Source organism: Lysobacter silvisoli (genome assembly GCF_003382365.1).
GTDB lineage: Bacteria > Pseudomonadota > Gammaproteobacteria > Xanthomonadales > Xanthomonadaceae > Lysobacter > Lysobacter silvisoli.
On sequence record NZ_QTSU01000001.1, the window covers coordinates 2,211,162 to 2,266,974 of the forward strand.

Below are 55,813 nucleotides of genomic sequence, written 5' to 3' on the forward strand. Positions count from 1 at the left end.
TCCCCGGCGTGAACAACACCTATTTCCTGCGCACCGCGCTCAACGCCCAACGCAAGGCGCGCGGCGAGAGCGAACTGGACTCGATGCAGTTCCTCAAGCTGGTGCGCGAGAAGCTGGCCGTGCTGCACCTGAAGGACGAACTGCTGCACCGCGGCGTCAACGAAGGCTTCAGCGGCGGCGAGAAGAAGCGCAACGAGATCTTCCAGCTGGCCCTGCTGGAACCCAAGCTGGCGATCCTGGACGAGACCGACTCGGGCCTGGACATCGACGCGCTCAAGGCCGTGGCCGACGGCGTCAATGCGCTGCGCTCGCCGGACCGCGCGTTCCTGGTGATCACCCACTACCAGCGCCTGCTCGACTACATCAAGCCCGACGTGGTGCACGTGCTGGCCGAGGGCCGCATCGTCGAAAGCGGCGGGCCGGAACTGGCCCTGGAGCTGGAGGCGCACGGCTACGCCTGGCTCAAGGACCGCATCGCCCCGACCGCGGCGGCCTGAGCATGACCGCCCTGCTCGACTCCTTTTCGCAGGCGCTGAACCCGCTGCTGCAGCGCGGCGTGCGCCATGGCCTGGCCCGCACCCAGGCGATGGATGCGGCGCTGCAGGCCGGCCTGCCGCACGCGCGCAACGAAGCCTGGAAGTACACCCCGCTGCGCGGGCTGGAACGCCGCCGCTTCGCCGCCGCCGAGCCCGGCGCGTTCGACGCCGCGCTGCTGGCCGGCATCCCGGCGCCGCGCCTGGTGTTCAACAACGGCCGTTACGACGCCGCCCATTCCGACCTCGACGGCCTGGCCGCGGGCGTGTCGCTGCAGCCGCTGTCGCAGCTGCTGGCCGGCGACGATCCGCGCGCCTCGAACTTCCTGGAGCGCAAGTTCGAGCGCGTCGAGGAAGTGTTCGCCCGGGTCAACGCCGCGCTCGCCGAAGACGGCGCGGTGCTGCGGGTGCAGGCCGGCATCGACGGCGGCGACGTGCATCTGGTGTTCGTCGGCGCGCCGGTGGACGGCGACGCCGCTTACCACCTTCGTCATCTGATCGAGCTGCAGGAAGGCGCGCGCCTGACCGTGGTCGAGCATCACCTGGGCGCCGGGCCGCACAGCGACCTGGGCAACCACTTCAGTCACGTGCACCTGTCGCCGCAAGCCGAACTCACCCATGCGCGCGTGCAGGACGAAGCCGACGGCGCTACCGTCATCGCCCGCACCGATGCCGCGCTTTCGCGCGAGTCCCGCTACCACCGTCTGGACCTGGAACTGGGCGCGGCGCTGTCGCGCCACGAACTCAACGTAGCCCTGCACGGCCAGGGCGCGCAGCTGCGCGCCAACGGCGTGCTGCTGGCCACCGGCAAGCGCCACCTCGACACCCGCCTGGGCATCGACCACGTCGGCCGCGACAGCGTCTGCGACCTGCTCTGGCGCGGCATCGCCGCCGGCCGTTCGCGCGCCGCCTTCCACGGCGGCATCCTGATCCGCGAAGGCGCCGACGGCACTGCCGCGGTCCTGTCGAACAAGAACCTGCTGCTGTCCGAGCAGGCCGAGATCGACACCCAGCCGGTGCTGGAGATCCACGCCGACGAAGTGCAGGCCGCGCACGGCGCCACCGTCGGCCAGCTCGACGCCAACGCGCTGTTCTACCTGCGCTCGCGCGGCGTGCCGGCCGAGGCCGCGCGCGCCCTGCTGACCGCCGCCTTCGGCCGCGAAACCCTGTCGGTGTTCGCCGGCTCCACCGCATACGAGACGTTGGCTGCGCGTCTGGACGCGGCCCTGGCCAAACTGGAATCGGCATGAACGTGATGCAGGGCTCCTCGATCGACTGGGCGGCGGTACGCGCCGACTTTCCGCTGCTGACCCGCCAGGTCCATGGCAAGCCGCTGATCTACTTCGACTCGGCCAACACCGGGCAGAAGCCCAACGCGGTGATCGAGGCGGTGGACGACTTCTACCGCCGCCACAACGCCAACGTCAGCCGCGCCGTGCATGCGCTGGGCACCGAGGCCACCGAAGCCTACGAAGGCGCGCGCGGCAAGCTGGCGCGCTTCCTCAACGTGCGCGCCGACGAACTGGTGCTGTGCAGCGGCACCACCTTCGCCCTGAACCTGGTCGCCTATTCCTGGGCGTTGCCGCAACTCAAGCCCGGCGACGCGATCGTGCTCACGCGCATGGAGCACCACGCCAACATCGTGCCCTGGCAGCTGGTCGCCCAGCGCACCGGCGCGGTCATCAAGGTCGCCGAGATCGACGAACTGGGCCGGCTGGACCTGGAACGGCTGTACGCGCTGCTGACCCCGGAAGTGAAGCTGCTGGCGCTGACCCACGTGTCCAACGTGCTGGGCACGGTCAACCCGGTGCGCGAGATCTGCCGCGAGGCGCGCAAGCGCGGCATCGTCACCGTGGTCGATGGCTCGCAGGCCGCGCCGCACCGCGCCCTGGACCTGCCGTCGATCGGCTGCGATTTCTACGCGATCACCGGCCACAAGATGAACGGCCCCACCGGCACGGGCGCGCTGTGGGCGCGACGCGAGCTGCTGGCGCAGATGCCGCCGTTCCTGGGTGGCGGCGAGATGATCAAGGAAGTGCGTTTCGAGGGCACCGTGTTCAACGATGCCCCGCACAAGTTCGAGGCCGGCACGCCCAACATCGCCGGCTTCGTCGGCCTGGGCGCGGCGGTGGACTACCTGTCGGCGCTGGGCATGGACAACATCGACGCGCGCGAGCGCACCCTGCTCGACTACGCCACCGGTGCGCTGCAGACCGTGCCCGGACTGCGCATCTTCGGCCAGGCGCCGGACAAGGCCGCGGTGATCAGCTTCCTGGTCGAAGGCGCGCACGCGCACGACCTGGCCACCCTGCTGGACCTGGAAGGCGTGGCGATCCGCTCCGGCCACCACTGCGCGCACCCGCTGATGCACCACTTCGGCGTGCCGGCCACCTGCCGCGCCTCGCTGGCCTACTACAACACCTTCGAAGAAATCGACGCCTTCGTCGCCGCCCTGCAAAAAGTGAGAACCCTGCTCGCATGACCGCTGCCCCCCTGCAGTTCCGCAACGCCACCCACGCCGACACCGACGCCCTGGTCGCCCTGGTCGAGTCCGCCTACCGCGGCGACAGCAGCCGCGCAGGCTGGACCACCGAAGCCGACTACCTGGACGGCCGCCGCACCGGCGCCGACGACATCGGCGAATGCATCGACAGCGCCGACAGCGTGCTGCTGATCGCCGAGCGCGCCGGCGCCGACGGCGCGCCGGAACTGCTGGCCTGCGCCCATGTGGCCATCGAGGACGGCGCCGGCTACTTCGGCATGTTCTCGGTGCGCCCCGACCTGCAGGGCGCCGGCATCGGCAAGCACGTGATCGCCGAAGCCGAGCGCATCGCGCGCGAGGACTGGAAACTGCCGGCCATGCGCATGACCGTGATCGACATCCGCAGCGAGCTGATCGCCTTCTACGAACGCCGCGGCTACCGCCGCACCGGCACGATCAAACCCTTCCCCTACGGCGACGCGCGCTTCGGCCTGCCCAAGCGCGACGATCTGCGCTTCGAGGTGTTGGAAAAGACGTTCTGAGTGCCCGGGAATCTTCAATCCGTCATCCCGCGAACACGGGGATCCAGGGCTTCATCCAGGCATGACGCTGAAGTTTCTGGATTCCCGCCTGCGCGGGAATGACGAGCAAGAGTCGTAGATGACGTGCAATGGCCAGCCTCGTATCGTTGGCATGAACCACACACCTAGCCTCATCACAAGGACACCGCCATGGGCGACTGGGTTTTCGTTTGCGCCACCTCGCAACTGCTGCCGGGCGAGTCCGCGGTGGCCTGGGACGGCGATACGCCGATCCTGGTGGTGAACTACGACGGCGACTATTACGCCCTCGAGGACAACTGCTCGCACGAGGACTTCGAGCTGTCGGCCGGCAACTACGACGGCGAGGCCGCCACGGTGGAATGCGTGCTGCACGGCGCCAAGTTCGACGTGCGCGACGGCCGCCCGCTGTGCGCCCCGGCCTACAGCCCGGTGACCAAGTTCCCGGTCAAGGTCGAAAGCGACGGGGTCTGGACCCGCGACGACCGCGGCTGAGGCGCCGCCCTCTCATTCCTACCTCCGTCATTCCGGCGCAAGCCCGAACCCATCTTGATCTTCGCTCGGGCCGCTCCGGCGGCCGTTGCTGCGTGGCAAGCAGAATGGGTTCCGGCTTTCGCCGGAATGACGGGAAAGACGACGGGAAAGTCGTATCCGCAGTCCGTCCCATAGCGGCCCACCGCCCCCTGCCTGGAACCGTTTTCCTCTCATACCGCAACGCCGCCGCGCGCGTCTTGTGACCCCCGCGTTCACTTTTCGTTGCAAATGCGAATCGCTCTCATTAATATTCCCGGTTGACGCGGCCCACGGCCGCCGCCCCCTCCAGTTCCGTTCCGGGAAATCCCCCCATGTCGACCTCGAAGTTCGTCGTGTCGCCGCTCGCCGGTGCACTTGCCCTCGCCCTCAGCCTGCCCGTGCTCGCCGAGCCGGCGCCCGATCCCCAGGCCAAGGACCTCGATGGCGTCGAAGTCCAGGGCGTGCGGGTGCAGAAGGCGAGCTCGGGCAAGTACACCGCGCCGCTGCGCGACACCCCGCAGACGATCACCGTGATCGACCGCGGCACCATCGACGGTCAGAACCTGCTGTCGCTGCAGGACATCCTGTCGACCCTGCCGGGCATCACCTTCGGTGCCGGCGAAGGCGGCGGCGGCTACGGCGACAAGATCAACCTGCGCGGCTTCAACGCCGACAGCGACATCACCGTCGACGGCGTGCGCGACAGCGGCCTGTACAGCCGCACCGATCCCTTCAACCTGGAAACGGTGGAAGTGATCAACGGCGCCAACTCGGTCTACTCCGGCGCCGGCTCGGTCGGCGGCACCATCAACCTGGTCAGCAAGAACGCCGGCTTGAACGAGTTCCACAAGGCCTCGGTCGCCGCCGGCACCGACAGCTACGCGCGCGTGACCACCGACAGCAATTTCGTGCTGGGCGAAAGCAGCGCGCTGCGCCTGAACACCATGGTCCACCAGAACGACGTGCCGGGCCGCGACGTGGAAGAGAACGAGCGCTGGGGCGTGGCCGCCTCGCTGGCCTTCGGCCTGGGCGGCAACACCACCTGGACGCTGAACTACCTGCACCAGGAAGACAAGAACACCCCGCAGTACGGCCTGCCCTTCTTCAACGGCGACGTGCTGCCGGGCGTGGACCGCGGCAACTACTACGGTTACAGCAACGTCGACAAGCAGGACGTGGAGCTGGATGCGCTGACCTCGATCATCGAGCACAGCTTCAACGACCGCTTCAAGCTGCGCAACCTCAGCCGCTGGCAGCAGGTCGATCAGTTCGCGCTGGTCGACGCGGTGCAGGGCACCTGGTGCCTGGCCAACAACCTGACGCCGACCGGCACCTCCTGCGGCAGCACCCTGCCCGGCAACTACACCCCCAGCGGCCCGCGCGGTTTCGGCCGCGACACCCGCAACACCACCCTGTACAACCAGACCGACCTGACGGTGGCGTTCAACACCGGCGCGGTCGAGCACAACCTGGTGGCCGGCTTCTCGATCCTGCACGAGGAATTCGATCTCGATACCACCAGCTACTTCCGCAATCCCAACGGCACCAACCCGTACATCCCGGGCCTGCCGCAGATGAACATCGCCAACCCGGACCACATCTGGCGCGGCGTGTTCAACCGCACCCTGACCGGGCGCACCGAGGGCGAGCTCGACAACCGCGCCCTGTACGTATTCGACACCATCAAGTTCAACGAGCAGTGGCAGCTGAGCCTGGGCGCGCGCTACGAGCACAACGAAGGCGAGACCAACAGCGCCGTCGTGGTGCTGGCGCCGACCACCGTGGGCGCGCCGCTGCCGGCGCAGCCGATCGGCACCGTCACCGGCTACGGCGTGCCGTTCAAGAACAGCGACGACCTGTTCTCCTACCGCGCCGGCCTGGTCTACAAGCCGGTCGAGAACGCCAGCATCTACGTCGCCTACGGCAACTCCAAGACCCCGTCCAAGGCCTCGGTCAACGGCGCCTGCACCGCGCAGACCTGCGAAGTCGATCCGGAAACCGCGGTCAGCTACGAGTTGGGCGCCAAGTGGGACCTGTTCGACGGCCGCCTGGCCCTGACCGGTTCGGTGTTCCGCAACGAGCGCGAGAACTACAAGGTCGCCGACCTGGGCAACCCGGCCAATCCGTCGGGCCTGCAGCAGCTCGACGGCAGCGCGCGCGTGGACGGCGTGATGCTGGGCGTGTCCGGCCTGCTGGCCGACAACTGGGCGGTCTACGCCAACTACGCCTTCCTGGACAGCGAAGTGCTGCAGGGCGTGTCCGACCGCCAGGTCGGCCTGGGCCTGGATTACACCAAGGGCGACCGCCTGCTGAACGTGCCCGAGCACTCCTTCAGCCTGTGGACCACCTACGACCTGTCGCCGAAGTGGCAGATCGGCTACGGCGCGACCTACCAGGGCAAGATCTGGCTGACCCAGCACAGCGCCACCAACGTCAACGGCCCGCTGACCACCTACGGAAGCTACTGGACCCACCGCGCGATGGTCGCCTACAAGATCAACCGCAAGGCCCAGCTGCAGCTCAACGTCAACAACCTGACGGATGAGGAGTACTACACCCGCATCCGCAACAACGGCTGGGCCACCCCGGGCGACGGCCGCCAGGTGGTGCTGAGCGCCAACTTCACGTTCTAATCGGACTTCCACCGTCCGCGCGCGCCGCCCGGGCCCTCCCGGGCGGCCGCATTGAGGTCAACCATGCTGTTGCACGTGCCCAAGGTCCTCACCGCCGAACAGGTCGCCCATTGCCGGCAACGGCTGGCGCAGGCCGGTTGGGCCGATGGCCGCATCACCGCCGGCCACCAGTCGGCCAAGGCCAAGGACAACGCGCAGCTGCCCGACAGCGATCCGGCCGCACGCGAGCTGGGCCAGCTGATCCTGGATGCACTGTCCAGGAACTCCACCTTCTTCTCCGCCGCCCTGCCGCAGCGCGTGTTCCCGCCGCTGTTCAACCGCTACGAAGGCGGTCAGGCCTTCGGCTTCCACGTCGACAACGCGATCCGCTACGACCGCAGCCGCGGCGGCATGGAGGCGGTGCGCACCGACCTGTCGGCGACGCTGTTCCTGAGCGAACCGGAGGACTACGACGGCGGCGAACTGATCATCGAGGACACCTACGGCAGCCACAGCGTCAAGCTGGCCGCCGGCGACCTGGTGCTGTACCCGGGCACCAGCCTGCACAAGGTCACTCCGGTCACGCGCGGCGCGCGCCTGGCCTCGTTCTTCTGGATCCAGAGCCTGGTGCGCGAGGATGCGCAGCGCCGGATGATGTTCGAACTCGATGTGTCGATCCGCCGGCTCACCGCAGACGTGCCCGAGCATCCCGCGCTGGTGCAGCTCACCGGCGTGTACCACAACCTGCTGCGGCGCTGGAGCGACACTTGAGCGCCGACGCCGCCCGCGCCGGCGATCCCAATCGCCGCGCCTACTGGCTCAAGACCCTGCACCGCTGGCACTGGATCAGCGCCGCGGTCAGCCTGGTCGCACTGCTGCTGTTCGCCGCGACCGGCATCACCCTCAACCATGCCGCGCAGATCGAGGCCGAGCCGCAGGTGGTCACGGTCAACGAGACCCTGCCCGCCAGCGCGCTGCGCAGCCTGCAGGGCGAGCGCGCCGACGATGCGCCGCTGCCGGCCGGCGCGCGCGACTGGCTGCGCGCGCAGATAGGCGTGAACGTGGACGGCCGCAGCGTGGAATGGTCCGACGCCGAGGTCTACGTGTCGCTGCCGCGCCCCGGCGGCGACGCCTGGCTCAGCATCGACCGCCAGAGCGGCGCGATCGAGTACGAAGTGACCACGCGCGGCTGGATCGCCTGGCTCAACGACCTGCACAAGGGCCGCAACACCGGCGCGGTATGGCGCTGGTTCATCGATATTTTCGCCGTGGCCTGCCTGCTGTTCGCGCTGACCGGCCTGTGGCTGCTGCAACTGCACGCGCGCCAGCGCGGCAAGACCTGGCCGCTGGTGGCGGCGGGCCTGGCCGTACCGCTGCTGCTGATCGTCCTTTTCATGCACTGATCGACTGGAGACCCACGATGACGCTGTTGCCCCGCACCGTACTGATCGCCGCGATGGCGATGCCGGTGTCGGCGATCGCCGCCGACCTCGACCTCAGCATCGAGATCCCGCGGCTGAAGGTCGCCGAGTACCACCGCCCCTACGTCGCCGCCTGGATCGAGCGCCCCGACAACACCGTCGCCGCCAATCTGCTGGTCTGGTACGACGTGGACATGAAGAACGGCGAAGGCACCAAGTGGCTGAAGGACATCCGACAGTGGTGGCGGCGCAGCGGCCGCACGCTGAAGATGCCGGTGGACGGCGTCAGCGGCGCGACCCGCGCGGTGGGCCAGCACGCGCTGAGCTTCAAGGGCGGCAGCAAGCCGCTGGCCGGCCTGGCGCCGGGCCAGTACACCCTGGTGATCGAAGCCGCGCGCGAAGTCGGCGGCCGCGAGATGCTCAGCATCCCGTTCCAGTGGCCGGCCAAGGGCGGCGCGCAGAACCTGTCGGCGCAAGGCAAGACCGAGCTGGGCTCGGTGCGCCTGGCGGTGAAGCCCTGAGCGCCGGTTCGACCGAATTCCCTCACTACAACGGATCCCTCGCCATGAAGATCAAACTCATCGCCGCCGCGGTCGCCGCCCTGGCCTCCGTCGGTTCCGCCCAGGCGCACAAGGCCTGGCTGCAGCCCTCGCAGACCGTGTTCTCCGACAAGGGCGCCTGGCTCACGGTGGACGCCGCCGTGTCCAACGACCTGTTCTACTTCAACCACGTGCCGCTGCCGCTGGAACGCCTGCGCATCACCGCGCCGGACGGCAGCGCGGTGCAGGCGCAGAACGCATCCACCGGCAAGCTGCGCAGCGTGTTCGACGTGGAGCTGGCGCAGGAAGGCACCTACAAGATCGCGATGGTCAACGAAGGCATGTTCGCCAGCTACAAGCTGGGCGGCGAAGCCAAGCGCTGGCGCGGCAAGGCCGAGGAGTTCAAGGCCGGCATCCCGGCCGGCGCCACCGAGGTCAGCGCCTCGGAAAGCCTGGGCCGGGTGGAAACCTTCGCCACCGTCGGCTCGCCGACCACCACCGTGTTCAAGAGCACGGGCAAGGGCATCGAGCTGGTGCCGGTGACCCATCCCAACGACCTGTTCGCGGGCGAGAAGGCGACGTTCCAGCTGCTGGTCGACGGCAAGCCGGCGGCCGGGCTGAAGATCGAAGTGGTGCCGGGCGCGACCCGCTACCGCGATCAGCAGAACGACATGCAGCTGACCAGCGGCGCCGACGGCAAGTTTGAGGTGACCTGGCCGCAGGCCGGCATGTACTGGCTGGAAACCGCCAGCGAGGACGCCAAGACCACGCTGCCGGAAGCCAAGCAGCGCCGCCTGAGCTACGTGGCGGTGTTCGAAGTGCTGTCGCAGTAAAGGCGCCATGCAGCCGCCGACCATCCGCATGACCTGGAGCGGGCCAGCCACGCCTGCCGCCGCCGCGCGCGCAGTGCAGGCGCTGGCGGGCGCGACCATGGGCACGCGATGGTCGGTGAAGCTGGTGGCCGAGGCGTCCGCGCTGGCGTCGCTGCAGCGCGGTATCCAGGCCTGCCTGGACGAAGTGGTCGCCCAGATGAGCACCTGGGAACCCGACTCCGATCTCAGCCGTTACAACCGCGGCGAAGCCGGCAGCATGCATGCGCTGCCGGACGGCTTCGCCGCGGTGCTGGACGCGGCGCTGAAACTCGCCGCCGACAGCCACGGCGCCTACGACCCCACCGTGGGCCCGCTGGTGAACCTGTGGGGCTTCGGCCCCGAAGGCGCGCGCGAGACCGCGCCCGACGACGCCGCCATCGCCCAGGCGCAGGCGCACGTGGGCTGGCAGCGCGTGGGCTACGACCCGCACGCGCGCACGGCGGTGCAGCCGGGCGGCGCTTATCTGGATTTTTCTTCCATCGCCAAAGGCTATGGCGTGGATCGTGTGGCGCAATGGCTGCGCGAGCAAGGCATCGAGGCGTTCCTGGTCGAAGTAGGTGGCGAACTCTACGGCCAGGGCCGCAAGCCCGACGGCAGCGCTTGGCAGGTAGCGGTGGAACGTCCGTCGACCGATGAGGCCGATGAAAGCACGCAGGCGGTGCTGGCCCTGGACAGCTATGCCATCGCCACCTCCGGCGATTACCGCCGCTATTTCGACCACGGCGGCCAGCGTTATTCGCACACCGTGGACCCGCGCAGCGGCCGGCCGGTCACGCATGCGCTGGCCGCGGTCACCGTGCTGCATCCGCAGTGCATGCAGGCCGACGGCCTGGCCACGGTGCTGGCCGTGCTGGGTCCGCAGGCCGGCATGGCCTACGCCAACCAGCGCCAGCTCGCGGCGATGTTCGTGCTGCACGACGGCGACGGCTTCCTGACCCGGATGACGCCGGCCTTCATCGCCCGGCAGCGCGCGGCTTGAGCGGGCCGATGGCGACATCGTCCGATACGCGCCGCGGCGCGCGGCGCTTCGATCTGGATCTATTCGGTCAAGCGCTGGTGCTGCTGGCGCTGGCCGTGCTGGCCTGGCTGCTGCTGCGCTGGCAGGCCGAACCGGTGCGTTGGTTCGCGCCCGACCGCGAGCGCTGGCTGTGGGCAGCCGGCCTGGCCGCGGCGTATGCCGGCTTCGTCGGTGCCGTGGCCTGGCGGCGCGCGCGCCGCGCACGCGCGCAGGCCTTGCCGCAACTGGACGCGGGCACTGCCAAGGACTGGCTGGTCGCTTTCGCCAGCCAGACCGGCCACGCCGAACTGCTGGCGCGGCGCAGCTGGCAGGCCCTGCGCGACAGCGGCATCGACGCCGACCTGGCCCAGCTGGGCGCATTGGATCCCGCGACCCTGGCGCGCTATCGCCAGGCCCTGTTCGTGGTCAGCACCACCGGCGAAGGCGATGCGCCCGACGCGGCGGCGCGCTTCGTGCGCGTGCACATGGACGCACCGGCCGCGCTGGCGCCGCTGCGCTACGGCGTGCTGGCGCTGGGCGACCGCGAATACGCACAGTTCTGCAGCTTCGGCCACGGCCTGGAACGCTGGCTGCGCCACAGCGGCGCCGAGCCCCTGTTCGATCTGGTGGAAGTGGACAACGGCGATGCCGGCGCGCTGCGCCATTGGCAACACCACCTGGGCCTGCTGGCCGGGCATACCGAATTGGCGGACTGGAGCGCACCGGCTTACGCGGCGTGGCGCTTGAGCGAGCGCAGGCATTTGAACCCCGGCAGCGCCGGCGGTCCCGCGTTCCATATCGCGCTGACGCCCGAGGATGCGGCGAACCTGCGATGGCAGGCCGGCGACATCGCCGAGATCGGGCCGCGCAATGGCGACGCCGACGTGGCCGCGTGGCTGGCAGCGGCCGGTCTGGATGGCGACACCGAAGTGCAATCGGGCGAGGAACGCATCGCCCTGTCCGAATTGCTGCGCCGCTCGCGCCTGCCCGATGCCGCTGCCGTGCGCGCACAGTCGCCGCAAGCGCTGGCCGCCGCGCTGCAGCCCCTGCCCCATCGCGAATACTCCATCGCTTCGCTGCCCGCCGACGGTGCGTTGCACCTGCTGGTGCGGCAGATGCGCCAACCCGACGGCCGCCTGGGCAGCGGCAGCGGCTGGCTCAGCGCGCACGCCCAACCGCAGCAGCGCATCGACTTGCGCATCCGCAGCAATCCCGGCTTCCACGCGCCCGCCGACGCGCGACCGATGGTGCTGATCGGCAACGGCACCGGCATCGCCGGCCTGCGCGCCTTGTTGAAGGCGCGCGTGGCCGCCGGCCACCGGCGCAACTGGCTGCTGTTCGGCGAACGCAACGCGGCGCACGACCACCACTACCGCGACGAGATCGAAGCCTGGCAGCGCGCGGGCCTGCTCGAACGCGTGGACTTGGCCTACTCGCGCGACGGCGAACAACGCCGCTACGTGCAGCACGCGTTGGACGACCAGCGCGCACGCCTGCGCGAATGGCTGGACCAGGGCGCCGCGGTCTATGTCTGCGGCAGCCTGGAAGGCATGGCGCCGGCGGTGGATGCGGTGCTGCGCGACACCGTCGGCCTGGATGCGCTGGAGGCGATGGCCCTGGACGGGCGTTACCGGCGCGACGTGTATTGACGTTGGTTGTTCACGTCTGGCGACAGCAAAAGCAAATCCCCCTACCCCCACTCAGCAAAGGGGGAACTGCATCCATCGGCTTTGCCTGTCTTCCCCCTTTGTTGAGGGGGACTGAGGGGGATTTGCTCTTGGTGGGTCGCTTGGGTCTACGCGCGCGCCACGATCCGCGCCCTACCCACCAACCCGATCCACCCGGATCAGCAGCACCGCGCCACCGCCCTCCAGCACCGCGCGCAGGCGCCCGTCGTCGGCGGCCAGCACGGCGGTGTCGCCCGCGGCCAGCGGCGGCAGCGCGCTGGTGTCGGCGAAGCGCGCCTGTCCTGCGATCAGGTGCACCGCCCAGGTCTGGCCCGGCTCGGCGAAGATCACCATCGGCCCCACCAGCGGGCGGTGCCACAGCTGCGCCTGCACGCGCTCGCGCCGCCACATCAGGTTGAAGTCGTGGGTGGTGCCGTCGATAAGCTCGCCAAGCACCCCGCGCTCCCCGGCGAAGCGCAGTTTGTCGTGCGGAGGATGCAGCTCGTGCACCTTGCCGTCGTCGAAACGCAGGCGCAGGCCGTTGCCGCTGAGCAGCACCAGTTCGCGGTCGATGCCCGGGAACGCGGAGAACGCGGCGTCGCGCTCGATCTCGGCGATCGACAGCCGCCAGTCCCAGCTATCGCCGTCCACCGGCTGGGCCTGCGCGTCCAGACGCAGGATTTCGCGCGTCCAGCCCAGCTGGTTGCGCCAGCGCTCGCGCCGGTATTCGTTGGCGGGAATCACCCAGGAACGGCCGGCGCCGTGGGATTCGCTGCTGTGTGACATGGGGCGTGCGCTGGCTTGGAATGGGCGAAGTCTAACCAGCTGCGGGGCTGGGTTGCAGGGCGTTGGCCGGAAGGTTGTGGGAGGCGACGCGAGGTTGTGACTGCGCCTGCCCTCACCCCAACCCGCACCCCGGCCCGACCGCACAGCGGTCGGGCGTTCGATGCAGCGCGAGCCAATGGCTCGCAAGCGCTGCCCCTCACCCCGCAAGCGGGAGAGGGGCTAAAAGCGGCGGCGTCGGATTTGTCCCCTCTCCCGTTTACGGGAGAGGGCTAGGGTGAGGGGATGAGCGCAGCGAATGCTCTTGATCCTCGCTCGGGCACCGAACTCGCCATGCCCAATAGAAGACCCGTAGAGCCTGCCCCCGCGAAGGCGGGGGGCGGCGCACAGGAGGTGCGCCGTTTTTCGCTGGCACAGGATGTGCCATCGAAAAATCCCCGCGCCAACTCCGCTCTCGCACGGGAGCTCTGGTGTAGCGTTTTGGTTACTTTCTTTTGACGCTTATCAAAAGAAAGTAACCCGGCCGCTTGCGGACGGAAGTTGTTGCTGTTGCTTCAAAGCAGCACACCCACACACCTTCGCGAGTTCGAAGCGGATCGCGGCTTACGCCGCTCCTACCCCAAGGCGCCAGCAGCCCCCGCCGACCGAGGGCTTAGTCGCAACTGTGGATTCGCGGTCGCAGCTTGCGCAGCTCCTACAGGGGGAGCCGCGGCCTTCATCGTAGTTGTGCATTCGTGGTCGCGGCTCACGCCGCTCCTACCCCCAAGGCGCCAGTGCAGACCTCACGCCGACCGAGGGCTCGGTCGCAACTGTGGATTCGCGGTCGCAGCTTGCGCAGCTCCTACCCCAAGGCAAGGGGCTGACGTCGCGATTCGCGGTCGCGGCTTATGACCGAAGGAAATCCCTGTGGGACGCCGCTCCTACACACAGTAGCGCCGCCGCCCGCGGATCCTTCCGCGGGCCAGCGGCTCACTTCCTTGTCCAGGGCTCTCCCCCTGCATTCGTCGGGCGTCCTGCCCGTGCGTTGCCGGTCCGCGCATCCGTGCGGGGCCGGCGGTTCTTCAGCGGCGGTTGGCGGCGCGCGGCAGGCTGCCTCCGCCCACGGTCGGGGCCGAGGGGCGGCGCGCCGGCGCGTAGTCGCCGATGACGATGCGGTCGCGGTTCTTCTCCACCGTTTTCAGGCCGATGCCGTGCACCAGGGCCAGTTGCTCCGGGCTGCGGAACGCGCCGTGCGCCTTGCGGTAGGCGACGATGGCCTCGGCCTTGGACGCGCCCACGTTGAGCAGCACCCGGTCCAGGGTCGCGGCGTCGGCGCTGTTGATGTCCACCTGTTCGACCGCATAGGCGCGGCCGCACAGCAGCAGCGACAGCAGCAGGACAAGACGGGCGAAAATCGGCGACGGCATGGCGAGGCTCCAACGGGGCGGGGCCGCGGCCGCCCCGGCGCCGCGGGGAGGGAGCGGCGCCGGCGGCCGCCGGGGTCCGCCATTCGATGAGCACAGCCTAGCCAGGCCCGCCCGCGGAAAAAGCCAGCCAAAGCCGCAGCGCAGGGTAGGAAAAGTCCTACCCCCGGCGGAGGCGTAAACTTGCCGGCCTCACCCCCGCTAGAGGCCCGTCCATGGACGCCAGCAAGGTCGACCGTTTCGTCGGCGAAAAATGGGACGACGAGATCGTCCCGCAACTGGTCGAATACATCCGTATTCCCAACAAATCGCCGATGTTCGACGCCGATTGGGTCAAGCACGGCTACATGGACGACGCGGTCAAGCTGATGGAGGCCTGGGCCCGCGCCCAGTCCATTCCCGGCATGCAGGTCGAGGTGGTCCGGCTCGAAGGCCGTACCCCCTTGATTTTTATCGATATTCCGGCCGCGCACGGCGGCAGCGACGAAGACTGCGTGCTGCTCTACGGCCACCTGGACAAGCAGCCGGAAATGACCGGCTGGGACGACGGCCTGGGCCCCTGGATCCCGGTGATCAAGGGCGACCGCCTGTACGGCCGCGGCGGCGCCGACGACGGCTACGCGATCTTCGGTTCGCTGGCCGCGATCATGGCGCTGCAGGAACAGGGCCTGCCGCACGCGCGCTGCGTGGTGCTGATCGAGGCCTGCGAGGAGTCGGGCAGCTACGACCTGCCGGCCTATGTCGACCACCTGGCCGGCCGCATCGGCAAGCCCTCGCTGGTGGTGTGCCTGGACTCGGGCTGCGGCAACTACGAGCAGCTGTGGTGCACCACCTCGCTGCGCGGCCTGGCCGGCGGCAATTTCACGGTCAAGGTGCTCAGCGAAGGCGTGCACTCGGGCGACGCCTCCGGCATCGTGCCGTCGAGCTTCCGCCTGTTGCGGCAGCTGCTGTCGCGGCTGGAGGACGAGGCCAACGGCAAGATCCGGATCGAAGGCCTGTACGTGGACGTGCCGGAAGAGCGCATCGCGCAGGCGCGCGAAGCGGCCAAGGTGCTGAGCAACGCGATCTACGACAAGTTCCCGTTCCTGCCCGGGATGAAACCGATGGGCGAGGACCTGTCCGAACTGGTGCTCAACCGCACCTGGCGCCCCGCGTTGTCGGTGACCGGCGTGGACGGCATGCCGCCGCTGTCGTCGGCCGGCAACGTGCTGCGCCCGCATACCTCGGTGAAGCTGAGCCTGCGCCTGCCGCCCACCCTGGACGGCAAGCGCGCCGGCGAGCTGCTGAAGGAAGTGCTGGAACGCGATCCGCCCAACGGCGCGCAGGTGACGCTGGAGCTGGAGAAGGCCTCCACCGGCTGGAACGCGCCGGCGCAGTCGGCGTGGCTGACCCGCGCCATCGACGCTTCCAGCCGCGAGTTCTTCGGCCAACCGGCGATGTACATGGGCGAAGGCGGCACCATTCCGTTCATGGGCATGCTGGGCGAGAAGTTCCCCGGCGCGCAGTTCATGATCACCGGCGTGCTGGGCCCGCACTCCAACGCGCACGGCCCCAACGAGTTCCTGCACATCCCGATGGGCAAGCGGGTGACCGCCTGCGTGGCGCGCGTGATCGCCGACCACCACGCGGCCGGTCAGCGCGGCGAAACCACCGGCGTGGCCGCGGTGGCCGGCGGCGAACAGCACGGCGAGCACGGGTGCTGCTGAGCCTCCGGTAAAACGAGGGTGCGGCCGCCCGCACCCTCGTTGTATGCGACACGCACCCGTGTCGTCTGCTTCCCCATGGGCCTCATCCTCGGCAGCCCGCCCTGCTGCGCCGCGACACGGTCCTCACCCGGCGCGCTGCTAGGATTTTCGCGGCGTCACCACACCCTGAGGAGGGAAGGCTATGGGCGGCATCGTGTACACGATCATCATCGGCGCGGTCATCGGCGTGCTGGCGCGTTTCTTCAAACCCGGCGCGGATCCGATGGGCTGGATCCTGACCATCCTGCTGGGCATCGCCGGCGCTTACATCGGCAGCCTGGTGTATGGCGGTGGCGGGCTGATCGGTTTCATCGTGTCGATCATCTGCGCGATCGTGCTGCTGTTCTTGTATGAGGTCATACGCAGCAAGACGGCCAAGCGCTGAGGGCGCAGCAGTGGAAAGCGACGCCCCAGCCTAGGCTGGGGCGTTTGCGTTTTAGGGGTTAGTGATCGAAGGCAGGCGAGTCGGCGCCAAGGACGTGCTGTTGCTGTTGCTACTCGGCGATAGCGCCGAACTCGCAGCGCAAATAGCAGACCCGAAGAGCCTGCCCCCGCGAAGGCGGGGGGCGGCGCACAGGAGGTGCGCCGTTTTTCGCTGGCACAGGATGCGCCATCGAAAAATCCCCGCGCACGCGCCGATCTCGCACGGGAGCTCTGGTGTAGCGTTTTTCTTTGGTTACTTTCTTTTGACGCTTATCAAAAGAAAGTTACCCGGCCGCTTGCGGACGGAAGCTGTTGCTGTTGCTTCGACCAACACAACCGAACACCTTCGCGAGTTCTGAGCTGATCGCGGCTCACGCCGCTCCTACCCCAAGGCGCCAGAGCGGACCCCACGCCGACCGAGAGCTTCGTCGTAGGTGCGGATTCGCGGTCGCAGCTTGCGCAGCTCCTACGGCGGGGACCGCAACATTCGTTGCCGTTGCGGGTTCGCGGTCGCGGCTCACGCCGCTCCTACCCCAAGGCGCCAGGGCAGACCCCACGCCGACCGAGAGCTTCGTCGTAGGTGCGGATTCGCGGTCGCAGCTTGCGCAGCTCCTACGGCGGGGACCGCAACATTCGTTGCTGTTGCGGGTTCGCGGTCGCGGCATACGCCGCTCCTACCCCAGAGCGGGTCAGCCCAGCAGGCGATCGATGACACGCTGGGCCAGCGTCTCGGCGTCCTCGCTCACCGTATCCAGCACCAGCTCCGGCGCTTCCGGCGCCTCGTACGGCGAGTCGATGCCGGTGAAGTTGGGGATTTTGCCGGCACGCGCCTTGGCGTACAGCCCCTTCACGTCGCGGTCCTCGGCCACCGCCAGCGGCGTGTCCACGTAGACCTCCACGAACTCATCCGGCGCGAACAGCTCGCGCGCCATGCGCCGCTCGGCGCGGAACGGCGAGATGAAGCTCACCAGCACGATCAGGCCCGCATCGGTCATCAGCTTGGCCACCTCGGCCACGCGGCGGATGTTCTCCACCCGGTCCTCGTCGGTGAAGCCCAGGTCCTTGTTGAGACCGTGGCGCACGTTGTCGCCGTCGAGAATGTAGGTGTGGTGGCCCTGCGCGTGCAGCCGCTTCTCCACCAGATTGGCGATGGTGGACTTGCCCGAGCCGGAAAGACCGGTGAACCACACGCAGCGCGGCGACTGGCCCTTGCTGCGCGCGCGCGCCTGCTTGTCCACGTCCACGTGCTGCCAGTGGATGTTGCCGGCGCGGCGCAGGGCGAAGTCCAGGGTGCCGGCGGCGACGGTGGCATTGTCCTGACGGTCGATCAGGATGAAGGCGCCCAGCGCGCGGTCGTCGGCGTAAGGCTCGAACGCGACCGGCTGGTCCAGGCTGAGGTTGCAGTAGGCGACCTCGTTGAGTTCCAGGTGCTTGGCCGCGAGCGCGGCCTGGGTGTTCACGTCGATCTTGTGCTTGATCTCGGTGACCGTGGCGCTGACCGTGCGCGCGCCGATCTTCAGCCAGTAGGGCCGGCCCGGCAGCAGCGGCTGCTCGCCCATCCACAGCAGGTGCGCGGCGAACTGGTCGGCGGCCTCGGGCGGCTCGGCGGCGCTGGCGAGCACGTCGCCACGGCTGACGTCGAGCTCGTCTTCCAGCGTCAGGGTGACCGCCTGGCCGGCCACGGCCAGGTCCAGGTCGCCGCCGGCGGTGACGATGCGCGCGACCTTCGAGCGCCGGCCCGAAGGCAGCGCGGCGATCTCGTCGCCAGGACGCACCTCGCCCGCGGCCACGGTGCCGGCAAAACCGCGAAAGTTCTGGTTGGGGCGGTTGACCCATTGCACCGGCAGGCGGAAACCCAGCGCCGGGCGGTCCTGCGCCACGTCCACGGTTTCCAGGTGTTCCAGCACGCTGGGGCCGTCGTACCACGGCGTTTCCGGCGAGCGCAGCAGCAGGTTGTCGCCGCGCAGCGCCGACAGCGGAATCGCGGTGACCGCGGTGATGCCGCGCTGCGCGGCCAGCTCGCGGTACTCGGCGACGATGGCCTCGAACACGGCGCGGTCGTAGCCGACCAGGTCCATCTTGTTCACCGCCAGCAACACATGGCGGATGCCCAGCAGCGCGGCGATGTAGGTATGGCGGCGGGTCTGGGTGAGCAGACCCTTGCGCGCGTCCACCAGCACCACCGCCAGGTCGGCGGTGGAGGCGCCGGTGGCCATGTTGCGGGTGTACTGCTCGTGGCCCGGGCAGTCGGCGACGATGAAGCGGCGCTTGTCGGTGCCGAAGTAGCGGTAGGCCACGTCGATGGTGATGCCCTGCTCGCGCTCGGCGGCCAGGCCATCGACCAGCAGGGCGTAGTCGATCTCGCCGTTCTGGGTGCCGTGGCGGCGGCTGTCGTCGCGCAGCGCGGCGAGCTGATCGTCGAACAGGCGGCGGGTGTCGTGCAGCAGGCGCCCGATCAGGGTGCTCTTGCCGTCGTCCACGCTGCCGCAGGTGATGAAGCGCAGCAGGCCGCCGGTCTCGTGACGGCGCAGGTAGGCGGCGATGTCCTCGGCGACGGCCATCAGAAATAACCCTCCTGCTTCTTCTTCTCCATCGACGCGGATGGGTCGTGGTCGATGACCCGGCCCTGGCGTTCGGAGGTGGTGGCCACCAGCATTTCGGCGATCACCTTCTCCAGCGTGTCGGCTTCGGATTCGATCGCGCCGGTCAGCGGATAGCAGCCCAGGGTGCGGAAACGCACCTGGCGCTGCTGCGGCACCTCGCCCGGGCGCAGCGGCAGGCGTTCGTCGTCGACCAGGATCAGGGCGCCGTCGCGCTCCACCACTGGGCGCGTTGCTGCGAAGTACAGCGAGGGCACCGGAATGCGCTCACGGTAGATGTACAGCCACACGTCCAGTTCGGTCCAGTTCGAGATCGGGAATACGCGCACGCTCTCGCCGCTGCGGATGCGGGTGTTGTAGAGGTTCCACAATTCCGGGCGCTGGTTCTTGGGGTCCCAGCGGTGCTGTTCGTTGCGGAAGGAAAAGATGCGTTCCTTGGCCCGCGACTTCTCCTCGTCGCGGCGGGCGCCGCCGATGGCGGCGTCGAAGCGGTGCGCGTCCAGGGCCTGCTTCAGCGCCTGGGTCTTCATCACGTCGGTGTGCACGCTGGCGCCGTGGCTGATCGGACCGATGCCCTGGGCCAGGCCGTCGGGGTTGGTGTGCACGCGCAGCTCCACGCCGGTTTCGGCGGCGCGGCGGTCGCGGAAGGCGATCATCTCGCGGAACTTCCAGCCGGTGTCCACGTGCAGCAGCGGGATCGGCGGGCGCGCGGGATAAAAGGCCTTGAGCAGCAGGTGCAGCAGCACCGAGCTGTCCTTGCCCACCGAGTACAGCATCACCGGGTTACGGAACTCGGCCGCGACCTCGCGCAGGATGTGGATGCTCTCGGCTTCGAGGCGGTCGAGGTGGCTCAGGTCCAAGGTCGGGCTCGTGGCGGCGGGGCGTGCGCCGCGTCGGCGTCCGGCGCGGCCGGCACTATCTGACCACATTAGGGAATCGGGAGGCATGCTTCGGCGGCGCTGCGCGCGTGACGGGCCGCCATTACAGGGCCGCGCGGGCCGCTGGCGGAAATGAGCGCAGGGCATGAACGCATAACCCAGCATCCTTTCCGCGCGCGGCGGCGCAGGCCTAGCCTGAGCCTCCCGAAGCTCCCGATGCCGCCCGCCACCATGCCTGCGTCCGCCCTGCTCGCCGCCCCGCTCCCCGAGGACCGGCTCGCCCCGTTGCTGCGGCTGACCGACGGCCTGGACCGCGACGGCCTGTGGTGGCTGTCCGGCTACGCCGCGGGCCTGGCCCGGGCCGCGGCCGGCGGCGTGCCGGCGGCGGTGCCGGCCTTGCCCGAAGCGCGCAGCGGCGAGCGCCTGAGCGTGGTCTACGGCAGCCAGACCGGCAACGCCAAGCGCCTGGCCGAACAGCTGGCCGCGCAAGCCGAACAGGCCGGGCTGGCGGTGCGCCTGCTGCGCGCCGACGCCTACCCCACCCGCGAACTCAAGGACGAACGCCTGCTCTATGTGGTCATCAGCACCCAGGGCGACGGCGATCCGCCGGACGACGCCCGCGCCCTGGTCGACTACATCGCCGGCAAGCGCGCGCCCGAGCTCAAGCAACTGCGCTACGCGGTGCTGGGCCTGGGCGACTCCAGCTACCCGCAATTCTGCGCGATCGGGCAGAAGCTGGACGCGCGCCTGGCCGAACTGGGCGCCACCCGGCTGGTGGATCGCGCCGACGCAGACCTGGACATCGACAGCGTCGCCGGCCCCTGGCTGCAGCAGGCGCTGGGCGCGGCCAAGGACGCGCTGAAGCCGTCCGCGCCGCTGGCCACGGTCACCCCGCTGCGGCCGCTGCCGACGGCGCCCGCGCACGGCCGCGACGCCCCGTTCGCGGCCGAGCTGCTGGTCAACCAGCGCCTGACCGTGCGCGGCAGCGCCAAGGACGTGCGCCATATCGAACTGTCGCTGGAAGGCTCGGGCCTGAGCTACCAGCCCGGCGACGCGCTGGGCCTGTGGCCGCGCAATCCGCCGGCGCTGGTGGAATCGGTGCTGCGCGCCCTGGAGCTGGACGGCGAAGCCGAGGTCGAGCACGGCGGTCAGCGCCTGCCGCTGCGCCAGTGGCTGGGCGAGAAGCGCGAACTCACCCGCCTGGCCCGCCCGTTCGTGGCCAGCCACGCCGCGCATGCGCGCAGCGACGAACTCAACCGCCTGCTCGCCCCCGACAACGCGCCGGCGCTGACCCAGCTGCTGGCCGACGCCCAGGTCATCGACCTGCTGCAGCGCTACGACGGCGCCTGGAGCGGCGAGGAACTGGTGGCCGCGCTGCGTCCGCTGACCCCGCGCCTGTACTCGATCGCGTCCAGCCAGAAGCTGGTCGGCGACGAGGCGCACCTGACCGTGGCCCATGTCGAATACGCCAGCGAGCACGGCACCCGCTGGGGCGCGGCCTCGCACCTGCTGGCCGCGGCCGAGGAAGGCGCGCGCCTGCCGGTGTATATCGAAGCCAACGAGCGCTTCCGCCTGCCGCGCGACGGCGCCCGCGACGTGATCATGATCGGCCCGGGCACCGGCGTGGCGCCATTCCGCGGCTTCGTCCAGGAACGCGCCGCCGACGGCGCCAGCGGCCGCAACTGGCTGCTGTTCGGCAACCCGCATTTCCGCAGCGACTTCCTCTACCAGACCGAATGGCAGGCGGCGCTGAAGTCCGGCCAGCTGCACCGCCTGGACCTGGCGTTCTCGCGCGACCAGATCCGCAAGATTTACGTGCAGGACCGCCTGCGCCAGGCCGGCCGCGACCTCTACGACTGGCTCGAGGGCGGCGCCCACCTCTACGTCTGCGGCGACGCCACGCGCATGGCGCGCGACGTGCACGCGGCGCTGCGCGATGCGGTGATCGAGAACGGCGGCAAGAACGCCGAGGACGCCGAGGACTACCTCAGCACGCTGCAGCAGCAGGGCCGCTACGCCCGGGACGTGTACTGATGGCCGGCGCCCACTCCGTCGAAGACATCAAGCTGGCCAGCGGGCGCCTGCGCGGCAGCCTGCTGCAGAGCCTGGCCGACCCGGTCACCGGCGCGCTGCGCGAAGACGACCAGACCCTGATCAAGTACCACGGCAGCTACCAGCAGGACGACCGCGACGTGCGCGAGGAGCGCCGCCTGGCCAAGCTGGAGCCGGCCTATAGCTTCATGATCCGCACCCGCACGCCGGGCGGCACGGTCAGCCCGCAGCAGTGGCTGAAGCTGGACGCGATCGCGACCACCTACGCCGAGCGCGGCCTGCGCATCACCACGCGCCAGGCCTTCCAGTTCCATGGCGTGATCAAGACCGAACTCAAGCCGACCATGCAGGCGATCAACGCCGCGCTGGTCGACACCCTGGCCGCCTGCGGCGACGTCAACCGCAACGTGGCCGTGGCCGCCAACCCGCTGCAGTCGCAGGCGCACGCCGCGGTGCACGCGCAGGCGGCGGCGCTGTCGGAGCACCTGCTGCCCAACACCCGCGCCTATTACGAGATCTGGCTGGACGAGCAGCGCGTGGCTGGCAGCGGCGAGGAAGAGGAACCGATCTACGGCCAGGCCTACCTGCCGCGCAAGTTCAAGATCGGCTTCGCCATTCCGCCCTACAACGATGTGGATGTGTTCGCCCAGGACCTGGGCTACATCGCCATCCTCGACGACGCCGGCGAGCTGCTGGGCTACAACGTCACCGTCGGCGGCGGCATGGGCGCCACTCACGGCGACCCCGAGACCTATCCGCGCCTGGGCAACGTGATCGGCTTCGTCACCCCGGACCAGGTGATCGCCGTCGGCGAAGCCGTGGTCACCGCGCAGCGCGACCACGGCAACCGCGCCGTGCGCAAGCGCGCGCGGCTGAAGTACACCATCGACGACCACGGCCTGGATTGGTTCCGTTCCGAAGTCGAACGCCGTGCCGGGGTCGCTCTCGCCCCGGCGCGGCCGTTCGGCTTCCTTCACAACGGCGACCGCTTCGGCTGGGCCGACGGCGAGGACGGCCGCGCCCACCTGACCCTGCGCATTCCGGCCGGCCGCATCGTCGACGGCGAATCCGCCGACGGCGCGCAGGTGCGCCACCTCAGCGGCCTGCGCGAGATCGCGCAACTGCTCGAGGCCGAAGGCGACGGCGCGCAGTTCCGGATGACGCCGAACCAGAACCTGACCATCGCCGGCATCGCGCCCGCGCTGCGCGAACGCGTCGACGCGCTGGTCGCACAGTACGGCCTGGACGGCTACCGTCAGGCCAGCGCGCTGCGCCGCAACGCCCTGGCCTGCGTGGCCCTGCCTACCTGCGGCCTGGCCATGGCCGAAGCCGAGCGCTACCTGCCGGCCTTCGTCGGCCAGGTCGAAGCGCTGCTGGACCGCCACGGCATCGCCGACGCGCCGATCCACCTGCGCATCAGCGGCTGCCCCAACGGCTGCTCGCGCCCCTACCTGGGCGAGATCGCCCTGGTCGGCAAGGCGCCGGGCCGTTACAACCTGATGCTGGGCGCCGATCATCGCGGCCAGCGTTTGAACACCCTCTACCGCGAGAACATCGCCGAGGCGGAGATCCTGGCCGCGCTCGATCCGCTGCTGGCCGGCTACGCCGCGCAACGCCAGCCCGAGGAAGGTTTCGGCGACTACCTGGTGCGCAGCGCCACGGTGGCCATCGCGGCGCACAACGCACGACCGAGCATCCCCATCGAGGTGCACTCATGAGCCCCCCCGATCCCGTCACCGCCGCCGAATCGCCGCGCGCGCTGGCCGACCTCAACCGCTGGCTGGAGCGCCTGAGCGCGCCCGAGCGCATCGCCTGGGCGCTGGAGAACACCGCCGGCGAACACGCGCTGTCGTCCAGTTTCGGCGCGCAGGCGGCGGTGTCGCTGCACATGGTCACCCAGCAGGCGCCGCGCCTGCCGGTGATCCTGATCGACACCGGTTACCTGTTCCCGGAAACCTATCGCTTCGTCGACGAGATGACCCTGCGTTTGGACCTCAACCTCAAGGTCTATCGTCCGCAGATCGGCATCGCCTGGATGGAAGCGCGGCTGGGCAAGATCTGGGAACAGGGCGTGGACGGCATCCAGCGCTACAACCGCTTGCGCAAGGTCGAGCCGATGCAGCGCGCGCTGTCGGAATTGGGCGTGCGCACCTGGATCGCCGGCCTGCGCCGCAGCCAGTCCAGCACCCGCGCCGACCTGGACATCCTGAGCCTGCGCGATGGCCGCTGGAAGCTGCACCCGCTGGCCGACTGGAGCGACCGCGACGTGTGGCAGTACCTGCAGCAGCACGACCTGCCCTATCACCCGCTGTGGCACGACGGCTATGTGTCGATCGGCGACGTGCACACCACCAGCCGTCTGGAAGACGGCATGCGCGAAGAGGACACGCGGTTCTTCGGCTTGAAGCGCGAGTGCGGCTTGCACTTCGATGATGAAGTGGCGGAGGAGCGGGCGGCTTGAGGGGCGGACGCTCTTAAGAGCAAATCCCCCTAGCCCCTTTTTCAAAGGGGGAACTGCATGCGCTGGGTCGTGGCGATTCCGCTTGGAAATCCCGATCCGTATTCCCCCCTTTGAAAAGGGCGTAGGGGGATTTGCTTTTAACCCCTCAAACCACAGACGTCTTAGCCCGCTCGCCCCAACTGGGCGCCCGCGGCCAATCCGGCGCCAGGTTGCCTTCCAGCACCCGCCGCAAATCGCGCCGGTCGATCTGCGGGGCCAAGCCCTGCAGTAGCTCCAGCACGTAGTCGCGCAGCACGCGCGCACGCGGAATCACCGCCCAGGTCACGCACTCGGGCAAGGCATCGGGCGCGGTCAGCGCCTGCAGGTCTTCGTCGCCTTCGGCCACGGCCATTTCGGCCAGCACGCCCACGCCCAGTCCAGCGCGCACGTAGGTCTTGATCAGGTCGGCGTCGCGCGCGGTCATCGCCAACTGCGGTTCCACGCCTCCGGCGGCGAAGGCGCGTCGCAGCGAGGATTCCGGGCGCGTGGAAGATTCGTAACTCACCAGCGGATGCGCGGCCAGTTCGGCCAAGGTCGGCGCGCGCTTGAGCGAGGCCAGCGCATGCGTGCGCGGCACCAGCACCACCCGGCGCCAGCGGAACAGCGGCACCGCCAGCCCGCCCTCGGGCACGGCGCCGGCGGTGCTGATCACCGCCAAGTCGGCGTTGCCGTGGCTGAGCTGCTCCAACACTTCGCCGTCGGCCGCGGCCTGCAGGTGCACGCTGACCTGCGGGAAACCGCGCTTGACGCTGGCGATGGCCGTGGGCAGCACGTAGCGCGCCTGGGTGTGGGTGGTGGCCAGGATCAGGCGGCCGGCGTGCTGACCGCGCTCATTGGCGGCGTAGCTGCGGATGTTGCCGGCTTCTTCCAGGATCCGGCGCGCATGCGCGAGCACGCGTTCGCCGGCCGGCGCGATCGCTTCCAGGCTGCGGCCCTTGCGCACGAACAACTGGAAGCCCAGCTCGTCCTCCAACTGCTTGAGCTGCTTGGACAGGCCGGGCTGGGTCGCGTGCACGCGCTCGGCGGCCAAGGTGATGTTGAGGCCCGAGTCGGCGATGGCGACCAGGTAGCGCAGTTGGGTCAGGGTCATGGCAGCAGTATCCGTAAGCGAGAGGCAGGGCGGCGGCGGGCGCAGACACGGCGACACCCCATCGGGGCGTGGGCCGTCTTGGTCGTGCCGCGCATCGCTCGCTTATCCATCGCTCTATTCGGATAGAAGGATCAATAGCCTAACCATCCGGTCGGGCCCCTGTCCAGTACTGTCCTCCATCGGCGGCTCCCGCGCTCATGCCGTTCAGGCATGGGCACAGGCAAGGGCGTCATTTCCCCGTGCCGGCCGGGATTTGTAGGGTCGATCAGCCTCCCCACCCCCGCCGACGATCCCGCAAGCCAGCATGAGCGCTCCCTTGTTTCCCCTGTTTGCCGCTCTGTGCGGCCGCGCCGTTCTCGTGGTGGGCGGCGGCGCGGTCGCGCAGCGCAAGACGCAGGCCCTGCTGGACGCCGGCGCGCGGGTGCGGGTAGGCGCACCTTTGCTGCAACCCGAACTGGCCGCCTGGGCCGAGCGCGGGCTGATCGAACACCTGCCCGGCCGCTTCGAGCCGGCCTGGCTGGACGAGATCTGGCTGGCCGTGGCCGCCACCGACGACGACGCGGTCAACGCCGCGGTGGCCGCGGCCGCCGAAGCGCGCCGGGTCTGGGTCAACGTGGTCGACGACGCCGAGGCGTCGAGCGTGCACGTGCCCTCGCGCGTGCAGCGCGGGCCGCTGCAGGTGGCGATCTCCAGCGGCGGCGGCGCGCCGATGCTGACCCGTCACCTGCGCGAGCAATTGGAAACCCAGCTCGACGATTCGCTGGGCGAGCTGGCCGAACTGCTGGGCCGCGAACGCCTGCGCATCCGCGCGCGCTACCCGGCGCTGGGCGCGCGGCGGCGCTTCTTCGACCGCCTGCTCGCGGGGCCGGTGCCGGCGCTGCTGCGCCAGCGCCGCGGCCGCGCCGCGCAACGCGCATTCGAAGCCGAACTGGCCGGCGGCGAGCGCACGCGCGCCGGTTCGGTGGTGCTGGTGGGCGCGGGCCCGGGCGATCCCGGCCTGCTCACCCTGCGTGGCCTGCGCGCGCTCAACGAGGCCGACGTGATCCTGCACGACCGCCTGGTCAGCGCCGAGGTGTTGCGCCTGGCGCGCCGCGATGCCGAACGCATCGAAGTCGGCAAGCAATCCGGCGCGCACCACACCACCCAGGAACGCATCCACGAACTCATGCTCGAGCACGCCCGCGCCGGCAAGCGCGTGGTCCGGCTCAAGGGCGGCGACCCCTTCGTGTTCGGCCGCGGCGGCGAAGAGATCGAAGTGCTGCGCGCGCACGGCATCGCCTACGAGGTGGTGCCCGGCATCACCGCAGCGCTGGCCTGCGCGGCCTACAGCGGCGTGCCGCTGACCCACCGCGACCACGCCCAGTCGGTGCGCCTGGTCACCGCCCACACCAAGGACGCCGATGACGACCTGGACTGGGTCGCGCTGGCGCAGGAAAAGCAGACCCTGGCGGTGTACATGGGCGTGGCCGGATTGCAGCGCCTGCGCGATCGCCTGATCGCCCACGGCCGCGCGCCGGACACGCCGTTCGCACTGATCGAAAACGGCTCGCGCGCCGAACAGCGCACCGTGGTCGGCACCCTGGCCGAACTGCCCGACGCCGCGCAGGCGCACGCCGTGGGTTCGCCGGCGCTGCTGATCCTGGGCGAAGTGGCGGCGCTGGCCGAAACGCTGCATTGGCACGGCGCCGCGCCGCTGCGCTACGCGCCGGCACTGGCCGCCGCGGCCTGACCCTTTTCCTCTACCGGAACCTCCCCATGGCCCTCTACGACAGCATCCTCGACACCATCGGCAACACGCCCATCGTCAAACTGCACCGCATCGCGCCCAAGCACGTATCGCTGTACGCCAAGGTCGAATCCTTCAACCCCGGCGGCTCGGTCAAGGACCGCCTGGCCCTGGCCATCGTGCTCGATGCCGAACGCAGCGGCGCGCTCAAGCCGGGCCAGACCATCGTCGAGGCGACCTCGGGCAACACCGGCATCGCCCTGGCCATGGTCGCCGCCGCGCGCGGCTATCCGTTCGTGGCGGTGATGACCGAGACCTTCTCGGTGGAGCGGCGCAAGCTGATGCGCGCCTACGGCGCCAAGGTGATCCTCACGCCCGCGGCCGAACGCGGCAGCGGCATGGTGCGCAAGGCCGCCGAACTGGCCGCGCAGCACGGCTGGTTCCTGGCCCGTCAGTTCGAAAACCCGGCCAACCCGGCCTACCACCGCAGCACCACCGGCCCGGAAATCCTGCGCGATTTCGCCGGCAAGCGGCTGGACTACTTCGTCACCGGCTGGGGCACCGGCGGCACCCTCAGCGGCGCCGGACAGGTGCTGAAGCTGGCACGCCCCGATCTGAAGATCGTGACCTCCGAACCGGCCGGCGCCTCGCTGCTGGGCGGCAAGGACTGGCAGCCGCACAAGATCCAGGGCTGGACCCCGGACTTCGTGCCCGGCGTGCTCGACCGCAGCGTGGCCGACGAAATCCGTCCGGTCGACGACGTGGTCGCGCGCGACACCGCGCGCCGCCTGGCCGCCGAGGAAGGCGTGTTCGTGGGCATTTCCGCCGGCGCCACCGTGGCCGCGGCGCTGCAGGTCGCGCAGGAAGCGCCGGAAGGCTCGGTGCTGCTGGCGATGCTGCCCGACACCGGCGAACGCTACTTGTCCACCTTCCTGTTCGAAGGCGTGGCCGAAGGCTCGGACGACGAATGGCTGGCGTCGCTGGAAGCGGCGGAGACGGTCGCGGCCTGAGGCCACTTCCTGGAGCTAGGCTCCCACGGTTCACCACGCCGGGCAGGCCGCGTACCCTGTGCCCTCGCGGCCCCGTTGGTCGCGCGGAGACCGCATGACCCAGCTTCAAGCCGACGAGCGCGCCGAAGCGCGCCTCGCCTGGGCCCGCCGCGCCAGCGGCGACGAACACCTGCAACTGGAGCGCGCCTCGGTCGACGCCGGCTTCCGCAGCTACTGGCGCGGCCGTCCCGCCGCCGGCACGCCGGCCAGCGTGATCCTGATGGACTCGCCGCCCGGCCTGGAGGACGTGCGGCCCTGGCTGCGCCTGCGCCAACTGCTGGAAGACGGCGGCGTGCGCGTGCCGCGCGTGCTCGTGGAAGACGCCGACGCCGGCTTCCTGCTGCTGGAAGACCTGGGCGGGCCGACCCTGGCCCAGATCATCGACCCCGACAGCGCCGACGCGCATTTCGACGCCGCCGTGGAGCAGTTGCTGAAGCTGCAGACGATCGCGCCGCCGCACGGCATGGGCGAGTTCGGCGAGGCGCTGCTGCAACGCGACGCCGGCCTGTTCGAGGAATGGTTCCTGCGCCGCCACCTGGGCCTGGAGCTGGACTGCGGCGACAGCGAACGCCTGCAACTGGTGCAGCGCCGGCTGATGGACAACGCGCTGGCGCAGACCCAGGTGCTCACCCACCGCGACTACATGCCGCGCAACCTGATGCCGGTGACGCCGGGCCCGGCGGTGCTGGATTTCCAGGACTGCGTGCGCGGCCCGGTCGCCTACGACGCGGTCAGCCTGTTCAAGGACGCGTTCCTGAGCTGGCCGCTGGAGCGCGTGGACGGCTGGCTGGTCCGCTACCACGAACGCGCCCAGGCCGCCGGTGTGCCGGTGCCGCCGCTGCAACGCTTCCTGCGCGACGCCGACTGGCTCGGCGTGCAGCGCCACCTCAAGATCCTGGGCATCTTCGCCCGCCTGCATTACCGCGACGGCAAGAGCAAATACCTGCCCGACGCGCCGCGCTTCATCGCCTACCTGGACGAAGTGCTGCCGCGCCACCCGCAACTGCAACCGCTGGCCGAGCTGCTGGACACACGCATCCGCCCGGCGATGGCCAAGGCGGCCGCATGAAGGCGCTGATCTTCGCCGCCGGGCTGGGCGAGCGCATGCGCCCGCTCACCGACACCACGCCCAAGCCGCTGCTGCCGGTGGCGGGCAAGCCGCTGATCGAATGGCACCTGGAAAAGCTCGCCGCCTGCGGTGTGCGCGAGGTGGTGGTCAACACCTCGTGGCTGGCCGAGCAGTTCCCGCGTCACCTGGGCGACGGCGCGCGCTGGGGCCTGCGCATCGTCTACTCCTACGAAGGCGGCACGCCGCTGGAAACCGGCGGCGGCATGCTGCACGCGCTGCCCCTGCTGGGCGAAGCGCCGTTCCTGCTGGTCAACGGCGACATCTGGACCGACGCCGATTTCGCCCGCCTGCCGCGCGAGCCCACGGGGCTGGCGCACCTGGTGATGGTCGACCGCCCGCCGCAGGCGACCCAGGGCGATTTCGCCCTGGACGCCGACGGTCTGGTGCGCAGCGACGGCGCGCAGCGCCTGACCTATGCCGGCCTGGGCGTGTACCGGCCGCAGCTGCTCGACGGCTGGCGCGCGCACAGCAACGACGCCGGCGCCGACGAAACGCCGCCGCGCTTCCGCCTGGCGCCGATCCTGCGCGCGCACATGGCCGCGGGTCGGATCAGCGGCGAGCACCACCGCGGCCGCTGGACCGACGTGGGCACGCCGCAACGGCTGGCGGACCTGGACGCCGCGCTGGCCGGATGAGCGAGCATCGCTTCCCCGACGCCGAACGCCACGGCGTCTACCGCGCGATCTTCGAGCGCCGCGACGTGCGCTCGCAGTTCCGCCCCGATCCCGTGCCCGCGCCGGTGCTGGAACGCCTGCTGCGCGCCGCTCACCACGCGCCCTCGGTAGGCTTCATGCAGCCCTGGGACTTCGTGGTCATCGACGACGCGCGGGTCAAGCAACGGGTCAAGGCGCTGCACGCAGCGGCCAACGCCGAGGCCGCCAACAACTACCGCGACGAACGCGCCGAGCTGTACCGCCGGCTCAAGCTGGAAGGCATCGTCGACAGCCCGCTCAACCTGTGCGTGACCTGCGACCGCAGCCGCGGCGGCGAGCACGTGCTGGGCCGCAACACCATGCTCGACGCCGACCTGTTCAGTGCCTGCCTGGCGGTGCAGAACCTGTGGCTGGCCGCGCGCGCCGAAGGCATCGGCGTGGGCTGGGTCAGCATCCTGGAACCGGCCGATCTGGCGCAGGTGCTGGGCCTGCCGGCGGGCGTGGTGCCGGTGGCCTACCTGTGCCTGGGCTATGTCGACGAATTCCTGCAGCAACCGGAGCTGCAGGCGCAGGGCTGGCGGTCGCGCCTGCCGATGCGCGAGCTGGTGCATGGCAATGGCTGGGGCGGCGGTCTGGCCGAGGGCGAGTTCCTGTCGGCGCTGCAGAGCGCGATCGAAGCCGGCGATCCGCCGTCGCGCTGACGAAGCGCCACGGCGATCGGCAGAGGCGCGGTTGCGGCTTGCGCCGCTCCTACCCCGCATATCGGATCCCGAGGCGATCTTGGGACGGCGCCATCGCGGCTCACGCCACTCCCACAGAAGGCGGCGATGGCTTCCCTTGGTAGCGGCGTGAGCCGCGATAGCGAAACCGCACCTGCCGGCGGAACACTCCGTCAAAGTAGTTGCATAGCTAATCATATCGACGTAGGCTGCTCTCATGTTCGAAGGCTGCCTCTACTTCAATACCACCGCCCTGGCCCGCCGCCTGGAAAAGGAATGGACGGCCGCGTTCGCGCCGTTCGGCCTGACGCCGCCGCAGGGTTTCATGCTGCGCACGATCCTGGACCGGCCGGGCCTGGCGCCGAACGAACTGGCCGAGGCGCTGGTGATCGCCCGCCCCACCGCGACCCGGCTGCTGGATGGGCTGGAGGCGAAGGGGCTGGTGCTGCGGCGCAGTTCGGCCGAGGACGGTCGCGGCCAGGCCATCGAGCCGACCGCCGAAGCCGTGGCGATCCGCACCGCCCTCAACCAGGCCAGCCAGGCGGTGACCCGCAGGCTCAAGCGCGCGCTGGGCGAGTCCGGTTTCGCCGGCGCCGTCGATGCGGTGCGCGATGCCCGTCTGCGCTTGGATTGATTTTCGTCGCAATAGTTGCATAGCTAACTATAGGAGAACCGCCATGCCGATCCTCAACGTCAAAGTCAGCGCCGTGCGCTCGCCCGACCTGACCCGCCAGATCGCCGATCTGTTGCTGGAACTGACCACCCGCGTGCTGGGCAAGAACCCCGATGTCACCTCGATCCTGGTCGAGTACGTCGATCCGGCCGACTGGGTCGTGGGCGGGAGCACCCTGCTCGAACAGGGCAAGCGCAGCGTCTATTTCGACGTCAAGGTCACCGACGAGACCAACACCAAGCAGGAAAAGGCGCAATACATCCGCGAAGCCTTCGACGGCTTCTCGCGCCTGCTCGGCGACCTGCACGAGGAAAGCTACATCTACGTGCAGGACGTGCGCGCGGCGGCCTATGGCTACGGTGGACGCACGCAGGAGGCGCGTTACCACTTGCCCGACTGAAGCGACGCCACTTCGAAACAGCGCAATCGCGGGCTCACGCCCCTCCCACATAAGGCTGGCGCCGCGCCCGCTCCCTGTAGGAGCGGCGCGAGCCGCGACCACGGCCTATGGCTACCGCGAAGCTCTCGCTTCACGACGGAAACGAGCAAGTCGCGCACGATGCAACCCGAATGCGCGCCGCGAGACCGCCGCAGCGCGGTCGTAGCTTACGCAGCTCCTACCCCTAGGAGGGGCCCCGAATATCGGCCTACTGCAAATCCAGCGTCTGCTTCAGGAACGGCACGGTGATCCGCCGCTGCGCCGCCAGCGATGCGCGGTCCAGCCGGTCCAGCAGCGCGGTCAGCCCGGCCAGATCGCGGTCCACGCGTTTGAGCAGCCAGTCCAGCGCCGCTTCGTCCAGGGCCAGGCCGCGGCGCTGCGCGCGCTGGCGCAGCACTTCGGCGCGGCCGTCGTCGTCCAGTGGCGCCAGGGCGATGCGCGCGCATTGCGACAGGCGCGAGCGCAGGTCGGGCAGGCTCAGAGCCAGGCCGTCGGGCGCGTCGCGGCCGGCGTAGATCACCGCGGCGCCCGCGGCGCGGGCGCGGTTGTGGGCGTCGAACAGCGCGATCTCGTCCTCGCGCGTGCCGGCGATGGCGTCCAGGCCGTCCAGCGCGAGCAGGTCGTTGCCTTCCAGCGCGTCGAGCGCGTCGCGCAGGCGGCCGGCGGCCGCGATCAGCGGCAAATAGGCGGCGCGGCGGCCGGCGGACTCGGCGGCCGCGCAGGCGGCCAGCAGCAGATGGGTCTTGCCCACGCCGGCGGGGCCGGCCAGGTACAGCCAGTCGCCGCCCGGCGTTTCGGCCAGCGCGCGCAATTGCGCGATCGCGCCGGCCGGCGCGGCGACGAAGGTGTCCAGGCGCTGGTCCGGCGGATAGCGCAACGCCAACGGCAACTGTTTCGCGCTCACGATCGCTTGCTCACGGAATCGAACTCACCGCCGCGGACTCACTCGCCCTCGCGCTCCGCCGGGGCGGGCGCAGGCGCGATGTGGCGCTCGGGCTGCAGCAAGATGCCCGAAGGCGTGCCCGCGTACAGGCGGCTGCTGGTGTAACGCTCCTGAGCGTAGCGCAGCAGCACGTTGGCCACCGCCGCCACCGGCAGCGCCAGCAGCATGCCGAGGAAGCCGAACAGCTGGCCGCCGGCGAGCACGGCGAAGATCACCGCCACCGGATGCAGGCCGATGCGGTCGCCGACCAGCTTGGGCGTGAGCCAATACCCTTCGATCAGCTGACCGATGCCGAACACGGTCAGCACGCCGGCCACGTACTTCCAGTCGCCGAACTGCACCAGGGCGGCGATGCTGCCCAGGATGATGCCGCTGGCCGGCCCCAGGTAGGGCACGAAGGTCAGCAGGCCGGCGATCAGGCCGATCAGGATGCCCAGGTCCAGACCCACCGCCCACAGGCCCAGGCCGTACATCACGCCCAGAATCAGCATGACCAGGAACTGGCCGCGCAGGAACGCGCCGAGCACGTCGCTGGACTCGCGCGCCAGGCGGCTCACCGTGTCCAGGTGGTTGCGCGGAATCATCGAGGCCACGCGCGCGACCATCAGATCCCAGTCGCGCAGGAAGAAGAAAGTGATCACCGGCAGCAGGGCGATGTTGGCGACCAGGCCGATCAGGGCGAAGCCCGAGCGCGACAGGTAACCGAGCAAGGTGGTGGCCACGCCGCCGGCGCGCTCCCAGTTGCTGCGCAGCAGCTGGGTGATGTGTTCCAGGTCCAGCCAGGTGGTGAGCTCGAAGCCGGTGCGCAGCTCCACCCACGGCAGCGCGGTGTTCATGAACCAGTCGCGGTAGCTGGGCAGCGAGGCGATCAGGGTGGTGATCTGGCGCTCGATCAGCGGCACCAGGATCAGCAGCACCAGCAACAGCAGCAGCGCCATGGCGGTGAACACCAGGGTCACGGCGACGTTGCGCGAGCGGCCGGCGCGCTCTAGGCGGTCCACCAGCGGGTCGCCCAGCCAGCCCAGCATGGCCGCGACCACGAACGGGGTCAGGATCGGCGCCAGCAGCCACAACAGCCAGCACGCGCCCAGGCCGAGCGCGGCCCATTGCAGGCGGCGCAGGAATTGGGCGATGTCGTGCAGCGGCGTTTGGTCCATGTTCGGCCTCTGGCGTTAAAGGGGATGGCGCGATGGCGGCGGGCGCCTGCGGCTCTGCGCAGGCGCCGGGAGCAGGCCGGTCAGCGCAGCCGGTACACCGGCGGCTGGCCTTCCAGTCCTTCCTGCGCCTCGACTACGTCGCCGCCTTCGGTCATGCGGCGCAGGCCCTGCAGGCCGGAGATCAGGTCCAGGTCGAACTCCACCATCTCGGCGCTGGCGCGCACCGGGGTGATCTTGCGGACCACGGCCAGGCGCTGCAGGTAGCCGGACAGGCGGATGTAGTCGTCGCTGCTGTTGAGGTTGGTGAACGCCACCCGGTACACGCCCGGCGGGCCGGCGGCGCTGCCGCGCTTGGCGTAGCGGCGCATCAGCGCGTCGGCGGCGCCGTCGGCGCCCCCGGCCATGGCGGCGCGGGCGTCGGCCTGTTCGGTGGACCAATTCGACAGCACCTTGCCGCCGTCGACGAAGATCCAGTCGGCCTTCCAGCCGCCCTTGGCCCGGTAGAGCTTGCCGATCAGCTGCATGGGCGGGCTGTAGCGCGCCGAAGCGCGCGCCACCGCGGCGCTGTCGCCGCGCCAGATCGCGCCGACCACGGCCTGTTCGGCCGCGTTGCCGCCGGGCAGGCCCAGGCGGTAGCCGCGCTCGATCGCGCGGTTCAGGGTGGATCGGGCGGCGTTGGCCTGGTTCAGGCCGACCAGGCGCGGGCCGCTGCCGTCGTCGATGGCCAGCCACAGCACCGGCTTGGGGCGCGGGGTCGGCCACACCGGCAGGCCCAGCACCGAGGCCAGGCCGTCGACCTGGGCCTGATCGAAGCTGACCACCAGGGTGGTGCGGTAGGTCGGCGCCCCGGTCGGGCCCACGCCCTCGTCCTGGCGGTAGTCGTAGCCGGCCACGTAGTCCTTGGCCCGACGCAGCTCCTGGCCCACGCCCGGCCGCGACGCCGCGCCGCGGTCGCCGGAGAGCTTGCCCAGCACCTGGGCCAGCGCGCGGGCGAAGCCGGCGTTGCGCTCGGCCTCGCTCTGGCCGTTGACCGGCACCTCGGCCGCGTACACGCCCTCGGCCTTGGCCCGGTCGCCCTCGACGCGCTGGGCGAAGGTGGCGGAGCTCGCCAGCAGCAGCGTTACGGCCAGAAAAACGCGGATTGCGCGAACCATTGCTGTCCCTGATTTGGTGCGTTACGGGGGAAATGGTGCCGCAGCGGGGCCGCAACGTCCATTCGCGGCCCGCCGCACTGGTAAAATGGCGGGCTCAACTCACCTTTGCGCCCGCCGGAGCCGCCGTGACCGCCCACACCCCCGACGCTCCCACTCCTCTGACCTACCGCGACGCCGGCGTCGACATCGACGCGGGCAATGCCCTGGTCGAGCGGATCAAGCCGATGGTCAAGCGCAGCTTCCGCCCCGAGGTCATGGGCGGGCTGGGCGGCTTCGGCGCGCTGTTCGACCTGTCCGGCAAGTACCGCGAGCCGGTGCTGGTCTCGGGCACCGACGGCGTGGGCACCAAGCTCAAGCTGGCCCAGCAGCTGGGCCGCCACGACAGCATCGGCATCGACCTGGTCGGCATGTGCGTGAACGACGTGCTGGTGCAGGGCGCCGAGCCGCTGTTCTTCCTGGACTATTTCGCCACCGGCAAGCTCGACGTGGACACCGCCGCGGCCGTGGTCGGCGGCATCGCCAGCGGCTGCGAGCAGTCCGGCTGCGCCCTGATCGGCGGCGAAACCGCGGAAATGCCCGACATGTACCCGCCGGGCGAGTACGACCTGGCCGGCTTCTGCGTGGCCGCGGTGGAAAAATCGCAGCTGCTCGACGGCAGCAAGGTGCGCGAAGGCGACCTGCTGATCGGCCTGGCCTCCAGCGGCCCGCACTCCAACGGCTATTCGCTGATCCGCCGCATCTACGACCGCGCCGGCCGCCCGGCCGACGCCGACGTGGGCGGGGTCAAGCTCATCGATGCGCTGATGGCGCCCACCCGCCTGTACGTGAAGCCGGTGCTGGAACTGCTGCGCGCGAACGGCGGCGAGCACCCGCTGCACGCCATGGCCCACGTCACCGGCGGCGGCCTGACCGAGAACATCATCCGCGTGGTGCCCGACGGCCTGGGCCTGGACATCGACGCCGCGTCCTGGACCCTGCCGCCGGTGTTCCAGTGGCTGCAGCGCGAAGGCGCGGTCAGCGACGAGGAAATGTGGCGCACCTTCAACTGCGGCATCGGCTTCGTGCTGATCGTCGCGCCCGAGGACGCCGCGACTATCGAATCCGAACTGCAGCGCCTGGCGCTGGAGCACTGGCGCATCGGCCGCGTGGTCGCGCGCGCCGGCGACGAACGCGTGCATATCGCCTGAGCGCCGCACGCGTGACGGCAACGCCGGCGCGGCTCAATGGGCTCCAACGCGGGGCCCTGGGCGTCGTGCTGGCGGTATTCGCGCTGACCTGGATCGCGCCGCAGCACCCGTTCGAACAAGGCATGCACAGCGTGCTGACCGTGGTCGGCCTGCTATGGCTGTGGAGCCACCACCGGCGCTGGCCCATCGGCGACGCGCACTTCGTCGCGATCTGCGTGTTCATGCTCGCGCACTGCATCGCCGCGCGCTGGCTGTATTCCTACGTGCCTTACGACCGCTGGATCCAAACGCTGACCGGCGGCTGGTCGCTGGACCAGGCCATGGGCTGGCAGCGCAACCACTTCGACCGGCTGATCCATTTCCTCTATGGCGCCTGCTTCGCGCCGGCGCTGCGCGAATACTTCCGCCAGCGCTGGCCGGCGCTGTCGCCGCGCCAGGCCTTCGCCCTGGCGGTGGCCGCGATCATGTGCTCCAGCCTGGTCTACGAATGGCTGGAATGGGCGATCGCGCTGACCCTGTCGCCGCAGGACGCGGAGTCCTACAACGGCCAGCAGGGCGATATCTGGGACGCGCACATGGACATGTTCCTGGCCACCCTGGGCGCGCTGCTGGCCTGGCCGCGGCGGCGCGGCGCATGAACGATCACGCTCCCCCCCTGCAGGATTTCGAACATCGCGTCGCCGCGGTGGATTGGAACGCGTATGCGCGGCCGCCCTGGAGCGATGCCGCGCAACTGCGCGCCGCGCTGTCCACCGCCCTGCACGCCGACGGCCGCAGCGGCGTGGAGCGCGCCTACGGCGCCCTGCTCAACGCCGTGGGCAACAACCACGCCGGCACCTACTGGCCGGTGGCGGTGCCGTTGCTGCCGTGGCTGGGCGAACTGATGGCCCACGGCTCGATCTGGTCGCGCCGCGCCGCGCTGGAGGTGTTCGTCGACCTGGCGGGCTCGTTCGAACCCGAGCGCGGCCACGAACAAGCCGCGCCGGAGCTGGCGCGCCAGGCCTGGGCCCTGCGCCCGCGGCTGGAGGCCATCGCCGCGGGCAACGACGAGGACACCGCCACCGCCCTGCTCGGCCTGCTGGGTCTGACCCCGCCGGATTGAACGCGGCAGGAACAAAGCCGGCCCGCACCGCGGCGATCGCCTAAAATGCGCGACCGCTCCCGAACCCGCGCCCGCATGCCGTCACCGCCCTCCCGCATCGCCGTGCTCGCCTCCGGGCGCGGCAGCAATCTGCAGGCGGTGCTGGACGCCATCGCCGCCGGCCAGCTGCACGCGCAGGTGGTGGGCGTGTTTTCCGACAAACCCGGCTCGGCCGCGCTGCAGCGCGTGCCCGAGCCGCTGCGCTGGAGCGCCGTGCCCGCGCGCTACCCCAGCCGCGCCGACTACGACGCCGCCCTCACCGACGCCGTGGCCGCGAGCGCGCCGGACTGGGTGCTGTGCGCGGGTTACATGCGCATCCTCAGCGACGGCTTCGTCCAGCGCTTCCGCGGCCGCGTGCTCAACATCCACCCCTCGCTGCTGCCCAAGCACCGCGGCCTGCACACGCATGCGCGCGCGCTCGAGGACGGCGACGCCGAACACGGCGCCAGCGTGCATTTCGTGATTCCCGAGCTCGACGCCGGCGCGGTGATCGCGCAGGCGGCGGTGCCGGTGCAGGCCGGCGACACCGCCGAGACCCTGGGCGCGCGCGTACTTTCGGTGGAACACCCGCTGCTCCTGGCCACACTGCGCCTGGCCGTGACGGGCCGGATTACTGAACAGGGCGCAACCGCGGCCCTGGACGGTCATGCCTTATTTACTCCGCTGCGTTTAGATTCCGCCGGAAATTTGCCGCCCCTGTGAACCCTTCGCGGGCGTGCGCGGTCCAAACCCGCGACCCACCCGTCATCCGGCCCGTCCACCGATCCGCGACGCCTTCGCGCCCCGAGCCCCCCCATGAAGTCACCGCTGTCCCTGTTTGCGGCCGTCCTGCTCGGCGCGCTGCTGCCCGGCCGCGCGGCCGCGCTGGAGCCGTTCGTGGCCGACTATCAGGTCTACAACGGCGGCAAGGCGCTGGGCGACGCGACCATGCAGGTGCTGCCCTCCAGCGGCGCCGGACGCTGGCGCATCGACCTGGATATCCGTGCCGAGCGCGGCATGATGGGCCTGGCCGGCGCCGCTGCGCAGCAGAGCACGGTGTTCGATCTGGTCGGCGACGCGTACCGCCCGCTGAGCCAGGCGCTGGTGCGCAAAGTGGTGTTCAGCAAGCGCCAGGTCATCGGCACCTACGACTGGAACGCGCGCAGCGCGCGCTGGACCGGCGACCTCAAGGACACCCGCAAGCAGCCCATCGCATTGCAGGACGGCGACATGAGCGGCCTGCTGATCAACCTGGCGGTGATCCGCGATGCCCAGCCCGGCAAGACCCTGAACTACCGCTTCGTCGACGGCGGCCGCGCGCGCCCGCACCAGTACCTGGTGGCGCAGGAGCTGGAAAGCGTGAAGGTCGGCGACATGTCCTTCAACGCCATGCGTGTAAACCGGGTGCAGAGCGGCAACGAAGAGACCGTGATCTGGGTCGTGGACGGCGTGCCGACCCCCGTGCGCATCCTGCAGCGCGAAAACGGTCAAGATACCTACGACCTGCGCCTGGTCGAATACAAAGGAGTCCCGTAATGGCCACCTCCCCCTCGCTGCGACTCTCGCCCTGGCTGCTGGCCGGCGCCCTGGTCGCCACCAGCCTGCCGGCCGCCGCGGTCAAGCCGTTCAGCGCCGACTACGTGGCCAGCTACATGGGCATGCAGGGCAACGGCCGCATGACCCTGACCGCGGCCGGCCCCGGCCGCTGGAAGTACAGCCTGGACGTGACCAGCCCGCTGGCCAACCTGAGCCAGTCCACCGTGTTCGAGGAGAAGGACGGTCAGTGGCGGCCGCTGTCGGGCAGCGATTCCAGCAAGGTCCTGACCCGCAAGCAGGTCAAGAACGCCACCTACGACTGGGGCCGCGGCGTGGCCACCTGGACCGGCGACGTCAAGCCCGAGCGCGCGGGCCCGATCCCGCTCAAGGCCGGCGACCTCGACGCCCTGCTGATCAACCTGGCCCTGGTGCGCGACGCCGGCGCCGGCAAGACCCTGAGCTACCGCATGGTCGAGGACGGCCGGGTCAAGCAGCTCACCTACACCAACGCCGGCAAGGAAACCATCGACGTGGGCGGCAAGTCGCAGACCGCGACCAAGCTGGTCAGTTCCAACGGCGACAAGCAGACCATCGCCTGGGTCGTCGACGGCATGCCGGTGCCCGCGCGCATCCTGCAGCGCGATAAGGGCCAGGACGCGATCGACCTGCGCGTGCGCGGCACGCGCTGATCGTCTTACCCGCCAGCCGCGCATAGCGGCGGCCTCACCGCCCCGTCGCAGCCTCGCGACGGGGCGATTCGAATCACTGCTCCGGCACCCAGACGAAGCCCTCGCCTTCGGCCTTGACCTGGCCCAGGCCCGGGAACGGGAAGTGCACCGAGTACAGACGCAGCTTGCCGTCGGCGGCGCGCTGCAACAGGGTGCGGCGGCTGGCCTGCGCCAGCGGCGCGTCGCCGTCGTACTGGATGGTCCATTCCGGGCGCTGCACCGAGATCACGTGGTGGTGCGCGGTGTCGCCGATGTAGAGCAGGTGCTGATCGCCCGACGCGATGTCGTAGGCGCTGTGGCCGGCGGTGTGGCCGTTCACCGGCACCGCGGTGACCACGCCCGGCAGGATCGCCGCGCCCGGTTCGAACGCCGCGACTTTGGGCTGGATCGCCGCGACCAGCGCCGCCGCGTCCTTGTCGGCCTGCAGCGCCTTCCACTCCGGCGCCGACAGGTGGATCGTGGCGTTGGGGAACGCGAGCTGGCCCTTCGCCAGCAAGCCGCCGACATGATCGCCGTGCGCATGCGAGATGAAGATATCGGTGACCTGCGCCGGCTCCACGCCGGCCGCGCGCAGCGACGCGGGCAGGCGCCCGGCGCGCGCGAACGAGGCATCGGCCGCGCCGGTGTCGAACAGCAACACCTGCGCACCGCTGCGCACCAGCAAGGGCTGGATGCTCAGGTGCAGCACGCCGCTGGGTTGGCCGGCGGCGGTCAGCAGCGCGGCCACGTCGGTCGTGGGACGGCCGATGGCGAAGGTCTTGCCGTCGTTGGCCACGTCGATGTCGCCGTCCTTCAACGCGAAGGCCTCGAGCGAGCCGATGCGGAAGCGGTGGACGTCGGCGTTGACGGCTTGCTCGGCGGGAGCGGCGGCAGTCGCGGCGGGCGCGGCCGATCCCGGCGTGGCGGTCGCGGCCGGCTGCGGCTGCTTGCAACCGGCGAGCACGGCGGCGGCCAGGACGGTCGCGGTCAGAACGGACAAACGGGTGCGGGTCATGGCGTCGGTCTCGAAAGGGGGCGCGGGGCCGGGAGTCGGACAACGGCGGAGGGGCCGGCGACGGCATGGTAAGGCCGCAGGCACGGGTTGGATGATGCACGCGCGGCAAAACTGCGTTGCGCGCGCGCCGCGGTTCCGCCTGCCTTGCGTCGTGGAATGGCCTCGCTTAGCCCGCCAACAGCGGAATCGCGGCCTTGGCCGACCACACGCCTTGGCGCCGCCCTAGTTGGGCGTAGCGCCCCAGCCCGTAATCGATCCGATAGCCGTCGTGCTGCGGCAGTTCGGTCAGTTCGAACTGTTCCGCCGGCAAGGCCGCCACCGCGCCGCGCGGCTCGTCGTAGCGGCCGATCTGGAAACGAGGCTCCCTCCAGTCCTGGCTCGCACTGCAATAACCGTCGACCAAAGCGACCAAGGCGCCGTGCTTGACGGCGGTCGAGGGATCGACGATGGACATGCCGCAGGACGCGATCACTTGCAGGTCCGCCGCGGGGATGTTCGGGCCCAGCACCCGCCCCAGATAATTCATGTCGTTGCGCAGCGTCTGTTGCGCGTGGTCCAAACCCAGTTCGAAGCCCTGGGTCAGGCCGTCCCAGTTGACCAGGTTGTCCAGGCCCTGCCCCAGGTCCAGCGTGTAGCGATACCCCAGGCTCTGGTCGGCGTCGGCACGGCGCGAGTCGGACGCGCCCGGTTGCGGGCGGTAGCGCTTTTCCAGCAGCACGTAGGGCACCGCCGCATCCCTCTGCGCACGCGCGCCGCGCAGCACCAAGGCGGTGTTGAGCAGGCTCGCCTGCGCAGCGTCGGCCGCCGGCACCGCCGAGCACAGGCTGCCGGCCACCACCAGCCAATCCTGGAACAAAGGGGACCTGCCGATCGCGTCATACAAGGCCTCGGCCAGCCGGTAGCGCGCGTCTTCGGCGTATCCGCCGAAGCCCGAATCGGTGGCCGACGACGCCGCTTGCGCGCCTTTGCGAAACGCGAGTTCCGGCGCCATGAACAACTTCAAGATTTGCGCATCGCTCATGCCCTCGCGGCTGGCTTGGGTCTGCGCGGTCCAATACAGCACGTTGACCAGACGCTGCGCACGCGCCTGCAGGTCTGGGTCCGGCAACGAGACCAAGGGCGCGCCGCCCATGGGAATCGGCTTGCCCGGCGGAGCCGCGTAGTAAGTGGGCAGCATCCAGGCGAACGGCAGCAGCTTCCGATATGCGCCGCGGCCGCCGCCGCGCGCTAGCGATTCCAAGTCCATGTCCTCTCCGCTGATAGTCATGCGCAACGCATCGCGCCGGCCGGGTCGCGGGCGGGCGATGGGCGCCATGCAGTCGTTCCCCAACCACCATCCCTACGCGGACGGACGATAGCACCGAAGCCATGGCCGTACGCCGCCCACAAAAAAGCCCCGCCGTAGCGGGGCCGGAATTCGTCGGGCGCGAGCGATCGCCTCAACCGATACGGCGGATCTTCGCTCCCAGCTTCGACAGCTTGGCTTCGATGTTCTCGTAGCCGCGATCCAGGTGATAAATACGATCGATCAGCGTTTCGCCCTGCGCCACCAACCCGGCCAGGATCAGCGAGGCCGAAGCGCGAAGATCGGTCGCCATCACCGGCGCGCCGCTGAGCTTGCCCACGCCGCGCACCACCGCGGTGTGGCCGTCGACGCGGATGTCGGCGCCCAGGCGCAGCAGTTCGTTGACGTGCATGAAGCGGTTTTCGAAGATGGTTTCGTTGATCACGCCGGCGCCTTCGGCGATGCAGTTGAGCGCCATGAACTGCGCCTGCATGTCGGTGGGGAAGGCCGGGTACGGGGCGGTGGTCAGGTCCACCGAGCGCGGGCGGCGGCCGCCCATGTCCAGGGTGATGCGCTCGCCGTCGACTTCGATCTGGGCGCCGGCGTCGCGCAGCTTGTCCAGCACCGCGTCCAGGGTGTCGGCGCGGCTGCGGGTGGTGGTGACGCGGCCGCCGGTCATGGCGGCGGCGACCAGGAAGGTGCCGGTTTCGATGCGGTCGGGCAGCACGTCGTGGCTGCCGCCGTGCAGGCGTTCGACGCCGTGCACGACGATGCGGCCGCTGCCGGCATGCTCGATGCGCGCGCCCATGGCGTTGAGGCAGTCGGCCAGGTCCACCACTTCGGGTTCCATGGCCGCGTTCTCGAGCACGCTGGTGCCTTCGGCCAGGACCGCGGCCATGAGCACGTTCTCGGTGCCGGTCACGCTGACCACGTCGAAGACGAAGCGCGCGCCCTTCAGGCGGCCGTCGCGATGGGCCTTGATGTAGCCGTTCTCGACCGAGATCTGCGCGCCCAGCGCCTGCAGGCCCTTGATGTGCTGGTCGACCGGACGCGAGCCGATCGCGCAGCCGCCGGGCAGCGAGACTTCGGCCTGGCCGTACTTGGCCAGCAGCGGGCCCAGCACCAGCACCGAAGCGCGCATGGTCTTGACCAGCTCGTAGGGCGCGACGTGGCTGTGCACGGTCGTGGGATCGACGGTGACGGTATCGCCGTCGGTGACCACGCCGGCGCCGAGTTCGCCCAGCAGCTTGGCGGTGGTGACCACGTCGTGCAGGTGCGGCACGTTGCGGATGGTCACCGGCCCGTCGGCCAGCAGGGTCGCGCACAGGATGGGGAGCACGGCGTTCTTGGCGCCGGAAATCTGGACTTCGCCGTTCAGAGCGACGCCGCCCTCGACCACGATCTTCTGCATGGGGAGCCGGTTATGAAATGGGGTGAAAGAGCGAAGGAAACGACCGTGCCGGATCAGGCCCGGGCCGCGGCCTCTTCGGGGGTCAGGGTCTTCAGCGCCAGGGCGTGGATCTCGCCGCCCATGCGTTCGCCCAGGGTGGCGTAGACCAGGCGGTGGCGGGCCAGCGGCAGCTTGCCGCGAAAGGCCTCGGCCACCACGGTGGCTTCGAAGTGCACGCCGTCGTCGCCGCGCACGTCGGCGCGGGCACCGGGCAGGCCCTGTTCGATCAAGGATTGGATGGTCTGGGGATTCACTTCAACGGCGGCCTGGACGAGCGGAAAGGAACGGCAGCGCGGCGGACGCGGCGGACCGCGCATGCCGCGGACGGGCCGCGGGGAGAGGGGCGCCACGGGCGCGGGGCCCCGCCCTGAATGGGCATTCAGCGGTCGAACCGCATAGAATTCGTGGATTAGCCTAGCGGAAAGCCCCGCCGTCCGGAATGGCGGCCGTGGGAACGAGCCGTCCCGCCGCGCGCGTTTGTCGGATAGCGTAGGCCCCAGGGCCGGCCGCGACCGGCCGCCGCCCCACCCCTCCAGCCCCAGCCGATGCCGATGCCCCCTTCCTCCGCGGCCCCCGCCCCGTCCACCGCTGCCGGCCCCGGCCTGGCCGCCAGCGGCCGCCGCGTGTTCGAGATCGAGGGCCAGGCGCTGGCGGCGGTGGCCGCGCGCATCGACGGCGACTTCACCGCCGCCTGCCGGCTGATGCTGGCCTGCACCGGCCGCGTGGTCTGCACCGGCATGGGCAAGTCCGGCCACGTGGCGCGCAAGATCGCCGCGACCCTGGCCTCCACCGGCACCCCGGCCTTCTACGTGCACCCTGGCGAAGCCGCGCACGGCGACCTGGGCATGATCACCGACGCCGATGTGGTGCTGGCGCTGTCGTACTCGGGCGAGAGCGACGAGATCCTGTTGCTGCTGCCGGTGCTGCGCCGCCAGGGCAACCAGCTGATCGCGATGACCGGCCGGCCGCAGTCCTCGCTGGGCCGCGAAGCCGACGTGCACCTGGACGTGAGCGTGCCGGCCGAGGCCTGCCCGCTGGCGCTGGCGCCGACCTCCAGCACCACCGCCTCGCTGGCCATGGGCGACGCGCTGGCGGTGGCGCTGCTGGAAGCGCGCGGCTTCACCGCCGACGACTTCGCCCGCTCGCACCCGGCCGGCGCGCTGGGCCGGCGCCTGCTGCTGCACATCACCGACATCATGCACGCCGGCGACGACGTGCCGCGCGTGCGCGCCGACGCCAGCGTCAGCGAGGCACTGGTGGAAATGAGCCGCAAGCGCCTGGGCATGACCGCGGTAGTCGGCGAGCGCGGCGAGCTGCTGGGCCTGTACACCGACGGCGACCTGCGCCGCACCCTGGACGATCCGGGCGTGGACCTGCGCGGCACCCGCATCGTCGAGGTCATGACCCGCGCGCCCAAGACCATCGGCGCCGACGCGCTGGCGGTGGAAGCCGCGCAGTTGATGGAGACGCACAAGATCAGCGGCCTGCTGGTGTTGGACGCTGAACAGCGCGTGGTCGGCGCCTTGAACATTCACGATTTGTTGCGTGCACGAGTGGTTTAACGGCAGCAGTTAGCGGATAGAAGTTAGGAGTTAGCCCCAGCCGGCGTCCTCGCCCGCGCAGGCCTACGACGCCCCCACCCCGTACGCACCCGCTCTGTCTAACTACTAACTCCTATCCTCTAACGCCTAGCTCCATGCCCTACAGCCACCTCAACGACTACCCCGCCGAAGTCCGCGAACGCGCCGCCCGGATCCGGCTGGCCTGTTTCGACGTGGACGGCACGCTGACCGACGGCCGCCTGATCTTCGACAGCGAAGGCCGCGAGCTCAAGGCCTTCCACGTGCTCGACGGCCAGGGCCTGGTGCTGTTGCGCAAATCGGGCATCGCCCTGGCCTTCGTCACCGCGCGCGCCAGCGCCGTGGCCGAGCGCCGCGCCGCCGAACTGGGCGCGCAGGCCTACACCAGCGTGGCCGACAAGCTGGCCTGCGTGAGCGAGCTCGCCGCCGGCCTGGGCATGGGCCTGGACGAAGTGGCCTTCATGGGCGACGACTTGCCGGACCTGAAAGTGCTGTCGCGCGTGGGCCTGGCGGTGGCGCCGGCCAACGCGCATGCCTGGGTGCGCGAACGCGTGCACTGGCGCACCGCCGCGGCCGGCGGCGCCGGCGCCGCGCGCGAACTGTGCGACCTGATCCTGGGCGCGCAGGGCCATGCCGAGCGGCTGCTGGCGCAGGTGCTCGAATGAACTGGCGCGGCCTGATCATGGCGTTCCTGCTGCTGGGCGCGCTGGCCAGCGGCTGGGCGCTGTGGTCGCAACGCAACAAGGACCGCGGCACGCCCACCGACCGCGGCCGCCCGGACTATGTGCTCAACGATTTCCGCGTGGTGGTGCTGGACAAGCAGGGCAAGGAATCCTTCACCCTGGCCGCGCCCAAGCTGGTGCGCGACCCCAGCGTGAAAACCATGGACGTCGACACGCCGACCTTCTCGATTCCGGCCAAAGACGGCAGCGGCGGCCCCTGGTCGGTGCGTTCCAGCACCGCCTGGGTCAGCCCCAAGGCCGACGAGGTGCGCCTGCTCGGCGCGGTCAAGGCCGACAGCACCAATGCCGAAGGCCGGCCGATCACCATCACCACCGAGCGGTTGAACGTGTTCCCGGATGCGAACAAGGCCACCTCGGACGTGCCGGTTACCCTGGTCCAGCCGGGCACTATAATGAACGGCTCGGGACTGCAAGCCGATCTCGAAACCAAGAACGTCAACATCCCCAACGTCAAGGTCCGCTATGAAGCGAAAGCCCGCTAATTTGCTGGCGCTGTGCCTGGCCGCCGCGCTGCTGGCGCCGGTCGCCGCCGTGCATGCGCGCTCCTCGGACCGCAACCAGCCCATGGACGTCGGCGCCGACCACAGCAACTGCTCGGTCAACACCGACACCGGCCCCTGCCTGCTCACCGGCAACGTCAAGATCGTGCAGGGCACGCTGGTCATCAACGCCGCCAAGGCCGACATCAAGCGCTCCAACGGCGATATCAGTTACGTGACCCTGACCGGTTCGCAGGTGACCTTGAAGCAGGAAATGGACGACGGCTCGCCGTTCGCCGGCCGCGCCAACAAGGTCGACTACGACATGCCCAAGGACATCATCGTCCTGACCGGCAACGCCTACGTCGACAAGGCCGGCGACACCATCAAGAGCGATCGCATCGTCTACAACATGAAGTCCGGCCAGATCGAAAGCGGCGGCACCGGCGGCCGCGTCAACCTGCGCCTGCAGCCCAAGAGCAAGCCCGCCGCGCCGGCCAAGGGAGGCCGTTGATGCTGGTCGCCCGCGGTCTGCGCAAGGCTTACCGCGCCCGCGAAGTGGTGCGCGATTTCGGGCTCACGCTGGACGCCGGCGAAGTGGTCGGCCTGCTCGGCCCCAACGGCGCCGGCAAGACCACCTGCTTCTACATGATCGTGGGCCTGGTGCCCGCCGACGCCGGGCAGATCCTGCTCGACGGCAAGGACATCACCGCCGATCCCATGTATGCCCGCGCCAAGTACGGCGTGGGCTATCTGCCGCAGGAACCCTCGGTGTTCCGCAAGCTCACCGTGGCCGACAACCTGCGCCTGGTGCTGGAACTGCGCGATGACCTGGACCGCAAGGGCCGCGAGCGCGAACTGGCCAGCCTGATGGACGAGTTGCAGGTCGCGCACGTGGCCGACCAGCTCGGCGCCAGCCTGTCCGGCGGCGAACGCCGCCGGGTCGAGATCGCGCGCGCCCTGGCGGCGCGGCCGCGGCTGATGCTGCTGGACGAACCCTTCGCCGGTGTCGACCCCATTTCGGTCGGCGAAATCCAGAGAATCGTGCGCCACCTCAAGAATCGCGGCATCGGCGTGCTGATTACCGACCATAACGTGCGCGAGACCTTGGGCATTTGCGACCGGGCGTATATCCTCAACGACGGCGGCGTGCTCGCGCAGGGGGCTCCGGACGCGCTGCTGGCAAATCCCGACGTCCGTCGCGTATACCTGGGCGAAACCTTCCGCCTGTAACCTGTGTTCGATAGCACGTAGGTTCCAGGCGCGATTCAGCGGTTCGCCTGGCCTGCGCTTGCGGCCGCCCGCCCTGTCAGGTCGCGTTAGACACCGAACATGAAGCCCCGCCTCCAAGCCTCGCTAGGACAACAGCTGGTGATGACGCCGCAACTGCGGCAGGCCATCCGCTTGCTGCAATTGTCCGCGGTGGAATTGGAGGCCGAGCTGGTCACCGCGGTGGAAAGCAATCCGCTGCTGGACTGGACCGAAACCGCGATCAGCGTGGGCAACGGCAGCGGCGAGGAACACGGCAGCGCGCCCGAATCCTCCGGCGAAGACCGCGAGCCGCTGCCGCCGGAGGCCGAATGGGGCGCCAACGACGGCGAGCCCTGGTACCAGCGCATCGGCCCGTCCGATCACGACGACGACACCCCGGTGGCCGAACAGGTCGCCGACGCCGACACCCTGCACGACCATCTGCTGTGGCAGTTGCACCTGAGCCCGCTGACCGCGCGCGACCGCCTGATCGGCGTGGCCCTGATCGAGGCCATCGACGACGACGGCTACCTGCGCGAACCGCTGGACGCGATCGCCGCCTCGCTGGGCCCGGCCATCGACGCCGGCGAGGACGAGCTGACCACGGTGCTGCACCAGATCCAGCGCTACGACCCGGTCGGGGTCGGCGCGCGTTCGCTGGGCGAGTGCCTGCGCCTGCAGCTGAGCCAGCTGCCCGCCGAGACGCCCGGCCGCGAGCTGGCCTCGCGCCTGGCCAACGGCCCGCTGGAGCGCCTGCCCAAGATCGGCGCGGCCGGCCTGGCCGCGGAACTCAAGCTGGACGTGGCCGAGGTCGAAACCGCGGTGCAGCTGCTGCGCTCGCTGGACCCGCGCCCCGGCGCGCAGATCGGCGCGATCGCCACCGATACCTATGTGACGCCCGACGTGGTGATCTGGCGCCAGCACGGCCTGTGGCGGGTGGCGCTGGCCGACGGCATGCGCCCGCGCATCGCCATCCACCGCGGCTACGAAGGCATGATCCGCCACGCCAGCGCCTCCGACGCCAGCTATCTGCGCGGGCATCTGCAAGAGGCGCGCTGGCTGCTCAAGAGCCTGGAAGCGCGCGGCGACACCTTGCTCAAGGTGGCGCGCTGCCTGCTCAAGCAGCAGGCCGCGTTCCTGGAGTTCGGCGACAGCGCGCTGCGCCCGCTGACCCTGCGCGAGGTCGCCAACGAAATCGGCCTGCACGAATCCACGGTCTCGCGCGCGATCTCGCGCAAGTACGCGCGCACCCCGCGCGGCACCGTGCCGCTGCGCGCGTTCTTCGCCTCGGGCATCGACACCGGCGCCGGCGGCGAGGCCTCCAGCACCGCGATCCAGGCCATGATCCGGCGCCTGATCGAGGCCGAGAACCCGCGCAAGCCGCTGTCGGACGCGCGCCTGGCCGAAACCCTGAAGGCCACCGGCGTGCCGGTGGCGCGCCGCACCGTGGCCAAGTACCGCGAGGCGATGAGCATTCCGTCGTCGCAGGATCGGGTGCGAATCGGCTAAGGCCTTGGGCGCGCAGCCCCTGAGCCAACCCGTCAGTCCGGCGAAAGCCGGAACCCATGTTGACGTCGCTTGTCGACGGCGGCGGCCGAGAGAGCAGGAGCAAACTGGGTTCCGGCTTTCGCCGGAATAACGAAGCGCGAACTGCTCGGGGACCGGATCGGCCCCGTGGAGCATTCCAGCCCAGCGTGGAACCTCCCCCGCTTAACTCCCTTTTCACTATTGCGCCTCCGACTTTGGTCGTAGGCCCGTCGAAATCCCAGCGGATCAACGCGTTCCATCGGTACACACGAAATTACTACCGTTTCCCCCTTGCGCCCCTCGCTCATCGTGCGATGCTGGGCTCGTGGCTCCGGCTACGGAGCCGCATTCCCATGCGATGCAAGAAGAAGGAGGCCTCCGATGCGTATCGAAACCCACGGCCAGCAGATCGAAGTCACCAGTGCGCTGCGCGACTACGTCGAATCCAAGCTGGCACGGCTGCAACGGCACTATGAGCAGCCTTTCGACATCCGCACCCAACTCAGCCTCGACAAGCCCGACCACCGCGCCGAAGCCACCGTGAACCTGGCCGGCCGTACCCTCCACTGCGACGCCGCCGCCGTCGACATGTATGCGGCCATCGACCTCCTCGCCGACAAGCTGGATCGCCTGCTGATGAAGCACAAGAGCAAGCTGGTCGATCACCACCGCGGAGAAAGCCTCGCCCGCAACGGCGAATTCGGCTGAACGCCTAAGCCGGCCGTTTCGGGGATAATGCGCGCCTTCCCGACGCTGTGCCGCAACGATGCCGCTTCATGAACTGCTGAGCGCGCGACGGGTCGCGATCCTGGAGCAATCCAGCGATCGCGACGCCGTCTTGGACGCCGCCGCGCGCCTGCTGGCCGAGGGCTCGCCGGACGGGGCACAGGCCATCGGCGACAGCCTGCGCGAGCGCGAACGCCTGGCCAGCACCGCCATCGGCCATGGCGTGGCCATCCCGCACGGCCGCAGCGCCCTGTTCGGCGACAGCCGCGGTGCCTTTCTGCGATTGGAACAACCGGTAGACTTCGGCGCAGCCGATGGCGAAAAAGTCGATCTGGTGCTGGCCATGACCGTGCCCGAACACTACGTGCAGCAACACCTGCAGCTGCTGGCCGAACTGGCCGAGCGCTTCGCCGAGGCCGATTTCCGCGCCGCCTTGCGCGCGGCCGGCGACGTGGACGAATTGGGCTGGCGACTGCTGGGCGGCGGCGCGCTGCGCAGCGGGGCACAAGCCGGCGGGTCGCAGGCATGACCACCAGCATCAGCGCCGGCGAACTGTTCGAGCAGCAGCGCGAGCGCCTGGACCTGCGCTGGCTGGCCGGCCAGCGCGGCGACGACCGCGTGGTCGAGGCCGTGGAAACCGTGGCCCGTCGCCCATCCCTGGCCGGTTACCTCAACGCCATCTACCCCAACAAGGTGCAGATCCTGGGCAGCGAGGAGCTGTCGTGGCTGGATTCGCTGGACTCGCGCCTGCGCTGGGAAACCATCGAGAAGATCATCCAGTTCCGCCCGCTGGCCCTGGTCATCAGCAAGAACCAGCCCTGCCCGGAAGACCTGCGCCAGGCCGCCGAGGAAAGCGGCACCGCGCTGTGGGTGTCGCCGCGGCGCGGCCACGAACTGCTCAACCACCTGCAGTACCACCTGGCCCGCACCCTGGCCCCACGCATCACCATGCACGGCGTGTTCATGGAGATCTATTCCATCGGCGTGCTGATCACCGGCGAGTCCGGTTCGGGCAAGAGCGAGTTGGCCCTGGAGCTGGTCACCCGCGGCCACCGCCTGGTCGCCGACGACGCGCCCGAATTCACCCAGATCGCGCCGGACGTGCTCGACGGCACCTGTCCGGAAATGCTGCAGGACCTGTTGGAAGTGCGCGGCCTGGGCGTGCTCAACATCCGCCAGATGTTCGGCGACACCGCGGTCAAGAACAACAAGTACCTGCGCCTGATCGTGCACCTGACCCGGCCGATGACCGAGCCCAAGCCGGCCGGCATCGAACGCCTCACCGGCGACACCGGCCTGCGCCGGGTGCTGGACCTGGACGTGCCCATGATCACCCTGCCGGTGATGCCCGGCCGCAACCTGGCCGTGCTCACCGAGGCCGCCACGCGCCTGCACAGCCTGCGCATGAAGGGCCTGGACCCGGCCGCGGCCTTCATCGCGCGCCACAGCAACTTCCTGGAGCGCGGCGAATCGTGAACCAAAGCGTCGAACCGGTCCTGATCATCGTCAGCGGCATGTCCGGCTCGGGCAAGTCGGTGGCGCTGCACACCTTCGAAGACCTGGGCTACTACTGCGTCGACAACCTGCCCGCCGAACTGCTGCCGGAGTTCGTGCGCACCGTGGTCAAGGCCGACGACGGCATTCCGGCCAAGCTCGCGGTCAGCATCGACGTGCGCAACCGCCACAGCGACCTGGCCAATATTCCCGGCTGGCTGTCGACGGTGGGCAAGCTGGGTGTGGACCCCAGGCTGGTGTTCTTCGAAGCGCGCGACGAAGTGCTGCTCAAGCGCTACGCCGACACCCGCCGCCGCCATCCGCTGAGCCAGCTGGGCCTGGCCCTGGCCGACGCGATCGCGCTGGAACACCAGGTGCTGCGGCCGCTGCGCCAGATCGCCGATGCGGTGGTCGACACCAGCGATCTCAACGTGCACCAGCTGCGCCGGCACGTGATCACCGAATTCGGCATGGGCGGCGAGACCGGCATGTCGCTGCTGTTCGAATCCTTCGCCTACCGCCGCGGCGTGCCGGCCGACGCCGACTTCGTGTTCGACGCGCGCGCCCTGCCCAATCCGCATTGGGACCCGTCGCTGCGGCCGCTGTCCGGGCGCGACGCCGGCGTGCGCGAGTATCTGCAAGCGCAGCCTTACGTGCAGCAGTTCGTCGAACAGATCGGCCAATTCCTGGACATCTGGCTGCCGCGCCTGCAGGCCGACAGCACCCGCAGCTACGCCACCGTGGCCTTCGGCTGCACCGGCGGCCGCCATCGCTCGGTCTATTTGGCCGAACGCCTGGCCGAGCACGCGCGCGAGCGCGGCTGGAACGAAGTGGCCGTGCACCATCGCGAGTTGGATTGAACGCGCCGAGCGCGGAGCCCGCGTAACCGGCGTGTCGCCGCGCCGTTAATTGCATCGCCTGAATCGGGCACCATGCATCGCGTGGCGCGTTCGCGCGCTTACGGAATTTTTCTGCCGCCGTGCCGTGGTTCTACGTTCGCGCCCTTACCGTGAACGGGCGTCGTTCGCGACGCATCCCCTACCACGGAGCCCTCCACGATGAATGCCCCCGCTCGCAAGCTGTTGTCGTGCTCGATCGCGCTGTCGGCCGTTTTGGCCATGCCCATGGCTTTCGCTCAGGACCAGACCGCTCCCACGCCGCAGGAACCGCCGCCGAGCACCAGCGGCGACGCATCGCAGATGCAGTCGCCGATGGGCGAGACCACCACGCCGGTGTTCGCCGAGTTCGACGTCGACAGCGACGGCAAGATCAGCAAGACCGAGGCCGCGATCGACGCCAAGCTCACCAGCGATTTCGCCACGCGCGACAAGAACCGCGACGGCTCGCTGAGCGAGGCCGAGTACAACGCCGGCCACGCCAAGCACGAAGACCGCAAGCGCAAGTAAGCGCGCCCGTTCCCAAGCCCCATGCCGCCGGGCCGCCACACGCGCGCCGGTGCGGCCGCCTCCACAGGAGCACGCCATGAACCCCACCGCCCACCGCAAGCTCGCCCTGGCCTTGAGCGCGTTGCTGGCCGGCGTCGCGTTGAGCGCCTGCAACAAGCCCGAGCCGCCGGCCGAACCCACGCCTCCGCCGGAGGCGACCGCCCCGGCCGAGCCCACGCCGCCGCCGCCGGATTCGATCGCGCCGCCCACCGACACCACCACGCCGCCGCCCGCCGGCGACACCGGCGCTCCGCCGCCGGCCGAGGGCACGTCCGGGCAGACCCCGTCCGACCAGCCCAAGCAGGACCCGCCGCCGCCCAGCGGCTAAGCGGTTCCGCCGCGCCGGAGCGCATCCGGCGACCCGCGAGGGCGGCCTTCGGGCCGCCTTCGCCGTGTCCGCCACCGACGCCATTCGCAAATCCGCACGACCGCCGCTTCCGGCGCTTCCGGGCTGTCACCGGGGTCTGTTAAGTTGGCCGGCATGAGCGTCGGCATCCTCCTGATCACGCACGAAGGCATCGGCAACGCGCTGGTCGCGGTGGCCGGCCGGCTGATGCGCCCGTTGCCGCTGAAGGTGGAAGCGCTGGAAGTGCCGTTCGACGCCGACCACGACCTGCTGCTGCCGCTGGCCAGCGCCGCGCTGCGCCGCGTCGACGGCGGCCAGGGCGTGCTGGTGCTCACCGACCTGTACGGCGCCTCGCCCAGCAACCTGGCCGCGCGCGTCGCCCGTTTGGGCACGCCGGTGCGGCGGGTGTCGGCGCTGAATCTGCCGATGCTGTTGCGGGTATTGAACTATTCCGACCTTGAACTGGACGAACTGCCCGCGGTCGCCGCGGCCGGCGCCCGCAACGGCGTGATCATCGACGAGGCTTGATGGCGCGCGCGACAACGCAACACCGAGACGGCTTTTGAGGAATACCGCAATGATCGAACGCGAACTGACCGTCTCCAACCGACTGGGCCTGCACGCCCGCGCCACCGCCAAGCTGGTGCAGGTGCTGTCGGCCTTCCGCAGCACCGTCACCCTCACGGCCAAGGGCCGCGAGGTCAACGCCAAGAGCATCATGGGGGTGATGCTGCTGGCCGCCGGCCAGGGCACCACGGTCAAGCTGCGGGTGGAAGGCGAGGACGAAGCCCAAGCCGCCGACGCCGCGATCGCGCTGTTCGATCGCCGTTTCGACGAAGACAGCTGAGCGAGGGCGACGGATGAGGCAGACGTTCTTCGGACACGGCGCATCGCGGGGCAGCGCGCTGGGCCGCGCACGGGTGCGCCTGCCGCATGCGCTGGAAGTCGCCGAGGAACACATCGCCCCGGAGCAGGTCGAATCCGAACTGCAACGCCTGCACGCGGCCATCGACACCGTGCGCGCCGAGATGCACGCCCTGCGCGAGCGCCTGCACGGCGCGCTCGCGCACGAGGTCGGCGAGTTCCTGGACCTGCACGCGCTGCTGCTGGACGACCCGGAACTGCTGCAGGGCCTGGACAAGCTGATCCGCAGCGGCCGCTACGCCGCCGACTACGCCCTGCGCCTGCAACGCGACCGCATCGCCGCGGTGTTCGAGGCCATGGACGACGCCTATTTCCGCAGCCGCGTCGACGACATCGACCAGGTCATCGGCCGCATCCACGCCGCCCTGCACCGCCACGACGGCGACATGCAGGGCGTGGCCGGCGAGATCCTGGTCGCCGACAACGTCGCCCCGGCCGAGCTGGCCCAGTTGCAGGCGCAGGGGGTGATGGCGATCGTGACCGCCGCCGGCAGCGCGCTTTCGCACAGCGCGATCCTGGCGCGCAGCCTGCACTTGCCGCTGGTGGTGGGCGCGGCGCAGGCGCTGCAGAAGATCAACGACGGCGACGTGCTGACCGTGGACGGCGCCAGCGGCACCATCGTGGTCGAGCCCAATGCCGACGACCTGCGCGCGCACCGCGGCCGCATGCGCGAGCACGCGCGCGAGCGCAAGCAGCTGCACCGGCTGCGGCGCGAACCCACGCGCACGCTCGATGGCATCGACATCAAGCTCTACGCCAACGCCGAATCGCGCGACGACGTGGCCGAGGCACACGCGCTGGGCACGGCCGGCGTGGGCCTGTACCGCACCGAGTTCCTGTTCCTGCAGCGCAGCGAACTGCCGACCGAAGAGGAGCAGTTCCGCGCCTACCGCGACGTGGTGCTGGGCATGACCGGCCGCTCGGTCACCATCCGCACCCTGGACCTGGGCGCGGACAAGGCCGACCGCACCGGCCTGGCCCTGCGCGACGAACCCAACCCGGCCCTGGGCCTGCGCGGCGTGCGCCTGTCGCTGGCCCGCGACGGCCTGCTGGAAACCCAGCTGCGCGCGCTGCTGCGCGCCTCCGGCTACGGCCCGCTGCGGATCCTGGTGCCCATGGTCAGCTCGCGCGAGGAGATCAAGCGCGTGCGCGCCCTGCTCGACCGCGTCGCCGCCGACCTGCGCCGCGAAGGCCACGAGATCGCCGATCAGGTGCCCCTGGGCGCGATGATCGAAGTGCCGGCCGCGGCCATCGCCCTGCCCAGCTTCATCGGCGCGATCGACTTCCTGTCCATCGGCACCAACGACCTGGTCCAGTACCTGCTCGCCGCCGACCGCAACAACGAGGCGCTGGGCGAGCTGTACACGCCGCTGCACCCGGCGGTGCTGCGCCTGATCCGCGACGTGATCCGGCTGGCGCGCGCGCGCGGCAAGTCGGTGGCGGTGTGCGGCGAGATGGCCGGCGACCCTTCGTTCGCACCGCTGCTGCTGGCGCTGGGACTGGAGGAATTCAGCCTGCACCCGGCCACCCTGCTGGAACTACGCCGTGCGATCCGCGGCCTGGACCTGTCGACGTTGCGCGCACGCGCGCCGGCGCTGCTGCGCGCCGGCGACCGCCAGGGCATCGAGGACTGGCTGCGCAAGGCCGGTGCCGCGAGCTGAGTCCCCGCCGAGTTGCCGGCCACGC

General features: G+C 70.0%; 57 protein-coding genes (1 of these 57 running past the window's edge). 45 read left to right on the forward strand and 12 right to left on the reverse strand.

Annotated elements, in window-relative coordinates; translation table 11 throughout:
• From sufC to DX914_RS09800, 12 genes are all read left to right on the forward strand, one after another.
• Window positions 1–497, forward strand: partial view of a Fe-S cluster assembly ATPase SufC gene (gene sufC, locus DX914_RS09745; protein ID WP_115858781.1) — the 3' portion only. The gene continues 268 nt to the left of window position 1, outside the view; 497 of the gene's 765 nt are visible here — the last part of the coding sequence; its start codon lies beyond the left edge, outside the window; it ends in the stop codon at window positions 495–497.
• Between the two features lie 2 nt (window positions 498–499).
• Window positions 500–1,783 (forward strand): Fe-S cluster assembly protein SufD, encoded by a 1,284-nt coding sequence (gene sufD, locus DX914_RS09750; RefSeq protein ID WP_115858782.1) that lies wholly within the window; start codon window positions 500–502, stop codon window positions 1,781–1,783.
• Window positions 1,780–3,015, forward strand: a complete 1,236-nt coding sequence (locus DX914_RS09755; RefSeq protein ID WP_115858783.1) for a cysteine desulfurase — start codon at window positions 1,780–1,782, stop codon at window positions 3,013–3,015. Before sufD ends, DX914_RS09755 begins: the two co-directional genes overlap by 4 nt.
• Window positions 3,012–3,557: a GNAT family N-acetyltransferase gene (locus tag DX914_RS09760; protein WP_115858784.1), complete on the forward strand. Its 546-nt coding sequence runs from the start codon at window positions 3,012–3,014 to the stop codon at window positions 3,555–3,557. Before DX914_RS09755 ends, DX914_RS09760 begins: the two co-directional genes overlap by 4 nt.
• Before the next feature lie 189 nt (window positions 3,558–3,746).
• Window positions 3,747–4,070 carry a non-heme iron oxygenase ferredoxin subunit gene (locus DX914_RS09765; protein WP_115858785.1) on the forward strand — a complete coding sequence of 108 codons (324 nt, stop codon included), beginning with the start codon at window positions 3,747–3,749 and terminating at the stop codon, window positions 4,068–4,070.
• Between the two features lie 350 nt (window positions 4,071–4,420).
• Window positions 4,421–6,721: a TonB-dependent receptor gene (locus DX914_RS09770; protein WP_115858786.1), complete on the forward strand. Its 2,301-nt coding sequence runs from the start codon at window positions 4,421–4,423 to the stop codon at window positions 6,719–6,721.
• A gap of 63 nt (window positions 6,722–6,784) precedes the next feature.
• Window positions 6,785–7,471, forward strand: a complete 687-nt coding sequence (locus tag DX914_RS09775) for a Fe2+-dependent dioxygenase (RefSeq protein WP_115858787.1) — start codon at window positions 6,785–6,787, stop codon at window positions 7,469–7,471.
• Window positions 7,468–8,103, forward strand: coding sequence for a PepSY-associated TM helix domain-containing protein (locus DX914_RS09780; protein ID WP_115858788.1), 636 nt, complete (start codon window positions 7,468–7,470; stop codon window positions 8,101–8,103). The genes DX914_RS09775 and DX914_RS09780 overlap by 4 nt, the downstream gene beginning before the upstream one ends.
• 17 nt (window positions 8,104–8,120) lie before the next feature.
• Window positions 8,121–8,642 (forward strand): DUF2271 domain-containing protein, encoded by a 522-nt coding sequence (locus tag DX914_RS09785; RefSeq protein ID WP_115858789.1) that lies wholly within the window; start codon window positions 8,121–8,123, stop codon window positions 8,640–8,642.
• Between the two features lie 44 nt (window positions 8,643–8,686).
• Window positions 8,687–9,493 (forward strand): DUF4198 domain-containing protein, encoded by an 807-nt coding sequence (locus DX914_RS09790; protein WP_115858790.1) that lies wholly within the window; start codon window positions 8,687–8,689, stop codon window positions 9,491–9,493.
• A gap of 7 nt (window positions 9,494–9,500) precedes the next feature.
• Complete coding sequence (locus tag DX914_RS09795; RefSeq protein ID WP_115858791.1) at window positions 9,501–10,511, forward strand: FAD:protein FMN transferase; 1,011 nt, start codon at window positions 9,501–9,503, stop codon at window positions 10,509–10,511.
• Between the two features lie 8 nt (window positions 10,512–10,519).
• A complete protein-coding gene (locus DX914_RS09800; RefSeq protein ID WP_115858792.1) occupies window positions 10,520–12,178 on the forward strand; it encodes a sulfite reductase subunit alpha in 1,659 nt (552 codons plus the stop codon).
• A 171-nt stretch (window positions 12,179–12,349) separates the two neighbouring features.
• Here DX914_RS09800 and DX914_RS09805 read toward each other — a convergent pair whose 3' ends face one another.
• Together DX914_RS09805 and DX914_RS09810 are read right to left on the reverse strand one after the other, a co-directional pair.
• On the reverse strand, window positions 12,350–12,982 hold the full coding sequence (locus tag DX914_RS09805; RefSeq protein ID WP_115858793.1) for a HutD/Ves family protein: 633 nt from the start codon (window positions 12,980–12,982) through the stop codon (window positions 12,350–12,352).
• A gap of 1,058 nt (window positions 12,983–14,040) precedes the next feature.
• Entirely contained in the window at window positions 14,041–14,385 is a 345-nt protein-coding gene (locus DX914_RS09810; protein WP_115858794.1) for a ComEA family DNA-binding protein, read from the reverse strand.
• 212 nt (window positions 14,386–14,597) lie between these two features.
• Here DX914_RS09810 and DX914_RS09815 point away from each other — a divergent pair, with 212 nt between their 5' ends.
• Window positions 14,598–16,088, forward strand: a complete 1,491-nt coding sequence (locus DX914_RS09815; RefSeq protein WP_115858795.1) for a M20 family metallopeptidase — start codon at window positions 14,598–14,600, stop codon at window positions 16,086–16,088.
• Window positions 16,089–16,269: 181 nt separating this feature from the next.
• The gene (locus DX914_RS09820) at window positions 16,270–16,512 is read left to right on the forward strand and encodes a GlsB/YeaQ/YmgE family stress response membrane protein (protein ID WP_115858796.1); all 243 of its coding nucleotides are present in this window, start codon (window positions 16,270–16,272) and stop codon (window positions 16,510–16,512) included.
• A gap of 727 nt (window positions 16,513–17,239) precedes the next feature.
• Here DX914_RS09820 and cysN read toward each other — a convergent pair.
• The gene (gene cysN, locus DX914_RS09825) at window positions 17,240–19,111 is read right to left on the reverse strand and encodes a sulfate adenylyltransferase subunit CysN (RefSeq protein ID WP_115858797.1); all 1,872 of its coding nucleotides are present in this window, start codon (window positions 19,109–19,111) and stop codon (window positions 17,240–17,242) included.
• Window positions 19,111–20,097 (reverse strand): sulfate adenylyltransferase subunit CysD, encoded by a 987-nt coding sequence (gene cysD, locus DX914_RS09830; RefSeq protein WP_115858798.1) that lies wholly within the window; start codon window positions 20,095–20,097, stop codon window positions 19,111–19,113. The genes cysN and cysD overlap by 1 nt, the downstream gene beginning before the upstream one ends.
• 147 nt (window positions 20,098–20,244) lie before the next feature.
• Here cysD and DX914_RS09835 point away from each other — a divergent pair, with 147 nt between their 5' ends.
• From DX914_RS09835 to DX914_RS09845, 3 genes are read left to right on the forward strand one after another with little or no spacing between them, the layout of a single operon-like run.
• Window positions 20,245–22,062, forward strand: a complete 1,818-nt coding sequence (locus DX914_RS09835; protein WP_425480660.1) for an assimilatory sulfite reductase (NADPH) flavoprotein subunit — start codon at window positions 20,245–20,247, stop codon at window positions 22,060–22,062.
• The gene (gene cysI, locus DX914_RS09840) at window positions 22,062–23,798 is read left to right on the forward strand and encodes an assimilatory sulfite reductase (NADPH) hemoprotein subunit (protein ID WP_115858799.1); all 1,737 of its coding nucleotides are present in this window, start codon (window positions 22,062–22,064) and stop codon (window positions 23,796–23,798) included. Before DX914_RS09835 ends, cysI begins: the two co-directional genes overlap by 1 nt.
• Entirely contained in the window at window positions 23,795–24,541 is a 747-nt protein-coding gene (locus DX914_RS09845; RefSeq protein ID WP_115858800.1) for a phosphoadenylyl-sulfate reductase, read from the forward strand. Before cysI ends, DX914_RS09845 begins: the two co-directional genes overlap by 4 nt.
• A gap of 145 nt (window positions 24,542–24,686) precedes the next feature.
• Here the strand turns inward: DX914_RS09845 and DX914_RS09850 are convergent, their stop codons facing one another.
• The gene (locus DX914_RS09850) at window positions 24,687–25,670 is read right to left on the reverse strand and encodes a LysR family transcriptional regulator (RefSeq protein ID WP_115858801.1); all 984 of its coding nucleotides are present in this window, start codon (window positions 25,668–25,670) and stop codon (window positions 24,687–24,689) included.
• Between the two features lie 304 nt (window positions 25,671–25,974).
• Between DX914_RS09850 and cysG the strand changes: the two genes are divergently transcribed.
• From cysG to DX914_RS09885, 7 genes are all read left to right on the forward strand, one after another.
• On the forward strand, window positions 25,975–27,399 hold the full coding sequence (gene cysG, locus DX914_RS09855) for a siroheme synthase CysG (protein WP_115858802.1): 1,425 nt from the start codon (window positions 25,975–25,977) through the stop codon (window positions 27,397–27,399).
• A gap of 26 nt (window positions 27,400–27,425) precedes the next feature.
• Entirely contained in the window at window positions 27,426–28,406 is a 981-nt protein-coding gene (cysK, locus tag DX914_RS09860; protein WP_115858803.1) for a cysteine synthase A, read from the forward strand.
• A 94-nt stretch (window positions 28,407–28,500) separates the two neighbouring features.
• Window positions 28,501–29,514 carry an aminoglycoside phosphotransferase family protein gene (locus DX914_RS09865; protein WP_115858804.1) on the forward strand — a complete coding sequence of 338 codons (1,014 nt, stop codon included), beginning with the start codon at window positions 28,501–28,503 and terminating at the stop codon, window positions 29,512–29,514.
• Complete coding sequence (murU, locus tag DX914_RS09870; protein WP_115858805.1) at window positions 29,511–30,209, forward strand: N-acetylmuramate alpha-1-phosphate uridylyltransferase MurU; 699 nt, start codon at window positions 29,511–29,513, stop codon at window positions 30,207–30,209. Before DX914_RS09865 ends, murU begins: the two co-directional genes overlap by 4 nt.
• Window positions 30,206–30,928, forward strand: coding sequence for a 5,6-dimethylbenzimidazole synthase (gene bluB / locus DX914_RS09875; RefSeq protein ID WP_115858806.1), 723 nt, complete (start codon window positions 30,206–30,208; stop codon window positions 30,926–30,928). The genes murU and bluB overlap by 4 nt, the downstream gene beginning before the upstream one ends.
• 235 nt (window positions 30,929–31,163) lie before the next feature.
• Window positions 31,164–31,580, forward strand: coding sequence for a MarR family winged helix-turn-helix transcriptional regulator (locus DX914_RS09880; RefSeq protein ID WP_115858807.1), 417 nt, complete (start codon window positions 31,164–31,166; stop codon window positions 31,578–31,580).
• Window positions 31,581–31,623: 43 nt separating this feature from the next.
• Window positions 31,624–32,019, forward strand: a complete 396-nt coding sequence (locus tag DX914_RS09885) for a tautomerase family protein (protein ID WP_115858808.1) — start codon at window positions 31,624–31,626, stop codon at window positions 32,017–32,019.
• A gap of 247 nt (window positions 32,020–32,266) precedes the next feature.
• On the opposite strand, the gene hda is transcribed toward DX914_RS09885, so the two are convergent.
• The 3 genes from hda to DX914_RS09900 form a co-directional block, all read right to left on the reverse strand.
• Complete coding sequence (gene hda / locus DX914_RS09890; RefSeq protein ID WP_115858809.1) at window positions 32,267–32,962, reverse strand: DnaA regulatory inactivator Hda; 696 nt, start codon at window positions 32,960–32,962, stop codon at window positions 32,267–32,269.
• A 38-nt stretch (window positions 32,963–33,000) separates the two neighbouring features.
• Window positions 33,001–34,158: an AI-2E family transporter gene (locus tag DX914_RS09895; RefSeq protein ID WP_115858810.1), complete on the reverse strand. Its 1,158-nt coding sequence runs from the start codon at window positions 34,156–34,158 to the stop codon at window positions 33,001–33,003.
• Between the two features lie 80 nt (window positions 34,159–34,238).
• Window positions 34,239–35,312 carry a DUF2066 domain-containing protein gene (locus DX914_RS09900; RefSeq protein WP_115858811.1) on the reverse strand — a complete coding sequence of 358 codons (1,074 nt, stop codon included), beginning with the start codon at window positions 35,310–35,312 and terminating at the stop codon, window positions 34,239–34,241.
• Between the two features lie 158 nt (window positions 35,313–35,470).
• Here DX914_RS09900 and purM point away from each other — a divergent pair, with 158 nt between their 5' ends.
• The 6 genes from purM (at window position 35,471) to DX914_RS09930 (ending at window position 39,844) form a co-directional block, all read left to right on the forward strand.
• Complete coding sequence (gene purM / locus DX914_RS09905; protein ID WP_425480677.1) at window positions 35,471–36,499, forward strand: phosphoribosylformylglycinamidine cyclo-ligase; 1,029 nt, start codon at window positions 35,471–35,473, stop codon at window positions 36,497–36,499.
• Window positions 36,500–36,510: 11 nt separating this feature from the next.
• Complete coding sequence (locus DX914_RS09910) at window positions 36,511–37,137, forward strand: DUF2238 domain-containing protein (protein WP_231118190.1); 627 nt, start codon at window positions 36,511–36,513, stop codon at window positions 37,135–37,137.
• Window positions 37,134–37,601, forward strand: a complete 468-nt coding sequence (locus tag DX914_RS09915) for a hypothetical protein (RefSeq protein ID WP_115858813.1) — start codon at window positions 37,134–37,136, stop codon at window positions 37,599–37,601. Before DX914_RS09910 ends, DX914_RS09915 begins: the two co-directional genes overlap by 4 nt.
• Before the next feature lie 75 nt (window positions 37,602–37,676).
• Window positions 37,677–38,342, forward strand: coding sequence for a phosphoribosylglycinamide formyltransferase (gene purN, locus DX914_RS09920; RefSeq protein WP_115858814.1), 666 nt, complete (start codon window positions 37,677–37,679; stop codon window positions 38,340–38,342).
• A 93-nt stretch (window positions 38,343–38,435) separates the two neighbouring features.
• A complete protein-coding gene (locus DX914_RS09925; RefSeq protein ID WP_115858815.1) occupies window positions 38,436–39,155 on the forward strand; it encodes a DUF3108 domain-containing protein in 720 nt (239 codons plus the stop codon).
• Window positions 39,155–39,844, forward strand: coding sequence for a DUF3108 domain-containing protein (locus tag DX914_RS09930; protein ID WP_115858816.1), 690 nt, complete (start codon window positions 39,155–39,157; stop codon window positions 39,842–39,844). Before DX914_RS09925 ends, DX914_RS09930 begins: the two co-directional genes overlap by 1 nt.
• Before the next feature lie 73 nt (window positions 39,845–39,917).
• Here the strand turns inward: DX914_RS09930 and DX914_RS09935 are convergent, their stop codons facing one another.
• From DX914_RS09935 to DX914_RS09950, 4 genes are all read right to left on the reverse strand, one after another.
• Window positions 39,918–40,877 carry an MBL fold metallo-hydrolase gene (locus tag DX914_RS09935; RefSeq protein ID WP_115858817.1) on the reverse strand — a complete coding sequence of 320 codons (960 nt, stop codon included), beginning with the start codon at window positions 40,875–40,877 and terminating at the stop codon, window positions 39,918–39,920.
• A gap of 166 nt (window positions 40,878–41,043) precedes the next feature.
• Window positions 41,044–42,144 (reverse strand): hypothetical protein, encoded by a 1,101-nt coding sequence (locus DX914_RS09940; protein ID WP_147300645.1) that lies wholly within the window; start codon window positions 42,142–42,144, stop codon window positions 41,044–41,046.
• Between the two features lie 172 nt (window positions 42,145–42,316).
• Window positions 42,317–43,573, reverse strand: coding sequence for a UDP-N-acetylglucosamine 1-carboxyvinyltransferase (gene murA / locus DX914_RS09945; RefSeq protein ID WP_115858819.1), 1,257 nt, complete (start codon window positions 43,571–43,573; stop codon window positions 42,317–42,319).
• Window positions 43,574–43,626: 53 nt separating this feature from the next.
• A complete protein-coding gene (locus tag DX914_RS09950; RefSeq protein WP_115858820.1) occupies window positions 43,627–43,866 on the reverse strand; it encodes a BolA family protein in 240 nt (79 codons plus the stop codon).
• Between the two features lie 297 nt (window positions 43,867–44,163).
• On the opposite strand from DX914_RS09950, the gene DX914_RS09955 reads away from it, so the two are divergent.
• The 15 genes from DX914_RS09955 (at window position 44,164) to ptsP (ending at window position 55,788) form a co-directional block, all read left to right on the forward strand.
• Window positions 44,164–45,174, forward strand: coding sequence for a KpsF/GutQ family sugar-phosphate isomerase (locus tag DX914_RS09955; protein WP_115858821.1), 1,011 nt, complete (start codon window positions 44,164–44,166; stop codon window positions 45,172–45,174).
• 134 nt (window positions 45,175–45,308) lie between these two features.
• Window positions 45,309–45,857 (forward strand): KdsC family phosphatase, encoded by a 549-nt coding sequence (locus DX914_RS09960; RefSeq protein ID WP_115858822.1) that lies wholly within the window; start codon window positions 45,309–45,311, stop codon window positions 45,855–45,857.
• On the forward strand, window positions 45,854–46,417 hold the full coding sequence (lptC, locus tag DX914_RS09965) for an LPS export ABC transporter periplasmic protein LptC (protein WP_115858823.1): 564 nt from the start codon (window positions 45,854–45,856) through the stop codon (window positions 46,415–46,417). The genes DX914_RS09960 and lptC overlap by 4 nt, the downstream gene beginning before the upstream one ends.
• Entirely contained in the window at window positions 46,398–46,928 is a 531-nt protein-coding gene (gene lptA, locus DX914_RS09970; protein WP_115858824.1) for a lipopolysaccharide transport periplasmic protein LptA, read from the forward strand. The genes lptC and lptA overlap by 20 nt, the downstream gene beginning before the upstream one ends.
• Window positions 46,928–47,647: an LPS export ABC transporter ATP-binding protein gene (gene lptB / locus DX914_RS09975; RefSeq protein WP_115858825.1), complete on the forward strand. Its 720-nt coding sequence runs from the start codon at window positions 46,928–46,930 to the stop codon at window positions 47,645–47,647. Before lptA ends, lptB begins: the two co-directional genes overlap by 1 nt.
• 99 nt (window positions 47,648–47,746) lie before the next feature.
• Window positions 47,747–49,174 carry an RNA polymerase factor sigma-54 gene (locus DX914_RS09980; RefSeq protein ID WP_115858826.1) on the forward strand — a complete coding sequence of 476 codons (1,428 nt, stop codon included), beginning with the start codon at window positions 47,747–47,749 and terminating at the stop codon, window positions 49,172–49,174.
• A 399-nt stretch (window positions 49,175–49,573) separates the two neighbouring features.
• Window positions 49,574–49,900, forward strand: a complete 327-nt coding sequence (hpf, locus tag DX914_RS09985; RefSeq protein ID WP_115858827.1) for a ribosome hibernation-promoting factor, HPF/YfiA family — start codon at window positions 49,574–49,576, stop codon at window positions 49,898–49,900.
• A 58-nt stretch (window positions 49,901–49,958) separates the two neighbouring features.
• Complete coding sequence (locus DX914_RS09990; protein ID WP_115858828.1) at window positions 49,959–50,447, forward strand: PTS sugar transporter subunit IIA; 489 nt, start codon at window positions 49,959–49,961, stop codon at window positions 50,445–50,447.
• Entirely contained in the window at window positions 50,444–51,394 is a 951-nt protein-coding gene (gene hprK / locus DX914_RS09995; protein ID WP_115858829.1) for an HPr(Ser) kinase/phosphatase, read from the forward strand. The genes DX914_RS09990 and hprK overlap by 4 nt, the downstream gene beginning before the upstream one ends.
• Window positions 51,388–52,272 carry an RNase adapter RapZ gene (rapZ, locus tag DX914_RS10000; protein WP_425480678.1) on the forward strand — a complete coding sequence of 295 codons (885 nt, stop codon included), beginning with the start codon at window positions 51,388–51,390 and terminating at the stop codon, window positions 52,270–52,272. The genes hprK and rapZ overlap by 7 nt, the downstream gene beginning before the upstream one ends.
• A 198-nt stretch (window positions 52,273–52,470) precedes the next feature.
• Entirely contained in the window at window positions 52,471–52,818 is a 348-nt protein-coding gene (locus tag DX914_RS10005; protein ID WP_115858830.1) for an EF-hand domain-containing protein, read from the forward strand.
• Between the two features lie 76 nt (window positions 52,819–52,894).
• Window positions 52,895–53,185: a hypothetical protein gene (locus DX914_RS10010; RefSeq protein WP_115858831.1), complete on the forward strand. Its 291-nt coding sequence runs from the start codon at window positions 52,895–52,897 to the stop codon at window positions 53,183–53,185.
• A gap of 153 nt (window positions 53,186–53,338) precedes the next feature.
• Entirely contained in the window at window positions 53,339–53,731 is a 393-nt protein-coding gene (locus DX914_RS10015; protein WP_115858832.1) for a PTS sugar transporter subunit IIA, read from the forward strand.
• A gap of 49 nt (window positions 53,732–53,780) precedes the next feature.
• Window positions 53,781–54,050, forward strand: a complete 270-nt coding sequence (locus DX914_RS10020) for an HPr family phosphocarrier protein (RefSeq protein ID WP_115858833.1) — start codon at window positions 53,781–53,783, stop codon at window positions 54,048–54,050.
• 13 nt (window positions 54,051–54,063) lie between these two features.
• Window positions 54,064–55,788 (forward strand): phosphoenolpyruvate--protein phosphotransferase, encoded by a 1,725-nt coding sequence (gene ptsP, locus DX914_RS10025; protein ID WP_115858834.1) that lies wholly within the window; start codon window positions 54,064–54,066, stop codon window positions 55,786–55,788.
• The last annotated feature ends 25 nt before the right edge of the window (window positions 55,789–55,813 follow it).

Coding starts and splice junctions, on each gene's coding strand:
- DX914_RS09880 (WP_115858807.1), top strand. CDS start 31,164: ATGTTCGAAGGCTGCCTCTACTTCAATACCACCGCCCTGGCCCGCCGC.
- DX914_RS09915 (WP_115858813.1), top strand. CDS start 37,134: ATGAACGATCACGCTCCCCCCCTGCAGGATTTCGAACATCGCGTCGCC.
- cysN (WP_115858797.1), bottom strand. CDS start 19,111: ATGGCCGTCGCCGAGGACATCGCCGCCTACCTGCGCCGTCACGAGACC.
- DX914_RS09900 (WP_115858811.1), bottom strand. CDS start 35,312: ATGGTTCGCGCAATCCGCGTTTTTCTGGCCGTAACGCTGCTGCTGGCG.
- DX914_RS09845 (WP_115858800.1), top strand. CDS start 23,795: ATGAGCCCCCCCGATCCCGTCACCGCCGCCGAATCGCCGCGCGCGCTG.
- DX914_RS09955 (WP_115858821.1), top strand. CDS start 44,164: ATGCCCCCTTCCTCCGCGGCCCCCGCCCCGTCCACCGCTGCCGGCCCC.
- DX914_RS09800 (WP_115858792.1), top strand. CDS start 10,520: ATGGCGACATCGTCCGATACGCGCCGCGGCGCGCGGCGCTTCGATCTG.
- sufD (WP_115858782.1), top strand. CDS start 500: ATGACCGCCCTGCTCGACTCCTTTTCGCAGGCGCTGAACCCGCTGCTG.
- DX914_RS09850 (WP_115858801.1), bottom strand. CDS start 25,670: ATGACCCTGACCCAACTGCGCTACCTGGTCGCCATCGCCGACTCGGGC.
- lptB (WP_115858825.1), top strand. CDS start 46,928: ATGCTGGTCGCCCGCGGTCTGCGCAAGGCTTACCGCGCCCGCGAAGTG.
- DX914_RS09760 (WP_115858784.1), top strand. CDS start 3,012: ATGACCGCTGCCCCCCTGCAGTTCCGCAACGCCACCCACGCCGACACC.
- DX914_RS09865 (WP_115858804.1), top strand. CDS start 28,501: ATGACCCAGCTTCAAGCCGACGAGCGCGCCGAAGCGCGCCTCGCCTGG.
- lptC (WP_115858823.1), top strand. CDS start 45,854: ATGAACTGGCGCGGCCTGATCATGGCGTTCCTGCTGCTGGGCGCGCTG.
- purN (WP_115858814.1), top strand. CDS start 37,677: ATGCCGTCACCGCCCTCCCGCATCGCCGTGCTCGCCTCCGGGCGCGGC.
- DX914_RS10010 (WP_115858831.1), top strand. CDS start 52,895: ATGAACCCCACCGCCCACCGCAAGCTCGCCCTGGCCTTGAGCGCGTTG.
- DX914_RS09770 (WP_115858786.1), top strand. CDS start 4,421: ATGTCGACCTCGAAGTTCGTCGTGTCGCCGCTCGCCGGTGCACTTGCC.
- DX914_RS09755 (WP_115858783.1), top strand. CDS start 1,780: ATGAACGTGATGCAGGGCTCCTCGATCGACTGGGCGGCGGTACGCGCC.
- DX914_RS09925 (WP_115858815.1), top strand. CDS start 38,436: ATGAAGTCACCGCTGTCCCTGTTTGCGGCCGTCCTGCTCGGCGCGCTG.
- DX914_RS10020 (WP_115858833.1), top strand. CDS start 53,781: ATGATCGAACGCGAACTGACCGTCTCCAACCGACTGGGCCTGCACGCC.
- DX914_RS09795 (WP_115858791.1), top strand. CDS start 9,501: ATGCAGCCGCCGACCATCCGCATGACCTGGAGCGGGCCAGCCACGCCT.
- hprK (WP_115858829.1), top strand. CDS start 50,444: ATGACCACCAGCATCAGCGCCGGCGAACTGTTCGAGCAGCAGCGCGAG.
- cysG (WP_115858802.1), top strand. CDS start 25,975: ATGAGCGCTCCCTTGTTTCCCCTGTTTGCCGCTCTGTGCGGCCGCGCC.
- murU (WP_115858805.1), top strand. CDS start 29,511: ATGAAGGCGCTGATCTTCGCCGCCGGGCTGGGCGAGCGCATGCGCCCG.
- DX914_RS09790 (WP_115858790.1), top strand. CDS start 8,687: ATGAAGATCAAACTCATCGCCGCCGCGGTCGCCGCCCTGGCCTCCGTC.
- cysI (WP_115858799.1), top strand. CDS start 22,062: ATGGCCGGCGCCCACTCCGTCGAAGACATCAAGCTGGCCAGCGGGCGC.
- DX914_RS09990 (WP_115858828.1), top strand. CDS start 49,959: ATGCCGCTTCATGAACTGCTGAGCGCGCGACGGGTCGCGATCCTGGAG.
- DX914_RS09815 (WP_115858795.1), top strand. CDS start 14,598: ATGGACGCCAGCAAGGTCGACCGTTTCGTCGGCGAAAAATGGGACGAC.
- cysK (WP_115858803.1), top strand. CDS start 27,426: ATGGCCCTCTACGACAGCATCCTCGACACCATCGGCAACACGCCCATC.
- hpf (WP_115858827.1), top strand. CDS start 49,574: ATGCGTATCGAAACCCACGGCCAGCAGATCGAAGTCACCAGTGCGCTG.
- DX914_RS09805 (WP_115858793.1), bottom strand. CDS start 12,982: ATGTCACACAGCAGCGAATCCCACGGCGCCGGCCGTTCCTGGGTGATT.
- DX914_RS09810 (WP_115858794.1), bottom strand. CDS start 14,385: ATGCCGTCGCCGATTTTCGCCCGTCTTGTCCTGCTGCTGTCGCTGCTG.
- DX914_RS10005 (WP_115858830.1), top strand. CDS start 52,471: ATGAATGCCCCCGCTCGCAAGCTGTTGTCGTGCTCGATCGCGCTGTCG.
- DX914_RS09940 (WP_147300645.1), bottom strand. CDS start 42,144: ATGACTATCAGCGGAGAGGACATGGACTTGGAATCGCTAGCGCGCGGC.
- DX914_RS10015 (WP_115858832.1), top strand. CDS start 53,339: ATGAGCGTCGGCATCCTCCTGATCACGCACGAAGGCATCGGCAACGCG.
- DX914_RS09885 (WP_115858808.1), top strand. CDS start 31,624: ATGCCGATCCTCAACGTCAAAGTCAGCGCCGTGCGCTCGCCCGACCTG.
- DX914_RS09820 (WP_115858796.1), top strand. CDS start 16,270: ATGGGCGGCATCGTGTACACGATCATCATCGGCGCGGTCATCGGCGTG.
- murA (WP_115858819.1), bottom strand. CDS start 43,573: ATGCAGAAGATCGTGGTCGAGGGCGGCGTCGCTCTGAACGGCGAAGTC.
- DX914_RS09980 (WP_115858826.1), top strand. CDS start 47,747: ATGAAGCCCCGCCTCCAAGCCTCGCTAGGACAACAGCTGGTGATGACG.
- lptA (WP_115858824.1), top strand. CDS start 46,398: ATGAAGCGAAAGCCCGCTAATTTGCTGGCGCTGTGCCTGGCCGCCGCG.
- DX914_RS09930 (WP_115858816.1), top strand. CDS start 39,155: ATGGCCACCTCCCCCTCGCTGCGACTCTCGCCCTGGCTGCTGGCCGGC.
- DX914_RS09895 (WP_115858810.1), bottom strand. CDS start 34,158: ATGGACCAAACGCCGCTGCACGACATCGCCCAATTCCTGCGCCGCCTG.
- DX914_RS09765 (WP_115858785.1), top strand. CDS start 3,747: ATGGGCGACTGGGTTTTCGTTTGCGCCACCTCGCAACTGCTGCCGGGC.
- DX914_RS09775 (WP_115858787.1), top strand. CDS start 6,785: ATGCTGTTGCACGTGCCCAAGGTCCTCACCGCCGAACAGGTCGCCCAT.
- DX914_RS09835 (WP_425480660.1), top strand. CDS start 20,245: ATGCCGCCCGCCACCATGCCTGCGTCCGCCCTGCTCGCCGCCCCGCTC.
- cysD (WP_115858798.1), bottom strand. CDS start 20,097: ATGCCTCCCGATTCCCTAATGTGGTCAGATAGTGCCGGCCGCGCCGGA.
- bluB (WP_115858806.1), top strand. CDS start 30,206: ATGAGCGAGCATCGCTTCCCCGACGCCGAACGCCACGGCGTCTACCGC.
- DX914_RS09935 (WP_115858817.1), bottom strand. CDS start 40,877: ATGACCCGCACCCGTTTGTCCGTTCTGACCGCGACCGTCCTGGCCGCC.
- DX914_RS09960 (WP_115858822.1), top strand. CDS start 45,309: ATGCCCTACAGCCACCTCAACGACTACCCCGCCGAAGTCCGCGAACGC.
- ptsP (WP_115858834.1), top strand. CDS start 54,064: ATGAGGCAGACGTTCTTCGGACACGGCGCATCGCGGGGCAGCGCGCTG.
- DX914_RS09785 (WP_115858789.1), top strand. CDS start 8,121: ATGACGCTGTTGCCCCGCACCGTACTGATCGCCGCGATGGCGATGCCG.